Source organism: Methylotuvimicrobium sp. KM1, assembly GCF_044788715.1.
In the GTDB taxonomy this organism is placed as follows: domain Bacteria; phylum Pseudomonadota; class Gammaproteobacteria; order Methylococcales; family Methylomonadaceae; genus Methylotuvimicrobium.
The window spans coordinates 4612770-4670440 of sequence record NZ_CP173170.1; the positions used below are offsets into that span (position 1 = coordinate 4612770).

Below are 57671 nucleotides of genomic sequence, written 5' to 3' on the forward strand. Positions count from 1 at the left end.
CTCTGCACATATCGCCGACCGATTTTTGGTCGCTCTTGACGATATGGACTTGCCAAGCCAAGCGAAAAGCATCGCGAATGCGGCAAGAAATCAAAGCGGCGCGGATCTTGCGCTCATACAGTTCTACAGAGAAGACAACACAATAGACAAACAAGACAGCACTATTACCATTTACAACGCGTTGTTAAGCCCCGAAGGCTTGCGGCATTCGACTCATACGATCGGCGGCTCCGTTAAACGAAAACAAAACCAAGCCGCGTTGCTGGCATTGGATTTATTACGACGGTATTTACAAAATATAAATCATTACAAAACATAAATTAATATCATGCCTTTAATTCGACTAACCAATGTTTCTATTGCCTACGGAACCCATGCATTGCTGAATAATGCTAATTTTCAACTGGACCCGGGGGAACGCGTCGGGCTTCTTGGGAGAAACGGCGAGGGAAAATCCACGTTAATGAAAATTATCGCAGGAAACATCCAGCCCGATCACGGCGAAATCTGGCGCCAACCCGAATTGAAACTCGCGTGGTTAGAACAGGCTCCGGAATTGGTTGGCGAATCCACCATTTACGATGCCGTAGCCGCCGGACTGGGCGAATTAGGCCAATGGATAACCCGTTACCATTCTTTGTCTACCCAGCTAAATAATGCTGACGATAAAACACTGCAAGAACTTGGCGATCTACAGCATAAACTGGAATCCAAAAACGGTTGGCATTTTCAACAACAAGTCGAATCGACTTTAAGCCGACTGAATCTCCCGGGAGAACTACCGGTCAAAAGCCTATCGGGCGGCTGGAAACGCCGAGTCGCACTGGCAAGGGCCTTAGTCATCGAACCTGAATTGCTGCTCTTAGACGAACCGACCAACCATCTTGACTTGGAGAGCATCACTTGGCTGGAAGAGCAATTATTAAATTTTCAAGGAGCCGTCTTATTCGTTACCCATGACAGATTCTTTCTTCAAAGATTGGCAACCCGTATTGTCGATCTCGATCGCGGCAATTTAACATCCTGGCAAGGGACTTATGATGACTACCTTCGCCGTAAGGCATCCGCACTGGAAGATGAAGCCAATCAAAATGCCGAATTCGACAAAAAACTGGCCCAAGAGGAGGTCTGGATTCGCCAAGGCGTAAAAGCGCGGCGCACCCGTAACGAAGGGCGTGTTCGAGCACTCAAGAAATTACGCGACGAACGCGCGCAGCGCCGCAATGTTCAAGGCACGACCAAATTATCTTTGGATCGCGGCGACACATCGGGTAAAAAAGTCATCGAAGCGACCGATCTTTGCAAAGCTTTCGACGGGAAACCGGTGGTAAAAGATTTTTCAACACTCATTCAACGCGGCGACAAAATCGGCTTGATCGGTCCCAATGGCGCAGGAAAATCGACACTGTTGAAACTTTTACTCAAGCAATTAGAACCGGACAGCGGCACCGTCGAACAAGGCACTCGCCTGCAAGTCGCCTACTTCGACCAACTGAGAGAACAACTCGATCCGGAAATGACTGTCGCCGATTCGATTGCCGACGGCAATGATTATGTCGAAATTGCCGGAAACAAACGCCATGTCATGTCATACCTCGGCGACTTTTTATTCGCGCCGGCGCGAGCACGCTCGCCGGTCAAAAGCCTTTCCGGCGGGGAAAAAAATCGCTTACTCCTTGCGCGATTGTTCACGAAACCGGCCAACCTGATCATCATGGACGAACCCACCAATGACCTGGATCTGGAAACCCTTGAGCTATTGGAAGAAAAACTTGTCGATTATGACGGCACTTTATTATTAGTCAGCCATGACCGGAGTTTCCTGGATAATGTTGTTACCAGCGTACTAGTTTTCGAAGGCGGCGGCGTCATAAGCGAGCATATCGGCGGCTATAGCGACTGGTTTGCAAACTATCAAAACACCAAAGCCGCCGACATTGCTGTCAAAAAAACCGAAAGCATTGAAAAAAAAACCAGCAATGACACGCCGAAAAAGAAAAAACTCTCTTATAAAGAACAAAAAGAATTAGATGAACTTCCGGACCTGATCGACCGTCTTGAATCTGAACAAACAGCCATTAATGAAAAAATCAATTCCCCTGATTTTTATAAAAGTGACCCTACTTTGATCGCCGATACCCTTGAGAAACTGAAAACCATTGATAAAGAGATGGAACACGCCTTTCAACGCTGGCATGATCTCGAAGCCATGACTCATTAAATATTAAAATTCATTGCATCAAAAGCAATACTACCTTATCATTGCCTGTTTCCATTCGCTGATGGATTAAATACCGGAGAGATGGCCGAGTGGTCGAAGGCGCACGCCTGGAAAGTGTGTATACGGCAACGTATCGAGGGTTCGAATCCCTCTCTCTCCGCCACCGACCCAAACAGCCCCCGCAACAAACCCAGCAAAATCAACACTCCCCGCCTTTTTCAAGTCCCATAATGACCCATAAAAACCCTAGTTATCCCGCAAAACTTACGGTATAAATGACGGTATAAATCACTTCTGAAAAATTTATACCGTATGAACCTCACCGATATTGAGATAAAAAACGCCCAAGCCGCTGATAAGCCTTACAAACTGCATGACGGTCAAGGCCTTTATGTGTTAGTTCATTCGAACAAATCAAAGTACTTTCGAATAGATTACAGTTTCGCCGGAAAGCGTAAAACACTTGCCTTAGGCACCTATCCGCGAACACGACTCAAGGAAGCTCGAGAAAAAGCTTATACCGTAAAAAAGCAACTCGAGGACGGTATAGACCCGTCATTAGTCCGCCGATTGGAAAAAGCCGGGATCAAAGAGAACACCTTCAAAGCCGTGGCTAATGAATTTTTAGAGGCCAATTCAAAACGATGGAGTGAAGCGCATCGAAACCATATTCAAGAATGTTTTGATCGGGACGTTTACCCTTGGCTTGGCGATCGACCGTTAAAAGATTTATCGGCCATCGAGGTTTTAACCGTATTGCGGAGGATCGTTGATAGAGGCGCACTCGAAACCGCCGCCCGAACAAAACAGTTCATTGGTCAAGCGATCCGTTACGGAATCGCCCACGGCAAAGCCGAACGGGACGTAACGCAAGACTTACGCGGCGCGCTGCCTTCACCCGTTAAAGGACATTACGCGGCAATCAAGACACCGAAGGAACTCGGCCAATTATTACGGGACATTCACGCCTACAAGGGAAGCTTCATTGTTCGAACTGCCTTACAGATTCAGCCGCTTGTCTTTGCCAGGCCGGCTAACCTTGTCATGATGGAATGGTCAGAGCTTGACCTTGATCTTGCTGAATGGCGTATACCCGGCGAAAAAATGAAGATGAAAACCGATCATATCGTGCCGCTGGCAAAACAAGCCCTTGAGTTGCTTCGGGAGATTCAACCGCTCACCGGCCACCGGCAATATGTTTTCTATTCCCCAAACGACGGACACATAAGCCGGGAGACTATCGGCGCAACCATTCGCCGAATGGGTTACACCGGCAAGCACACCGCCCACGGATTCAGAACCACCGCTTCAACAATCCTACATGAACAAGGTTTTCATTCCGACATGATCGAGCGGCAACTTGCCCACGCCGAAAGAAATGCAGTCAAAGCCGCCTACAATCACGCGCAATATCTGCCCGAACGGCGGCGAATGATGCAAGCCTGGGCGGATTATCTTGATGCACTTCGAAAAGGTGCCGATGTAATACCGATCCGAAAAAGCGTCTAATTATTTGTAGGGCCCGACGAATTCGGCGGACCCTGCAAAAGACGACCACAAAACCGAATCGCGCGAAGCGGAAAGTTTTTGATACAATCGATTCGCCAAGCTAGGTTAGCTCCCGAATCCCGAACTCGTCCCTCGGCTGCTTGGCAAATTCTCGACGGCTAACCTTGACGGGGTTATGAAGACAAACAAAAAACAAAAGGCGTTTATCGACTTTGTTGTGCAACGCCAACTTGAAAAACAACTATCGAAAGACCGGCTCAACCAATGGCCGCCCACCCCAACCTTGCTAACTTGTCCTGATGATTTAAGAGCTGCATTCAACGGCGGACTTGATAACCGGGACCACTGGACAAAATCAGACTGGCAAGCATACGCCCTGCACCTCGAAGAATCCGGCAAACAGTTTGCCGAACGCCTCACCAAAGCTGAAGCCTTGCGACTCTTGGCGGAACATAAGCTAAAGAGAACAGTTCCGGCCAAGCCCGACACCAAGCCCGACATCAAGCCCGACATCAAGCCCAACGACCCAAGCGAAAATAAAACGCTCCTCACCGGAAAACCTGCACAGCCGCAAACCGACAGACCGAAACGCGGACGGCCTCCTAAAGACTTTGAGTCAATCGATAGACTTATCGACCGAGCCGCCAATATTCAGCGAGGCTCAAATAAAACTATTTCCAATGAACAAGCCTTAACGATGGCTTGCCGAAAGCTTGCATTGTCGCCCGACTGCATAGATAAAATCGTCACACCCGCGACAATCAACCGCATGAGCCGCCTAGCTCCCAAGCGTAAAAGTTCTCACGAAAAATAGATAACCTCAGGTCACGCGAATTATCGTGAAACTATTTTCACTACCCCCGCTTTAAAAACTTCAACAAAATCAAAACAATTTTTTCACGAAAAATAATTGACCTCAGGTTTCTATTTTAACGTGAAAAAATATGTGAATAATAGATTGCCAACGTAACAAAAACGCTTGGCTATCATGAACACCTCGACAACCTCTTTAATCCCCATCGATCCCTTATATTTCAAGGCCTCCGCAACGAGTGCGGACGTTCAGAAATTATTTTTCTGCTCATTTGTGGGTTATTTTTGGGTTATTTTTGGGTTATTTCTGGTTATTTTTTTCGGGCGTTATTTTGTTGTTCATTTTTTAGTTTTCGCCCCGTATAACGTGCCCCACGTTAAAAAAAACGAGGGGCCACATGTCTGATAAAACCGAAAATTTAACACCGCTTTTTCTGCGAATTTCGGAAGTCGTGCGCGTCACTGGCCTTTCGGCCACTTCGATTTACCGGCTCGCCGAATCCTCCGAATTTCCGAAGCCGGTTAAATTAGGGCCTCGCGCCTCAGCATGGCGTTACACCGACCTGATTGAATGGGCAAACACCCGCGAGGCGGCAGAATGACGAAGGACATAACGGAAGAATTTCGAGCGTTTCTCGCGGATAACGGTATCACAGTTATTGGTCAACTCATTGCCGACAAGAAATTGCATCGAATTGATATCGAGGGAAAACGCAAGGGCAATAAAAACGGGGCTTACGTCATCCATCCCGACCCGCCGCCAAGTGGCTATTTCGAGGACCACTCATCCGGTGGAATCAAGCTTTTTTGGCGATCCAAACGCGTCACTAATCAAAAACTGACCGCCAAACAAATCAAAGCTCAGCGCCGAAAAATCGAACGGCAACGGGCCAAACGCGAGGCCGAAGAGCAAGCAAAATTTGCCGCTGGAGCCGAGCGGGCGCAATCGTTTTGGGCGCAGTGCGAGCCGTGCGAATTTCATGAATACCCGATTAATCAAAAAAAATTGCAAGCCACATACGGTGGCCGCGTCGGAACGTGGATTCGATTCGTCGAAAACGAGTTTGGCAATCGCACCAAAATCACGATCCCGAACACATTCGTCATTCCAATTTTTAACGAATCCGGGACGTTGGTAAATCTGCAAGGCATATTCCGCCACCAACATCCAATACTAGGCCGCGCGAAGGACTTCGTGCCCGGCTGCCGGCTTGGTGGTTGTTTTTACTGGATCGGCAAACGTGCGGACGATGAGGGAACCGTCCTGGTCGCTGAAGGTTTTGCCACTGCTGCATCGCTACACGAGGAAACGCAATGCCGAGTCTATGTGGCCTTTTCCGCCGGCAATCTCGAAAAAGTCGCGCGAATCGTCCGCAAACGCCTTCCAAGAGCCCAAATCATCATCGCAGCCGATAACGACGAAAAAACGCGTGGAAATCCCGGAGTCACCGCCGCAACCAAGGCCGCCGCCGCAATCGGAGGGAAGATACTAATCCCGCCCGTTCCCGGTGATTGGAACGATTACATCACCAGTTTAAGCGATTGAAATTTATGGAAAATAAAAAAAATAGGCCGGATTTGAAACTGGTCGAAACGGCGGTCGATGTCGAATCGCCGAAGGGCGGCGGCGGTTCTGGCGGCGGCGGCTCATCTCTGGAAATGCGAAATCGGTTCGGTCCGTCTAGGGAATACGAAATAATCAACGGCTGCCTTCATCAGCACAAGGGCGAAAAAATCATGAAAAGATTAAACGCGTTCGCCAGAATTATTGAGCAGATTAATCTCGACGATGGTCTTGCCATTGTGCCGCATTACCGCATCTTCGGGACGGCGGAGAACGGCGCAGCTTTGCCGGAAATTCTCGTGAAGGTTTCCGAATTCGAATCGACTCCCTGGTATTCGCTCCACTGGGCCGGGCGCGTAATCGAAAGCGTAGGCGGCTGTGCCCGCCAGCATGTGAATGTCGCCACAAAATACCTTTCAATCATTGACGGAGAAATTCCGGTCAGAACGGTTTATCGTCCGCTTGGCTGGCACAAAATCGAGGATTGTTATTATTTTATCACCGCGACAGGGGGCATTGGCGAAACCGGCCTCAATTCTACAATCGAGTGCGATCCAGGCGGCGAGAGGATGCAGTTATACGCGATGCCAGAACCGCTGGCGGAAGATGAGTTGCGGGCGGCTTTACTTTCAGTTATGAAGTTTTTCGACACAGTCACCCCGGCAAACTGTCGCATAGGTTTGCTTTCGCTAATTCTACCATTCCGCGCCGTGCTGAATTTTGCCTTACGAAACAATTTCGGTGTTGTTTTCGAAGCAAAAACCGGCACCGGGAAATCGGAACTCGCCGCCATTATCGCGTCATTTTTCGGTAAATTTGACGGCAACACGCCGGTCTCGAATTGGGGAGACTCCTATCTGGATATGACGATAAAGTCTTTTACACTCAATGGTTTAGTTCACATTATCGATGATTTCGTAATTGAAGGCTCAGCGTCCGCAGCGGAAAAATTGACGCAAAAATTTATAAGTTTTGTTCGCGATGCAGGCAACCAAGCCGCAATCGGTCGCCGCAAAACGGACCATAATTCAATGCAAACCGCGTGGCCGCGTTCGCTCACGATAACTACAACCGAGGGCCTACCAAACCTGCCGGCTTCGGTGTTCGCGCGGCTCCTGATCGTATCCATACCGCCCGATTCGATCAATTTTGACGCCATTACGGAAGGGCAGCGATTGGTTGCGGATGGCGTGTTTGCTGGTGTCATGGCCGCGTTCATCAAGTCGATTGCGCCGCGAATCGATGAGCTTAAAGCGCAAACTATAGAGGATGCCGCGATCTGGCGAAACAAAGCTCGAAGCGGCGATAGCGCCAACAGTCACGCCCGCGCGGCTGATATTTTTGGCGGCCTCATGGTCGCAGCTGACTTGTTCGCCGACTTCGCGGCGGACGCAATCGGTAGCGAATTCGAGTCCGGTCAGTTTTTGATCGATTTCGAACGGGAAATGGCAACAACATTTCGGCATCAATACGAACCACAAGCCGATGCCGACCCGGTGCGCAAATTTTTTGACCTCCTGCTTGCTGCGATGCGAAGCGGGGCCGCGCATCTTGCGGATTCTATTAATAAGGGGCCGCCTAAAGAAAAACCGCATGTTTTCGGCTGGACGAGGCAGGCCGCTCTAATTCCGGAAGCCCAGGATTCGCATTCGCCCAATGGCTCGCTTGTTGGCTTTCAGCACTTTGAGAGCGGCAAATCGGAGGTGTGGCTCCTGCCGACCCAGGCGTACCGGGAAGTTGTACAGTTCGCCAAAAGCTCGGGGGAGCCTTTCATAACGCCAAAAAAGCTGCTTGCTAAAATTTTTATCGAGCGCGGCCTTGTCGAAACAGTCATCGAAAAAAACCGAGCCAATCCGCGTGCTGACATTAATCGAAAGCTGGCTAGCGGCAAGGTTTGGGTTTTCAACAGCAACATTTTTGACGTGCACGTTGAAGACGAAAAATTCAAAGAAAATCAAGATGATGAATAACAAATTCGAGCGGGGCTTGATCCGTGAATTCCAGGAACTCGAGCGCTATTTTGAAGGACGCGCGAAGTATCGGCCATCGTGCAACCGGATCAGACGATTAACCCGCGCGGCTGGAAACCATTACCGCGAAAACTGGCGTGACTTTCCATTGAAACGGCGCGTTCACTGTTTTGAACACCGCCTTCACGAGGGCGGTTTTATTGTCGTGAAGTATTGCGTTTCCAGTTGGGGGCGCGTTCGGATTGTGCCACCGACGAAATACCCACTTACCCGCCGAAATTTGTTAGGCCTAGATTAGAGAGACTCATGACGACACGAAACAGATTCGATTTTTCAAAATTTTCAGATAACCAACTTTTTCAAGAGATGCAAAAGACACGAATGCACTTGAACATTTTACAGCTCGAGTTCGACAAGCGCGTAAACATTCGCAGGAAGCCAAAAAAGTTATCCGTCCACGATTTCCGGAAAGATCCGAAATGACCACTCAAAGTGAAATTAAAAAGCGGCTTCTCCCATTTGAAACCGTTAAGCCGGATATCGTCGAGGCCTGCACCCAAGCGCTTGATGCCCTTTATAAGTGTTCGGGCGTTTCGGCTACCGATCATGTTGAGCGTTTAATTCTCGAGCAGTTTACAGAGGCCTGCACGATCCTTGCCGGCGTTCGATGGAATTTAACCGACCGGATTGAATTGACCGCCGAAATGCCGGACGGCGAACCGTTAGACGAACTGGACGAAGCGGAGGAAACCGAGCTATGACAACACTTTGCCAGCAATGCAAGCGATTTGAAGACGGCTATTACTGCCAGGCCATGCAACAAAACGCGCCGCCGAACGTTTCGCAATGCAAAAGCTTTGCGCCACTGCCGGCACCCAAACCCGATGTAACCGAACAACCAACCAGAGAGTAAACACATTATGACTGACATTAACCTAGAAGTTGTCCGCCGTTCCGCTGCAATGGCGAAACAATCCGAACGCCCCAAAATACTTCACGCCCAGCTCGAGCAGCTCCGCGCGGAAAAAAACCCGAAGAACCGGGGCGAGATCGAAGCAATTAAAAATGAATTGGCGGCGCTTGCGGCTGCCGGTTATCGATAACGAAGGGGTAATTATGGCATTAGACACAGTTGCAACCATTCTAGGCCGCGTAAAAGTTGCGCCGCCTGATTCGCCGATAGCGGTTTTTAAATGCGATAAGCCGGGACTGCTCCGCGCGGTCTTCGGCGCAACAATCGATTCTAGGCTAGAAATGGATGCTAAACGCGGCGAGTTAATCGGCGCATTTTGTCAAAATGATGATGAGGCCATCGTCAAACGTAAATTGATGGATGGCATATTTTTTTCAAACAGAGGTACTAAAAATGAACCAACAACAACCGAATAAAAGCGAAGTCCCGGTATTTTGCACCGATTACCGCGAAATTCAGAGACGGCAAAGGCTCGAGCGCTTAGGCGAGATCGGCGACCAACTAGCCGACCTAAAAATGGAAATGTCTCACCGGATCAAGCACGGCGTCAACTATCACGACATCGAAAAAAAAATGGAACACTTACGAAATGAAGCCGCCGGCTTGACAACAGCGAGCCAAATTTAATTTTTGCTGAGTGAGGCACCATGTCTCACCAGTAAAACTTTACTAAACCTTTAAAAAACTTTACTAAAACCTTTAACAAAACAATTATGAACATTGAACAAATACAAGCCGAAATTCGCAGAAAAACCGCTGAACTTGAGCGATTAGACGGCGAAATTGACAGAATACGCCCTTATAAGCGCGTTGATACATTCCCGCTAACGGATGCAATCGCAGAGCTTTTGGCAAGCGGCAAGACCGACAGCAAGACCACGCAGAGAATAGAAAAACTTGAGGCCGAGCTTGAACTTGCGCAGCGGCACAATGCTACGCTTGCCGATGCCAACAAAGGCAAAAACGACATTGCCGACGCCATCGACCGAAAGATTAAAGCGCTTGAAATCGAGCTTAGGGCGGATCGCCAAAAGCTCAAGGAATTAACAACCGAACTCCTACTGTCCGAACTCGAGAAGCATAGGGCCGGATATCGGAAAGCCTTGGACAAATTTTTAAACGAGGTTGCATGCGCGGCGGAAATTTCCGAGAGGCTCCGCGTGCTGCACTGGGATCGGCATAACCCACACCTTTGCAGCTTCCAAAGCGAGATCGGCAATGATTACGAGAGCGGATATATCCGCGTTCGCATGATGCCGGGATTGGTTCAGCCTTCTAACGGCTCGTATATTCATACGCTCGTTAGATCAGCCGGCGAACTACCCAAGCAAGACGCGGTCGAGAAGATTTTTAAAGAACACGGCATTGACGATGACTTACTACCTGGCCGGCATTAACAGAGTGTAATTACCGTAATTATATAATTACGGTAATAATTTTATTATTTTATGAGGATTTTATGATTTCAGACAGATTAGCAACATTTTCACAGGAGCAGGCCGTTACCGATTCGGCGTTTGGTGTTGACAAGATCGACCTTGCGAACGTCGTCGATGTGCAGGATTCAAGGGATATCGGCGACGGTGTGCCGCTTAACGTGGCGTTTGGTGTTGATGAGTCGGCGGCGGCGTCTGGAAGCGCTACCGTGACCTTCCAGGTTGTAAGTTCTGACTCGCCGACATTGAGCGATCATGTCGTATTAGCGCAGTCGGGAGCGATTCCCAAGGCCGACTTGGTGGCCGGTCGTAGTCCGATAGGCGTATCGATCCCGCAAAGTCATTCCCTAAGCGAACCATTCGGCAAGCGTTACATCGGCGTTCGATATGTGATTGCATCGGGACCACTGACAGCCGGCAAGTTTTCCGCCGTGCTGATCGCCGGATCAATTCCGAGTTCCGGTCGGCTTTATGGTGGCGGCTTCACCGCTGTTTAAGCCCATTATGGCAATATAACCACTGGCGGCGTGAAGCCGTCAGTAATTTACTACTGAGGTTTTTATGAGAGCGTATGCTAAAAACAATCCGAGTCGGATGATTGCCGAAAGGCCGCTTGAAAATAATGAGCGGTTCTTGATTCACACAAAAGATGGAACCTATTCTTCAGAAAAAGCCAGAACCATTGGCGAGGCCTTCGAGCTAAACCCGAGCGCTTTACAGATCGACAGGGTTAGAATGGTTCACGATGAAAACGGCTCGAGGGTAGAGAATTTAGGTAGCACCGCTAACCCTGAATTACGGCGATATCTTCGGCAATTTACAAAAAAATGAGGTGATTTATGTCAGTTTTTGACGATAGAAAGAAAAATGGCACCAGCGGCGAAGCTTTGTCTATGACAATGGCTCTTACGTTCCCCGATAAGGAATTTCCAGGGGAACCGACGAAGGACGAGATTCTTCTTGCGAGGTCGTCGGGGTTGAAATCGGCCTATGAGTTGGTTGAATATGATCGGCTAAGGCAAAGAGCAGCAGCTCCGCCACCACCGCCACCACCGCCGACGAATGGTTATAAGTGGGGGAGCAAAGACAATAAGACGCTTTTGACGTGAAGAAACCGCAACGATTGCCGTTAGGTAAAGAAACTTACATTTAAAAGTTAATAAGAATTATCATATATTTCAAAGGCTTGTGTATTTTATGCAAGCCATTCGTTTTACGAATTAATTAAAATTACCTTAAGACCTTGAAAAACATTTCTGAAATGCTAGACTTAAATCCGACGAATACAAATTCGTGCCGGGTTGGTAGCCGGTTCAGCAAAGGCGCATAAGGTCATGCGCCGTCAGGCTCATGGCTTTTTTTATGCCCTCATCATTATGGTGGGTGTGTAACAGGAGGCGAAAGCCTGCCGGACCCTTTGCCCGGTCTACCAACCTGTTACATCACCCACCGCCCAAAGTTTGGTAGCTCTGGCCGGTGGTTTACAACCGCAGCAAAGGAGCACGTCATCATGACCACTCAAAATCCATCCAACCAAACTACCGTCCGCATCTACATTGATCGCGACGCGGCCACCCTTGCCGGTTACGACCTACACGGCAAAATCGAACGAACCGTCAAACCTTCGGAACTCACCGCGCAACAACGACAAACCCTTGTCGATATCAATTTCATCATTGGCGAAGGCAACACCGGCGCCAAGATCGACGGCACCGAAAGCATTACCGAGCTGTTAGACCGAGCCTACAACAAAATCCTTACCGATCAAGCCAAAGAGCAAGCCCGAATCGATGAGGCGGTCGAGATCATTACCCGGCGGATTGTCGAAAACTCCGCATATAACCCGCATCACATCGATACGCGCACTGGCCGCTTAGAGATCGAGCAAGGCAAACATGCGCTTATTCAAATCACATCCGAAAAAGCCGATAAAACATGGATGCACCGATATTTTTATCAAAGCGCTGGAACTTTGTATTTCGGCAAAGATAAATCTATTGATGAGATTCGCGACAGAGTTCTATCGAATCCGGAAGTTGGAGACCGCCTTGCAAGCCTGGATCAAGTCGCCGACCACATCCAAGGGCAACTTGACCGAGCCAAGGAAACCCGCGACCGGATCGCCGCCGAACGCAAAGCAGCGACCGAAAAGGCCGAGGCCGAAGCCAAAGAGCGAGAAGCCGCACAGCTCCGCGCGTTTGCCAGAAACATGATGACAGCAATAGACCAGCGGAAATTCGAGGCCGGTTTGCTTCCAAACCATGAGATTCTTTGCGCCATGGCGGATTATGTTTTTGAGCCCCTGGATCAATTCGAAGCCGTGGACCGTGCGGCACTCTATGCCGATGCTAGGGATTACCTGAGCGAATACGGCGGCACGATCCAGGAGATTACCCGCGAAGTTATCACACTGACCGACGACCAATTTTTAACACTCGAAGCCATCAAGAGGGAGGCTAACCAATCATTACCCGGCGCAACGGTCGAGGCGTTGAAATTGGTATTGTATTCGGATAATGCGCTAGAAGATTACGACCCCGAGATTGAATACGTTATTGCTCGAGTTAGCGTTAAGCATGGAGAGTTCGACTTTCAAAAGGACTTCATGCTTTACGAAACCGACGAAGCTGACGACAGCGTGGAGGGTTAAATCATGAACTGGCATGTATTAATCAAGGCCTTTCGCGGCAATAAAACCCTGTATTCCGATTGTGGTCATAAACATCGATCTATCGAGGCTGCAAAGCGTTGCCAACGTAGGATATCGCAGCAAGAACCCGAACCGGGCGTGACTATCGCCTTTGTCGATTTGCGTTTAGTTGGGGGTACGTCATGAAGCCGTGGTCAACGTCGAAACAAAATACAAAACCTAATGCCGATTTATCGACAAGGCTTGTCAATATCTTAGCGGATCAGGAAAAACAACGAGGTTTAAAACCGATGCCATTGGAGGCCGATCTTTTGCTTAAGCGCATTGAGCAAGGCGGTCAATCCGGGGATTATTTGGCGGACGCTTTTAATTCAACTTATCGGAATATTCCTTTCGGCCAAAGCCTTTTCGATATCATCCACCTGGACGCCGAAGCCTTCCGGCTTTTTCATGAAATCCTTCACATTCGGCACGTTCCCGGTTGGTCGGATGATGAGCTTTTTGTCATTGAGCGCAAGATCAAAGCGATTAGGGAGGCTAGATAATGAATAAGCCAATTTCAAAGAACATCGTCGAACGTGTCGTTATCGTCCCGGAAAATAAGCGCTTGGACTTTCTTTATGAGCATTTCCGTACACCGCTTTTCGATCAGCTCGTGTTCAGGATCGCGGATAAGGTTATTAAAGATTATTCTGGCGGCTATTTCGAATACTGCCTGCTCGAAGATTCTAAGGCCGCCTTCCTTCGCCTGGGATCGAGCGAAGGCTTTACGTTAATTAATCCCTTCACGAATGTGGAACTCGAGAACGTTGACGATACCCCGACCGGCTTGATTGTTTCGCTCTATGCCCTGGGCCTACTGATTGAAGACCAAGGAGACCGATGCCACGAAAGCCTTCACGATATCTTTCATGACATACGAACCGCGATTATCGATTATTGCGACGAGGTCGGGCGGCATGACATTTTTTATTGCTTAGTCGATTGAGGGGGCGAACATGATAAATAGTAATTATTACGGTTCACCCGTTCAAAATTCGATCGGCGACTTGGTTAAAGTGCTTCACTTGGAGGAAAAAAGCCGGAACGATGCCGAGATTAAAGGTGTTCCGGCACTGCATCGGCTGTTCAATATAGCCAAGTCAAACAGCCGGCAAGCGTTGGTTATTCGCCGGTTCTTGCTTGGTTTGTATGATGGCGCACGGTTCCCGGTCAACCTGAACAGCTTGCGTTATTTAGACGTTAATATTATCGATGACTCGCTTTTGGTTTTGGGCATGGACGCGATGAGTTTATCAGCTAATATCGACGACCATATCGCCAAAGGTTCGATGTTCTTCGAGGCTTGGGCGCGAAATGCGGAGGTGCTGCAATGAGTATTCAATGTTTAAACTGGGCGTTCACTCTACCGCTAACCGGCGCAGCAAAAGCCGTAATTATAGCCTTGGCCGATAGAGCTAATGATGTTGGATTCTGTTACCCATCATTCGCCAATATTGCGCAAAGGGCGGGCTGTTCGAGAATGACAGCAATTAGGTCAGTAGAGAAACTTGAGGCGTTAGGGTTTTTGGAGAAAATTAAAGGAAAAGGCCGTTCAAATGGGTATTTTTTGAAGCTTGAGTTATCCACAGAAAACGACCAAACCAGTAACACCACGATACCGGAAAGCGGTTATCAACAAGTCACACCATGTGACCAAGTAGTCACACCATGTGACCTTGGTAGTAACACCATGATACCCAAATCATCAAGAACCACCAAGAATCAAAAAAACGCGCGCGAGGAACGCCTAGAGAAAACCTCAGCGGACAAAACGGAGCAAGCTGACGGGCATTTGAGTTTCAAACCCTGGCAGCCGCCGCAAACTCAGCGGCAAATTGACCGCGAAACCGGACGCGGAGAGCTGCAATCGATCAAGCAATTTTTGGGGGCTAGATCATGATCCGCCTGGAGATAGTAAAAAACAATCGGGTAATTGCGCGGCTACGGCTCGACAAGGACACATCGAAAGACCTTCTCGAGCTTCTTTCGCGCGGTTACGGCATACAACCCATTTTGCAAGCCGGGGCGACTATCCCGGCTAAGGCGGCAAAATGAAAGAAGCAGTGATTACCGGATTTTTAACCGGCGCATTAGTTGGCGTGATATTAATTTTCGCGGCTGGCTATCTGGAAAACTGGTGGCGGGCAACTTCATACCGCAGGTGGCGAAAATGAAAACGCTCTACGTCATTATGGCAATAATGCTAATCGTTACATCCTGCCGGGCCGGTGCCGATATCTTCATCGTTCAGCGCATTGTGATCGACGAAAAAGCATTGTTTCGATTGTTATCGAAGCCAAGACCGACAGCTAAAATTTCAATCAGGAAGGAATACGATAATTGCCGGCTTGGTGATCGGATCGCCTGGGCATACTTAATCAATCATTCAGTAAACACAACAAAGTGAGGCTTAACAATGGATATAAAAGAACTTATCGAGCAAGTTAAAAACGAATCCGGAATTGATGGCGTTGCGAGGATAAAAGCCGATCATGAAAAACACTTGAAAAAGAAAAAAGAAGACCACGAAAGGATTGAAAAGGAAACTGTTTTTTGGGTTCTCAATGAAGCATCTTACGAGGAACTTAGCGATATATTTCATGACCGAACCGGACGATACATGCAAAAAATAAAGCACAATCGAGGTGAAATTTATTCATATATTTTTCTGTCTACGGTGCTTGAAGTCATAGACAACACGCCGGTATTAATTAAAATATTTTATCGATAAAGCGTTAAAGTTTCTGAATAAAACTAACATTTGCCCTCATGGATCGAGGGCGTTTTTTGAAGTCGCCGGTTAGCCAAAAAGCCTGACCAAATCACTATATTTTAGCGAAAAAACCGGCGGCTTCACAAAGCGAACAGAAAACCATCACACCCGCAAACTACCCAACAAACGAAATTTCAAATTCCAAAGAAAACCGGCCTTAACGTGTTTTTTATGCCTTACCCTTTACGCCTGCATTGCTTCAACCATGAAAACAGCGCCGCACAAGCAAGCTATTTTAATCTTCATAGCTTTTGACGATCTGTATTAGCCGCGCCCGTTCCCTCTCAACTTTCCCCCCATCATTGCCCGCCCTTTTTCGCTGTCAATCTTTGGCGGATCGCTCAGTAAATTTTTACTAACTGCTCACCAAGTCGATATTGGCCGGCTTGATCCCGGTTCTGCTCGATCTGAACTCAGGGCGATATCGACAACGACACCAAAAAGCTATTCCTCAGGATCATTTAATCGGGTCAAACAGGTGTTCCAAACCCATTTTTTAGAGTTTTAGATTATGTTTTGGGCTCCGGAGCCACAAAAGCCCAGTTCATGGGCTCCGCTAAGCCCATGATAAATATAAAAAAAACAGGTCCAGGCCCAAAAGCCCGTTTTTTTCACCCCTACACACACATACAAAAAAAACTCTCACATCGCTACACCTCTATCAACACACATAAATATCTATATATATATAATTATTTAAGGCTTTTGGGCTTTATATAAGTATATAGTATATAAAAGATATATAAATCATATACATACACGGAGCCCAAAATTTTTTTATTTTGGGCTTTCGTGGGCTTTGTGGGCTCCAAAATGGGCTTTTTTGGGCTTTTCAATGACAAACCGGGTAAAACAGGCCGCCGACAACCTATAATTTCAAGGCTGCAATTCGCCGGCGCAATCGAAAACGAAGACCAATCCGTCATTGGCGGTAAAGCGCTCAACCCGAACCGACCACCAAGCCGCCATTGCTTACAATCCGAACCGGCGTTATACTCTCCCCCACTTCAAAACCTCACCAATCCCACCGACCGCCATTAAGCCGCCAAGGCTCCCGGACTTTCCCACCCTACCGCCTGTTTACTTTTGTTTACTTTTTCCGTTACCTGAACATCAAAAACCTGACAGAATCCTGAAAAAAGTCGCTACAGGTAAACATTTTTCATTGACATTGAAATTTTCCTGCCTGCCCTGCCTGCACTGGCGTGAGCAACGAGGGCTTAGGGTATAGGTAAAGGTTCCGACGAATCCGAAGCAAACTGTAAAATACAATCATAAAATTCACTGGACCAACTCCCGGCAAGCTTGCCGAATATCCTCCTGGATAAAATGCTTATTCACTCGCCGCCATCGATCCAAAAACACGTCCAGCGCTTTATCACGCACGGTATAAAACGCGGTATAAGCAAAAATCGGTCATTCATAAAGCCTTAAGATTCAAGCGGCTATAGAAATAATTCGATTGTCTCTCTCTCCGCCACCGACTCTAGCCTTATTACAATTCACTTCACGGTATATTCGATATGGTTGGCGGATACTGGAACATCTATTACACCCACCCGATTTGATGAGATACAGGGCCGATTGATCCGCCCTTACTTTTTTAGCCCCTTCTATAGCCAATGTCCTCGCAGGTACAAGATGTACAGTGGACCAGCAAGCAGGACGCATCGTCCTAGAATAAAGCATTTTAGATTAAAAAAATAAGATTTTCATTTAACAACTTACTTTGCGCTTGCATTGAACTTTCGTTCACCCAAGAGGCTTGCAAGAATGTTTAGGTAATTTTCTGAAATATACCTTTAGCATTTCAAATTTCGGCAGTACCTAAGGAGGCGCCGGCATGGATGCGAATCTCACCATACTGGCTTCGATGCTGATCGGCCTAGTACCGATACCTGTTAAGTCCCGCCATATTCAAGACTATCATTATAAGCAAGTCATTAACTATTGACTCAAGCATCACGGCTGATACATATACAATGGTTGCTAGGTGTTATTACAATACCGTCGTCGATCGACTTACATCAACCGACTGACCTTGCCAAACGACTTAACAACAAAAGCCTCTTTTGAGCTAACAATCTAAAATTACAATACTTTTCAATTTAACAAATTGAGTTTCCTGCATCCTGAATTCTGTTAGAATCTCATTTGTGCTCACAACCCCATACTACACAAATAACAACAATGAAAAATTTTAAATTCTTGTTTATTATCATCGGCTTCATCGGACTTATATTATTTCAGCGCGAAGCCATCATGCCATTTGTGCATAAAGTAGCCAGCTCCGATCTTTTTCTCGTTGACTCAGAAGATATCGGTGATCTAGAAAGTATTTCCAATGAAATGACCGACCTGGCATTTACCTTCTGTAACAACTACATCAAGGAAGAGCTTGATAATAAATATTCGGTATTCTTTTCGGCACAGCCGCTTAACGCATGGGGTATCGGCAACCACCAATACGTTATTAATGCTGAGGTTGAAATAGCAGGCCCCGAAACGGCAAGCATCACTCGAAGATATGCTTGCCGGATTAAATACAAAAAAGGCGATGATCTATCAGGAATTTTGAATACTGATAATTGGTCGGTTGACGGATTATCCGGCATTGACGAGTTATAAACCGATTAGCCTAGAAAAAACCATTTCACCATGAAGAATAGGAAGTTAATTCATTAACTTGTCATTCGGCTGTGTATAACTTCCCCTCGCACAAAAGGTTTGCTGGAATGTTTAGGTACTGTCTTGAAGCCCTTCATGCGCTTCATGGTAAAACTGCCAAATTTTAGATTAGCACCTTCTCGAACCCTATTCACTGCAAAAAAATGCCCTTTTAATAAAGGGCATTTTTTAAGGCTATGTTCGCGTTAATAGTTGATACCCATTTGAACTCAAAGTCAACAGAAACCAAAGGATATAGCTCTAAATAACTTGCTTTTTTCAATATTGAGCGAATTGTTGAAAGAAGGGTACGGTTACTCGATTGACAGGTGTCGGCGGCAGGGCAGATTTTTGCTCCTGCAAAATCTGCATTCATGCCATCCATGGCAATCAGTCGCCGCCGTCAAGCACTTACATGGACGTATTTACGGCGTCCTGTCAGGCGAGTAATCGTACCGTCTTACACACTCAGTGTATTAGAAAGCACTCATTGGCTATTTCCTAAATGGTTTATTTAGCAGGAAAGATAACCGTTTCAACTTCTAACGCGAACATAGCTTTTTTAAGGTGGCTTTAAATCATGCCTATTGCACGTCAAATTTCGGCATTGACACATGCGACATCGGGGCAACTCTCTTAGACTTGCCGACCCTCGCCTACATTATAGTCATAATTTAGCTAAGGAGCATGCACACTAAAGACCTGCTTGCGGCCTTCCTTATCGAACGCAATGACTTTATAGGCGTCTTTGCGATCGCCCATTTCCATACCGGGCGTCCCGACAGGCATCCCCGGCACAGCAACACCTAAAACATCGGCCTTTAAACTCAAGAGTTTTTCGATATCTTCGACAGGCACATGACCTTCGATCACATAATCGCCCACTATTGCCGTATGACAGGAAGCCAGTTCGCTGGGAACCCCATATTTACGCTTAACCGAGTCCACATCGTGAACAACATTATCAATCACATTAAAGTTATTATCCTTAAGATGTTTGACCCATTTTCCACAACATCCACATGAAGGGCTTCGATAAACCACAACATCCTTGGCCACTCCAATCTCGGCCAAGGCTAAGCGACCGGCAAAAACCAAAGACACCATCATCATTATCGTTAATATTTTTTTCATTCATTACTCCTATGAAATCGACATGAATTCATTTTATAGTTAAAGCATCACCGGGCCCTTGACTATACCTATCGCAGATCAAAATTCGGCACCGAAGACCCTATCGGGCGAGTGACAGCCCCCCTCCGCCACGCCTCGCACTGTCATTTACCGGGGCGGTGACCAGACTTCATGATCGTTACTGTGAAATTACACGATGACCGGAGAACTCGACCAATAGGTGTCGAAATTCGATTAACAAAGATTATCTTTTTTTTGCTAATGGTGAAGCGGCTCGCCCGTCATCGTCGCAATGATATTTCTAGCACCGGCATTTTCTCTATGTTCACATAAATAAACACCTTGCCATGTTCCCAACAACAACCGCCCCGAACCCACCGGTATTGTCAACTGACAGCCGATCATAATGTTTTTTATATGCGCTGGCATATCATCACTTCCTTCGAGCGTATGTTGATAATATGGTTCATTTTCCGGGACCGTTTTGGAAAAATAAGCCTCCATATCTATTCTGACATCGGGGTCGGCATTTTCATTAATCCCCAAAGACGCCGAGGTATGCTGGATAAATAGATGTAGTAACCCGCACTTGATCGCACCTATCTCGGGTAAACCTTGACGGATTTCAGGGGTGATTAAATGAAAGCCGCGTTTTTTTGAACTTATTTTAATTTGCTTTTGGATCCACATGACTTGTTTACTCGCTCGGCATTAATTTTTAATAGCCCCTAATCCAACTTAGCGCGATTTTTAAGGTTTCCTGCCCAAAGGCATCGAACAACGACAAGTCGAGCAATGCAATATCGAACTCTCTACTTTTCAGAGCCTCAAGCGCATCACTTAGTCGTTTCAAATGAAATAAATGAATCTGATTGGTACTATTTTTGCTTAACACAATTCACGCAACAATATCGCATCCGGCTTATGATCCTCAATGACTCCCTTTATACTCAAAAAATGGTTAACTTTATGAAGGTATGGGGTGTGTCTAGCGAGAATGCCGGCAACAGGGCAGATTTTTTGCTCCATGCAAAATCTGCATTCACGCCATCCTTGGCGTTCGAGCCCCGTCAAGCCCCAATGGACGGGTTTACCCAGCGCCTAATTCCATAGGTCATTGGCAATGATTCAATATCATGGTTCATTTAGGTGCTGGGTATACGGCAATCCTCGTTAGACACACCCCATACCTTTTATTCTTAGCCCATGTTTAACACTAACATTTAAAAACCATTATAAATCATAAGCTTACTAATTTAAAAATCGTCGTCAGGCACTACATTTTAAAATTTAGCGTCTATGGTAAGTGTTTTTTAATGATTACAATTGTTTATGATTTTTCGAGAAAACAGCAAATCTTGTGTGACATTTATCTAAATTGTCAATACCTGTAGTACCATAAGATTTTTTATTCTTTTTAGATCAATGGGTTACTATTTTTCTTGTCAAAGATAGGTTAGACGGTTTTTCAATCAAAAGGGAGTAGTAATATTTTCATCTCAACGAATAGCCGTATTAGTCTTGCGGACTCAAAAAATCATGCCGAGCAATTAATGCGGTTGCCTCGTCAACCGGAAGAGGCTTGCTATAGAGATACCCTTGCACCTCATCGCAAGCAATTCGGCGAGCCCACTCGAGTTGCGCTTGGGTTTCAATACCTCCCGCCAAGCCTTTGATGCTGAATACGTGAGCAATTTCGATAGCGGCCTTGGCTATCGCCGTCTCAGCCGAATCAGTTGACGCCTGAGCAATCATCGTATAATCAATTTTAATCGCATGAATCGGAAAGCGCGTCAACGTTTTAAATGAAATCGATCCGCTACCGAAATGATCCAACGACAGTTTCACACCGGCTCGGCTTAATCGGTCCAGCAGGATAACGGAACGCTCCTCTTCTTCCCATAGCGCATCTTCGTTAAAATCCAACTCAACCAAAGACGGATTCACACGTAGCTGATCGATAGCACCCAATACACCATCGGCAAAACCATTATGGCGAAATTGTTTTGCCGATATATTAATCGACACCGTCAATGGCGGGAAATTTTGGTCTTGCCAAACTTTGCATTGTTCGCAGGCTTTCCGTATGACCCATTCCCCGACAGGAACGATCAAACCGGTATCTTCTAAATCCTGCATAAACGAGGACGGCGTCAAAACTCCCCGATCGGGATGGCGCCAGCGTAACAAAGCCTCCATGCCAATGATCTTTCCGCTATGAACGTCGACTTCCGGCTGATAATACAATTCGAACTCACCGTTTTCGAAGGCATGTTCAAGTTGACGAACCTTTTTTATCTCATGCTGAACCTTGGCAGTCATTGCCGCCGAATAAAAACAATACCGGCTAATTTTTTCACTGCTCGAGGCTTTGGCTTTGTACATTGCCGAATCGGCCGCCCCGATTAGCTTTTCCAATTCATCGCTATCATCGGGATAAGTTGCGATTCCTAAACTGGCGCGAACGGCCATCACGGAACCGCCAAACTTAAACGGCTCGACCAAAGCCTTTAAAATCTTATCGGCAATCAAAGCCGCTTCCTCTGCGTTATTCAAACCATTGAGGATAATCGTAAACTCATCACCACCCATTCTGGCTACGCAATCGCTAGCCCTTACACTACCGGATAAACGTTTCGCAACATTTTTGAGTAATTCGTCGCCGGCATGATGCCCCAAAGAATCATTGATTTTTTTAAAGTCGTTCAGATCGAGAAAGATCAATGCTAATGATTTTTTCGAACGCCTTGCCCCGATCACATCATGTTTCAACTTATCGTAAAACAACTTTCGATTCGCTAGCCCGGTCAATACATCGTAATGAGCCAAATACTGCAATTGTTCCATCAAGCGCTTTCGCTCGATCGCATAACAGATTGCCCGTCTCAGTAACATACCTGAAATACCATGCTTGACCAGAAAATCCTGTGCGCCCAATTGCACGGAGCGTATTGCCAGCAATTCATCTTCCTCGGCGCTGAGCACGACTATGGGAACCATGGGGGCTGCAGCATGCACTCGAATCAAGGTATCGATCCCGTTACCGTCGGGCAACCCTAAATCGAGCAATATCGCCATAATGCCGCCTTTCGCCAAAATAGGAAAAGCATCGCTTAGCTGCCCAACCCTAATCAATTCAAAAGGCTGCTGACGCTCATCATTCGACTCCAGCAATACCTGAACCAATTTGACATCGCCAGGATTATCCTCGATCAGCAAGACTTTAGCGGCAACCTGGTTCATTATTATTATGCTATTTCGGAAGGCAACTTGACGATGGTCAACCAAAACGTTTCGATAGATTGCACCACCTTGATAAATTGCTCTAAATCCACCGGCTTGTTGACATAACAATTGACATGCAGATCATAGGTTCTCAAAACGTCCTGTTCGGCTTCGGAAGAGGTAATAATGACAACCGGAATTCGCTTTAGACTCGGGTCGGCTTTAATTTCTTCCAAAACTTCGCGCCCGTTTTTCTTGGGGAGATTAAGGTCGAGCAGAATAACATCGGGCCGAGGGGCTTCGGCATACCTTCCCTGCCGTCTCAAAAAAGCCATGGCTTCCTCGCCATCGCCGACCACGTTCAAATTGTTTTTGACTTTACTCTCGGTTAAAGCCTCTTTGGTCAAGCGTACATCGCCCGGATTATCCTCTACCAGTAAAAACTCCGCGGCACGGCCGATCTCTTCCAGACTCATTGGTTCATTTCCTCGCTTTTGATTTTAGGTAATACCATAATAAAAGTAGCGCCCCGACCGGGCTCCGATTCGACGCTAATCGTTCCTCCGTGGCGCTCGACGATCTTTTTGCAGATCGCAAGGCCGATTCCGGTTCCGGGATAATCTTCCTTCGTATGCAAGCGTTGAAAAATCACAAAAATACGTTCAAAAAATTCAGGCGCTATTCCGATTCCGTTATCGTTTAATTCGAATCGCCAAAAATCGTCCGAGCATGATGCCGAAATATGTATTTTCGGTGATGCTTCACTACGGAATTTAATCGCATTGGCGATCAAGTTTTGAAACAATTGAGTCAATTGGACAGTATCACCCATGATGGTGGGCAGGGTTGGCCGAACAATTTCCGCGCCGCTTTCCTCGACAGCGAGCCGTAAATTATCTAAGGCTTTTTGCAACACGATTTCGAGACTCACCGCCTCGAACGGTTTTACACGCGTTCCGACTCTGGAATATGCCAACAAATCGTTGATCAGGGTTTGCATTCGTGTCGCGCCATCGACCGCATAATGAATAAACTCGTCGGCATCGGCATCCAGCTTACCCTCATATCGGCGCGCCAATAATTGCGTAAAACTGGCCACCATTCGCAACGGTTCTTGTAAGTCATGCGATGCAACATAGGCAAATTGCTCCAATTCTTTATTGGATCTTGCCAATTCCTCGGTACGATGCTGCAAGGCTTCTTGCGCTTCGCGATAGGCGCTAATATCGGAAAATTCGATGACAAAATGAGTCGCCTGATTATTATCATCCATCACTGCGCTGACATTAACCCAGGCTGGAAACGATTTTCCGTCACGTTTTTGCAAATACGTTTCGCCTTGCCAAGGCGATCCGACTTTAATGCCCTGCCAGTAGTCGACAAACACGTTCCGCTCTTGCGGTGCCAATAAATTTGGCACCGGCAAACGCAATAGTTCCTCATGCGAATAGCCCGCTATCGATGATACTTTACGGTTCGCATGCAAAATGCGCCCCCGAGTATCGCTAATTAGCACACCCTCGACATTGCTTTCGAACACTTGAGCCATGAGTCTGAGCATATCGTGATCGGCCTGAAAATACGCATCGATCGCCAATTCGATATCGAACAAAATAACTTTAATAACGGCCAATAAGGTACCGAAGCAATCCGCGTCTTCTTTAAGCGGAGTGCTTTGCATTCGATCGAAAAGCCAAGCCAGGTAAAAATGATAAGCGCCAATATACCATTGCGGCTTTAAGCCGATTCGATGATGCGTTGCGCCGATTTGCACCCTATCCTTGGCATAATCGCGGTCGTATTTCCCTTCAATCAAACGTTGAAAGTAGGCTACTTGCTTGCTTTTCAGGCGTTCGACTTTCTCGGGATCCGATAAAAGCTTTCGCGTTTCCTCGAACTTTAACATCTGCACATAAAAGTCATCGAGAAAGTCCATGCGAACGCCTTTCAACCGGGCATGTAAGTTTTTTAGCAACTCGATATCGCGAGTCGATAATTGGATAAGCGCTAGACGATCGGAAAGCTCCTGATCGCCTAGCGCTCGTAATGAGCTTAAGTCGTCCATAAATGAATTAGAGCAGCATTCTCATGGTTATTTCAAATGCCACTTTGTACATTTTTGGCGAGATAAAAACCAGCAATGATTGATATTTTTGGGCATTAGCACATGGAGGCGTCAGAGTATTCGACAAAGGCGTTGTCAGCAGGGATGCAGGCACAGCCCTTACAGGGACCTGTTCACCCATCACCTAAATTCCATAATCCATTGGCTATGTTTAACTATACCTTTCGCACTTCAAATTTCGGCAGTGCCTTAGGAGGCACCGGGGTGTTCGGCAAAGGCTTTGCCAGCATGGAGCTGGCATAGAGCCTACATGGATGTATTCACGGCGTCCTTGAACATAGGTTTTGGGCAAAGCCATGACGCGGGGCTATTTTTTTTTCGCATGCTTGACCAGTCTTTGCTTCTTCTTGACTTGACGATCGGTCAACTTATTCTTGATTCCGGCGAACGGATTGACCGGAGACTTGAATTCGAGACGGATCGGCGTCCCTTTAAGACCCAAACGGTCACGGAAATAATTCATCAAAAACCGTTTATACGATCCTGGTAAGGCATCGGTCTGCGTACCGTGTATCACTACAACCGGTGGGTTTCTGCCGCCTTGATGCGCATATTTCAGCTTAATGCGTCTTCCATGAACCAGCGGTGGTTGGTGTGTAGTCACCGCATCCTTCAAAAAGTTGGTCAGCACCGGCGTCGACATGTCGATCATCGCCGCATCGTATAACTCATGCACAACATCGAATAATTTACCGACTCCACTTCCGTGCAAAGCGGAAATCGGATGCTTTTGCGCAAAATCGACGAAAGAGAGTTTAATGTCCATCTGCCGTTTGATCAGATCTTTTTGATCGACGCCCAAGCCGTCCCATTTATTCAAGCCGATAATCAATGCCCGCCCTGCTTCCAAGACTAGCCCCAACAAATGCGCATCCTGATCGGTCACGCCTTCGGCGGCATCGATCAAATAAATGACCACATTGGCTTTTTCGATCGCTTGTAATGATTTAATGACACTGAACTTTTCAACGGTTAGTGCAATCTTAGACCGCCGACGCATCCCGGCCGTATCGATCAGGGTAAATTTTTGACCGTTACGTTCAAAAGGAATATAGATACTATCGCGAGTCGTACCCGGCTCATCGAAAACGACGACCCGTTCTTCTCCTAATAACCTATTGACAAGCGTCGACTTACCGACATTTGGCCGCCCGACGATTGCAATGCCGATTCCGGCATCGATCTCGGCTTCATCCGTCTCGGCCATAGGCAGCAATTCATCGACATGCGCCAATAACTCGAAAACGCCGCGTCCGTGTGTCGCGGCGATCTTATAAGGCTCGCCAAGCGCCAGCGCATAAAAGTCGGAAACTGCCGCATTCGCGTCGACACCGTCGATCTTATTGACGACTAAGACAACCGGCTTATCGAGTTTTCTAAGATTTTCGGCAATGCTTTGATCGGAGGCATTGAGCCCTTCGCGCGCATCGACGATAAAAAAAACCACATCGGCCTCATCGAGCGCGACTTGCACTTGTTTTTTGGCAAAGCTATCGATACCGTCCGCATCATCGGCAATCCCGCCGGTATCGACGACCAAACAATCGCGCTGACCGCGTTTGACTCGACCATATTGCCGGTCGCGAGTCAACCCGGGATAATCGGCGACTAAAGCCTCACGGCTTCTTGTTAAATAATTGAATAATGTCGATTTACCGACATTGGGGCGCCCTACTAGGGCAATCACAGGTAACATATTTATAATAACCGTGCCTTTAATGCGGCAAGAACGCCGTTTTTTGCATAGACATACAGCACGTCGTCAACGACGACCGGCTGCGCGTCAATCGCCGCATCGGTAATCCGAATGCGCCCCATCTGCCTGCCGTCGCTTTTAGACAACCAATGCAGATACCCTTCGAAATCGCCGACCACGACATAATTATCGTAGGCTACCGGCGCCGTTAACTTTCGTTGATGTAGATCGCTTTGCTTCCATAACGAAGCACCGTTACGTTGATCGAGTTGCCATACATCGCTGCTGACGTCGCTTATATAAAGATAACGCCAATCATGACTCATACCGGTATAAGACGAAACATCGGCATTACGCCAAATAACATCGCCATTTTGCTCCAGTACCCCGCTCGTTCCACCGCGATAACTGGCAATAAAAATCACGCCATCGGTTGCGACCGGGTCGACAACTAAATCTACCAGTCTTTCAATTTCGGTTCGCCCGCCCGGAATTGCAATACTGGTTTCCCAAATATGCTTACCGTCGCTTAGCCTCAACGACAATAATTTTCCGTTCGCAAACCCGCAGATGACATTTTCATTGAGCACAATTGGTGCGCCGATACCGCGTATACTCAATGCCGGGACGCTCAGCTCGTATTCCCAAAGCATGGTGCCATCGGATTCGTTCAAAGCCATCACTCTACCGTCCGTAGTTCTAACTATAACAATGCCTTGCGACACAACCGGAACCGAAATCACTTCGCTCGACACCGGAACGGTCCAGCGCTCTGAGCCATTGGCCATGTTCAGCGCCACGACATTGCCGTCGCTGGTACCGAGCACGACGGTCGAATCGGAAACGCCCGGGCCGCCGGCAAACTTAGCCTCGGTATCGGCTTCCCAAATCTCGTCGCCGGTTTTCAAATCCAACGCCAAAACCAGTCCTTGAATATCGGCGGCAATAATTTTTCCGTCATGAATTACCGGAATCAACTTTAAAAATTTCTCGCCGGCTCCCGAGCCGACCGACTCTTTCCAGAGATACTCCACTTCAATTTCAGGCTCATACTGGGTCAGTTCACTCGGCGGGTCGGTGTTATCCTCACCACCTAAAAAATAATCGGTGATCCCGCTTAACGACTCCAGGGCAGTACACCCCCCCACGCTCAAACCCAACAGAACGGCAAGTAATAGTCTCATTTATTGATTAACAATGATTTCAGCTTCGGTAATATCATCCAACTTAAATTGCAATAACGGTGATTTATGTCCGCTACGCAATGCGGCTTGATAAGCCGTACGCGCTTCTCCCAAGCGATCGAGCGCAACATACAAATCGCCTTTCAGCTCTTCATAAGCCCCGGAGAATCCGTCACTGTATTTTGCTTCGGCAATCATTTGTAAACCTTGTTCATACTCGCCCTTTGCCAGAAAAATACGAATCAAGCCGAGCCTTGCAACTTGAGCAATTTCGTCGCTACCCTTTTTTGCAACGGCTTCGAGACTTTGTTGCGCAGCGGCTAAATCACCCTGCTGCACTTTGATTTTTGCATCAAATAGACCGGCGTAATCGTTGTAAGCAGTACCACCGAATTGGTCCTGTATCCGTTCGGCGATTTTTTCGGCAGACTCCAAATTACCTTCGTTTTGCGCATTCAATAATTGCGCATACAAAGCCGATGCTTGCAAAGCCTGGTTTTGCTTGTAATCCTGCCAGATATTCCAGCCGACGATAATCACAATACCGACAATTACGCCGGTAATCGTAGATCGTCCATTTTCTTTCCACCAACGCTTAAGGGCTTCGACCTGTTCTTCTTCTGTTTCGTATATTGCCATAAATACTCTATCGTGCTTTTGCTAAAAATTAGTGATTGCTCAGATTTTTTGAATTGACTTTTGCTCGCTTATTCTTTTAACTGAACACGGATATTACTGATTTTACGGGTCGTCACAAGATTATTCTGTTCTTGATGAGCACTAGGGAATGAGTACGAAATAACTTAGGATTGAGATTCCGTCTACTAGAAGAGTATCCATCGCTCCCACCCTCTGCGTGGTGGGAACGCAGCCTGAACCGCTCTGCGGTTCGGGGACACTGGAGCGCCCCTACCTGGCTTCACATGCAAAGCATGGGAACCCTTTGAGGAAGTTATTTATGAACAAACCCTAAGCACAATCAACTTTACTATTAAATAAGATCCGATCCGTAAACTTTGTCTTATCCGATTTCAATTCCTGCCTTACCGGCGATTCAAAAACGACTTTTTAAAAATTCCAAAGCTTGCGGTAGCATCAGATTTTGCTGATCCTGATTCTGACGCAGCGCTTTAATACCCACTTCGCCACGCATCGCTTCATCGTCACCCATGATCAAAGCATATTCGGCACCGCTTTTATCGGCTTTCTTGAATTGACTTTTAAAACTACCGCCGCCGCAATTAATTTGCAATTTTAATCCGGGCAACTCATTGCGAATAGTCTCGGCCCATTCCATGCTAATTCGCTCTGCTTGTTCGCCGACTCGAATCATATAAACGTCGACTGCCTGTTTGATCGGCAAACTCGGCAAAGTTTCCATCAAAGCCAAAATACGCTCCATACCCATCGCAAAACCGACCGCTTGATTGGCTTTTCCGCCCAGTTGCTCGATTAAGCCGTCATAACGTCCGCCTGCGCAGATCGTACCTTGCGCGCCTAATTCGGCGGTCACCCATTCGAAAACGGTCTTACTGTAATAATCGAGGCCTCGTACCAAACGAGTATTCAAAACAAAATCGATACCCAATACCTTCAAAGTCTCGGTTAACGAATTGAAATGCGCTAGACTGTCGTTGCCTAAAAAATCGCTCAATTCAGGCGCATTAGCAATAAGCTCGCGCATCCCTTCATTCTTACTGTCAAGGATGCGTAGCGGATTCGTGTGCAAACGCCGGCGACTATCTTCGTCAAGTAATTCAAGGTGATCACTGAAATAATCGACCAACTTCTCGCGGTAAACCAGCCTTTCTTCGATTGTACCGAGCGTATTAAGCTGCAATTCGACTTTATCGGCAATCCCTAAGCGCTGCCAAAAACGATGGCTCAGTAGAATCAATTCCGCATCGATATCGGGCCCCGACATACCGTAAGCTTCGACGCCCAATTGGTAAAACTGGCGGTAACGGCCTTTCTGCGGACGTTCATGCCGAAACATCGGCCCGTAATACCATAATCGATGCATTTGATTATGCAATAAGCCATGCTCGAGCGAGGCTCTCAAACAACCTGCCGTGCCTTCGGGGCGTAGCGTCAACGAATCGCCGTTACGGTCATCGAAGGTATACATTTCTTTTTCGACGATATCGGTCACTTCACCGATCGAGCGCTTGAATAATTCGGTTTTTTCGACGATCGGCAACCTTATTTCGCTATACCCGTAGGATCCTAATACTTCCGAAATTATCCGTTCGGCATACTGCCAAAACGGCGATTGATCCGGCAGAATGTCATGCATTCCGCGGATTGCCTGAATATTATTTGCCATGTTTTAATTTTTCTTGCGTTGAATAAATCCGCTGAGTCTCTTCCGCCAACGGAAATGATTCCATCAATTGACTTTTGTATCGCTCGGCGACCTCTCGATTGCCGAGCGCCCGTTCGGTTTGGTAGGCATACCAGAGCACTTCGGCTGATTGCCGGGAAACGTTGCTATAACGTTCATAAAATCCCTTTGCCGCCCAATAATCGCCATTTTGATAACTGAGCTTTTGCATCGCTTGAAGCGCCGGAGCATAATTGGCTTGCCGTTGTAATGCCTGCCTCAGATAGGCTTCGGCCATCGTCGAATTATTTTGAGCCAATGCGCAGCGTCCGGCATTCGTTGCCGCAAGCCACTGGCGGTTATTCAAAGGACTGCGCACCGCTTTATCCAGATAACCCATGCCTTCCTCGTACTCGCCGCGTTCGCAAAGAAAACGCCCGAAATTATTCAATACGCTCAAATCCTCGGCATTCAATTTTAAGGCATACTCGTAACTTTCCCGGGCCGACTCATCTTCGTTAAGCTTTTCATATAAAAATGCCAAGGCATTATGTGCCTCGACATTTTTTGAATTTAAATCGACAGATCGCTCCAAATGCTCCTTAGCAATGGCCAGCTTATCCATGCTCATATAGCGGACTCCCAATTGCAATTGGGTATCGGCGGCGTCCACGCTATCCACTCGTGAATCGAACAAGGAACATGCCGGCTGTGCAAGCAACAAACTTGCTGCCGCAACCACACGACAAAATAGCATTACCCTATGCGGCACGTTCAGAACCCACCAACTGTAACTTTAAGTGCCGGCGACTTTTATCCTGAACCTTGCCGACCAACTGCCCGCAGGCGGCATCGATATCATCGCCGCGCGTCTTTCTGATCGTCGTGATCATACCGGCATTATGCAAAACAGTACGAAAACGATCAATCGCATCGCTGCTCGAACAACGATAGGACGAATTAGGGAAAGGATTGAAAGGAATTAAATTGATTTTCGACGGCACGGTTTTCAACAGCCTGACCATTGCCTTGGCATCCTGAACAGAATCATTAATGCCTTCGAGCATCACATATTCGAAAGTAATCCTCCGGCGCGGGGATAATTTAACATTATCACGGCAAGCCGCCAGCAACTCCTTTAAAGGGTATTTCTTATTGATCGGCACTAATTCGTTACGAAGCTCATCGGTCACGGCATGTAATGACACCGCTAGACTAACATCGCAAACTTCGGTCAAACGGTACATCGCAGGCACGATGCCGGATGTACTGATTGTCACGCGCCGCTTCGACAACCCATAGGCGAAATCGTCCATCATCAGATTCATTGCAGCCACGACATTGTCGAAATTAAGCAAGGGCTCACCCATGCCCATCATCACGACGTTAGTAACTTTTTGTGACGATCCCAAGCGCTTTTGCGCGGCGAACAACTGCCCGATGATCTCGGCCGTCGTCAGGTTTCGATTAAACCCTTGCTGGGCGGTCGAACAAAAGGTACAAGCCAATGCGCAGCCGATTTGCGACGACACGCACAAGGTGCCTCGACCCTCTTCGGGAATAAAAACCGTTTCGATACGGTTTCCGCAAGAAGTCTCCAAGACCCATTTACGCGTGCCGTCCGATGCGATTTGTTCGAGCACGATTTCGGGCGTATCGAGCGAGCATTGTTCGGCCAATTGTGTGCGCAACGCCTTGCTCAGATTGCTCATTTGCGAAAAATCCTCGACGCCTTCCTGGTAAACCCATTTGAGCAACTGGGTCGCGCGAAAAGGCTTTTCGCCGATTTCGACAAAAAAGGCTTCTAGGCCCTTTCTATCGAAATCGAGCAAATTAATTCTATTCAGCTTAGCGGGTGCGAGGGCAAAGTTCATTTTCTGTAAAAAAGAAAGCGATTTCTTGCTGAGCGGTTTCAGGCGCATCGGAACCATGTACGGCATTGGCGTCAATGCTGTCGGCGAAATCGGCACGAATCGTTCCGGGCGCTGCTTCTTTAGGATTGGTCGCACCCATTAAATCGCGGTTTTTCGCAATCGCATCTTCGCCTTCCAAAACCTGCATCATGACAGGACCAGTAATCATAAAATCGACCAAGTCTTTGAAGAAAGGACGTTCTTTATGAACGGCATAAAAACCTTCGGCCTGATCACGGGTCATGTGCAGCATTTTCGCGGCAATGATTTGCAAACCGTTTTTTTCGAAACGGCTGTAAATTTCGCCAATGACGTTTTTCGCGACTGCATCAGGCTTAATGATTGAAAAAGTACGTTCTATTGCCATTCTTAAATAACTCCAAATTGTATTAAAAAAAATTAAACTAACGAATTACATCCGATTGGTAAACATTCACATCCCTCTATGGTTCCCACGCTCCAGCGTGGGAATGTTAATTGCCGGGGAACTGAATGCTTACACTTCAACTATTAACGCGAACACAGCCTTTTCTATGCCAGGACCTATTCACTATTCACTATTCACTGCTAACTGCTAACTGCTAACTGCTAACTGCTAACTGCTAACAATGGTAAGTCACCCCATTCATTTCTCAACTACCTCGATCGATTACCGCATCCTTGATTTAAGGTAAATCATCCACATCAGTGCCTTCCTTGACCGGCACCATCAAATCTTTTTGCGTAATCCCTAACGCCAGCACGATTGGACTCGCAACATAGATAGAAGAATAAGTCCCTATCAAAATACCGACCAACAAAGCCACTGAAAAATTATGAATGATTTCGCCGCCTAGAACAGCCAATGCGATCAACACTAAAATCGTTGTGAACGAGGTCATCAGAGTACGGCTCAAGGTTTCATTCAAGGAAGTATTCATCACTTCCTCGGAACCGACTTGCCTTAAAATCCTAAAATTGTCGCGAATTCGATCGAATACGACGATCGTATCGTTTAGCGAATAACCGATGACCGCTAAAACGGCAGCCAATACCGTCAAGTCGAATTCAAGCCCGAACAGCGAAAAAAAGCCAAGCGTTATAATGACATCGTGAATCAAGGCCGCAACCGAGCCCAACGCAAATTTATATTCGAAACGCCACGCGATATAAATCAACACCCCGAACATCGAATACAGCATCGCCAAACCGCCGTCTTCGGCCAATTCATCGCCGACTTGCGGTCCGACGAATTCGACACGGCGCAATTCGGCCGGTTCCGCCGTTTTTTTATTGATCGCAGCAACGACCCGCGCGCTGAGCTCGGCACTAGACACAGTCTCATCGGGCTTCAAACGAATCAAGACATCCCTGGCGCTACCGAAATGCTGCACCATTGCGTCTCCAAACCCTTCATCGGCAAGCGCCGCGCGCATCACCGTCAAATCGGCCGCATCTTGATAAGCGACCTCTACTAGCGTACCGCCGGTAAAGTCGATGCCCATCTTTAAACCCTGAGTCGCCAGCGACCCGATCGAAACCAGCAGCAGCAACGCGGAAAAAATATAGGCCCACTGACGCTTTCCCAAAAAATCTATCGTTTTATTATTCATAATCAGTCTTCTTAATCCGAAATGCGCCTAAATCGACAATTTCTCGACACGGCGACTGCCGTATATCCAGTTAATCACCATCCGGGTGCCTAAAATAGCCGTGAACATCGACGACAAAATACCGATCGACAGTGTTACCGCGAAGCCTTTGACCGGCCCCGTGCCGAATCCGAATAAGACCAAGGCCACCAAAAGCGTTGTAATGTTGGCGTCGAAAATCGTCCCGAAGGCTTTTTCGTAACCGGCAAAGATACTCGATTGCGGCGTGTTGCCGTTTTTGATTTCCTCGCGAATGCGCTCGAAAATCAGCACGTTCGCATCGACAGCCATACCGATGGTCAGCACGATCCCGGCAATTCCCGGCATGGTCAGTGTGGCTTGCAACATCGACAAGATTGCTACGATAACGACCAGATTGAACCCTAGCGCCAGATTCGCGACCAGACCGAACACGCGGTAATAAGCCGCCATGAATAACAACACCAGAACAAAACCGACCATGACCGATCTCATTCCTTGGTCGATATTATCTTGACCGAGGCTCGGACCGACAGTGCGCTCTTCGACGATATCGACCGGAGCAGCCAAGGCGCCTGCTCTAAGCAATAAAGCCAAATTACGGGCTTCGGTCGTACTATCGAGACCGGTGGTTTGGAAACGCTTACTAAATGCATCGCGAATCGTCGCGACGCTGATCACTTTTTCAACCTTTTCCTTGGTCCGAACTTTTTCGCCGTTAACTTCACGCGTTTTGACTTTATATTCGACGAACACGACCGCCATCGGCCGGCCGATATTCTCGCTGGTCATCTTGCCCATTTTCTTCGCGCCGATACCGTTCAAGGTCACGAATACCGAAGGCGAACTGTTTTGATCCAAACCGGACGAAGCGTCGACGATCTGATCGCCGGTCACGATGATGCGTCTATCTAATAGAATCGGATTACCGTTTTTCTCGTAATAGATACGGCTGCCGACCGGCGGTCGTCCTTTCAATGCTTTTTGAACGTCATGTTCGACGTCGACCAAGCGATATTCCAATGTCGCCGTCGTACCTAGAATATCCTTGGCACGGGTCGTGTCCTGAATGCCGGGTAATTGCACGACGATACGGTTGTCGCCTTGCTGTTGGATGACCGGTTCGGCGACCCCGAGCTCGTTGACCCGGTTACGCAAGGTCGTGATATTTTGCGCCAGTGCGAATTTTTTGACTTCTTTTTGCTCGGCCTCGGTAATCCTGAGCCAAAGCTCGTTCTCGACATTCGGCCGTTCGATATTCAGTGTCGAAAAATCCTTGTCCAGCACCGCGACTGCGGAATTGGTGTCTTCTTCACTTCTCAATTTAACGCGGATATAGCCGGTCTCTTGCGACACAGACTGGTAACGGATTTTGGCATCGCGCAAGGCGGAACGAACGTCATCATTATAACGTTCTTCGGCTTGCTTAACCGCGGCATCCATATCGACTTCAAGCATAAAATGAACGCCGCCGCGCAAATCAAGACCTAGATACATAGGGCTTGCGCCAAGCGTCCGTAACCAACCGGGTGTTGCCGGCGCCAAGTTAAGTGCGACAGTAGCATCGTTCCCCAATTTATCCCTCAGTAAATCCGCAGATTTCAATTGGTCGTTGGTATCATTGAAACGAACCAAGATACTTCCATTACCGGTTTCAACTTCTTTAATGGTCATTCCGGCTTGCTTGACCAATTCTTCTATCTGCTGAACCTGGTCGGTCTCGACCGTACTGACATTCGAGAAGGACACCTGAACCGACGGATCGTCGCCGAAAAGATTGGGTAAGGCATAAATAAGCCCAATCAAAAAGACGATCAGGATTAATAGATTTTTCCAGAGTGGGAAACGATTTTGCATTTTATTATTCCGACTTTTAACCCGATATCAAACTTTCGGTTTTTTGGCGATCGCTTTATAGGTGCCTTTCGGCATTAAACTACCAATGGCATGGCGTTGAACCTGAATGAAGACATTCTCGCTGATTTCAAGCTTGACAAAGTTATCGTCTAAATCCGCGACCTTACCCAAAATGCCGCCATTCGTAACGACTTCGACGCCCTTGGTCAAGGAGTCGATCATCTGCTTATGCTCCTTACTGCGCTTAGATTGCGGCCGCAGAAACAAAAAATAGAAAAACACCAGAATTCCTAGCGGAAACAGCAACCCCTCAAAACCGGGTTGTTGAGCCGCCGGCGCGGCTTGCGCCATGGCATCGGAAATTAAGAAACTCATTGTTATCCTCTTTTATAGTAGTTGTTATACAAAAGGCCGCCATTATGCCACATCGGGAACGTTTTTACCTCGTTGTTGATAAAACTGCTTGACATAATCATCCAAGCTCCGAGTTTCAATCGCCCGCCGAAGTTCCTGCATCAATTGCAAATAATAATAAAGATTATGAATCGTATTGAGCCGCGAACCGAGCATTTCGCCGCATTTGTCCAAATGCCTCAGGTAAGAACGCGAATAATGCCGGCAGGTATAACAGCCGCAATTTTCATCAAGCGGCCCAGTATCGAATTGATAACGGCTGTTGCGGATTTTAATGACACCGCTGCGCGTAAACAAATGGCCGTTTCGGGCATTACGGGTCGGCATTACGCAATCGAACATATCGACGCCTCTTCTTACCGCCTCGACCAAATCTTCGGGCGTTCCGACGCCCATCAAATAACGCGGCTTATCGGACGGCATCATCGGCTGCACGACATCGAGCATCGCCAGCATTTCTTCTTTCGGCTCGCCGACCGACAAACCGCCGATCGCATAGCCGTCGAAACCGATATCGACCAAGCCGGCCAACGATTCTCGCCTTAAGTGCTCATACATGCCGCCCTGCACGATACCGAACAAGGCCGAAGGATTCTCGCCATGGGCCTTCTTGCTACGAGCGGCCCAGCGCAAGGACAGGCGCATCGAATCGGCGGCCTGGTCGACCGATGCCGGATAAGGCGTGCATTCGTCGAAAATCATCACGATATCGGAACCTAAATGCCGTTGCACCGCCATCGATTCTTCCGGACCCATGAAAATCGAACTGCCGTTGATCGGCGATTTGAAGGTTACGCCCTGTTCGGTGATCTTGCGCAACGCACCGAGACTAAAAACTTGAAAACCGCCGGAATCGGTCAAGATCGGCTTTTCCCAATGCATAAAATCGTGCAAATCACCGTGCGCGTTCATGACCTCAATACCCGGCCGCAACATCAAATGAAAAGTATTGCCGAGAATGATTTGCGCACCGACGTCGTTCAATTCTTCCGGCGTCATCGCCTTGACCGAACCATAGGTGCCGACCGGCATAAAAACGGGCGTTTCGACAACACCGCGCGCGAAAGTCAGGCGGCCGCGCCGCGCAAGGCCGTCCGTATTGAGTAAATCGAATTGCATAAATAATTAAGACGTTAACCGGCTAGTCATTCGACCGAAACAGGGTAAAATCGCGGTATTATATCGAAGTGCCGTAAAATACGCTTGCGTTACTTGCCGGCTTGAGACTGTTTAGGTATAAATAAGCCTACAAAGCAGTATTTAACCCAAAATCAGCCCTTGCGATCAGGAGATTTATGCGCTTCAAGCTCATCATGGTCTTTGTCGATGAAGACAAAACCGAACAAGTTCTTGACGCTTCCAGAGACGCCGGAGCGACGGGCGCGACGATCATCAATAAAGCCTTAGGCCAAGGACTGGAAAAAGTTGTCGGTATTTTCGGTCTGGAAATATTACACCCGAGAGCCGTCGTGCTGATTTTGGCCGAGGAAAGGCGCGCCGATTGCGTTCTGAAAGCCGTTGCTGAGGCCGGCAATCTCGATGAAAGCTTGGGCACCGGCATTGCAATACAACTCGATGTCGACAAGGCCTTGGGCCTCAGCGAGCATATCAAAGAACTAGAAAAACTAAAACCGACTAGCTAAAGAGCGCTGCTCATCCTCTCAGCCAAATGTTGAACCGTTCCATCCCCATAATTCGGCCGGGCAATTACTGAATTCGATATAGACTCGGTCGGGCGGAATCGCCAACTCCTTTTCTAATAAGCGGCTCAACGATGCCGACAACGAACGTGCCTGCGCGCAGCTCAAACCGATACTTTTACACTCGAGATATGCCAAGGGCTTATCGCTGCCGCCGAACAACATCGGCTTGCCGGAAACCAGTTCGACCATGACATAGCGCTCCGACTTACCGGTCTCTTTGGCCATCAGTTGCGACATTTCGGCCAGTAATGACGAAGATTTTTCATCGTCAATGGGGGTATTGGTATTGAGTTTTAGAAAAGGCATAACAATTTCCTCTTAAGATACGGTAAAAAATAACATCCCCAAATGGTTTCCTCTCTGCGCTCACCGGTATTACTCCCTTTATAATCAAAAATTAGCTAACTTTATGAAGGTATGGGGTGTGGCTAGCGAGGATGTCGGCAGCAGGGCAGATTTTTGCTCCTCGGCAATTGCTCCTGCATTGCCCTAATACACGCCATCCCTGGCGTAATGCAAAATCTGCATTCACGCCATCCCTGGCGCTCGAACGCTGCCGTCAAGCCCCCATGGATGGGTTCACGGAGGTCCTCGATAGACACATCCCATACCTTTTATTCTTAGACGGTTTTTCAATCAAAAGGGAGTAAATATACCTATCGTGCAAAAAGCAGCGACTGAGCGTCAGATTGCCGTGTCGTCCGGCAAGACTATTGGTGTTTTTGCATTAACGGCTTCGATAGTCGCGACGAAGGCGTCGCTCCCACAGAGGAATGCAAGCGCTGTGGGAGCGATCCCCTGATCCTCCCTCACCTAGCGTTAGCTGAGGGAAGGCCGAGAGTGTTAAGTGACATTAATATGGCATCGAGACCTCATTAGCTAAGATTTTTCTGGTTCCCACAGCCCTCCGCGGGAATCCATACCTTGGCTGCCGTAATAAGATTGGTATACGTTCCCACGCTGGAGCGAGGAAACGAGAAAATCATCGATTCAAGCAGAAACATTTTCCATCATAGCTATTTCATCTGCACTGAACACGAAATCATATACCGATAAATCTTGTTTCATGTGCTCCGGATCACTCGTGCCGGTCAACGGAATCATACCGAGCTGCAACGCGAAACGAAACACGGCCTGCGCCTTGGTACAGCCGTGTCGCTTGGCAAGCTGGTCCATGACAGGGCGGTTCAATTCGGAAGCGTTTGCCGTCAACAACGAAAAACCCTGATAAACGATGCCGTGCTCAATGCACAACCGGCGAACCTCGGCATCCCATTGCGTACGCGCAAAGCATCGGTTTTGCACGAATGCCGGCTTGATCTCGGCAAATTCAATCAAGAGCCTTAATTGATCCTCGCTGATATTCGAAACGCCGATTAATCGCACCGAACCGGCTTTGCAAAGCCGCTCCATCGCTCGCCATACTTCGCGATCCGCTTCGGTCAAACCCCGACTTAGCGAAGGCCCATGCAAGATGTAGGAATCCAGATAATCGGTGCCCAGGTGCTGCAACGAGCTGTTGAATGATAGCTCGACTTGCGTGGCGTAATCCGCATCGGGATCGTAAGGAAGCCGATGATCTTGACTTGCCGCAAAGGTAAACTTGCTTTGCAGAAAAAGCTGGCCGCGTTTTAATCGGTTCGCTTCCAATACCTTGTTTAGCGCATGACCGACGCCCTCTTCGTAATAATGCCGCCGCTGATTCGCAGTATCGATGGCCCGAAAACCGGCTTCGATCGCTGCCGAGACCAATGCCTCGGTCCGCTCTTCCTTCCAGGCCGTCCCATAGAAAAAACTCGGGACTTCAATGCCTTGAATCAAACGCACCGGCCCCATTCGAACATCTTCACTCATATCCCGCCCCCGTTAAATTTTAAAAACCGTTTAACAACAGACCATACATTACCGAACGAAGAAATGAGCTCTTATACCTTTCGCACCTCAAATTTCGGCAGTGTCTTAGGAGGCACCGGAGTGCTCGGCTAAGGCTTTGTCAGCATGGAGCTGGCATAGAGCCTACAGGGATGTTATTCACGGCGTCCTTTGACGGGCACCCCGGTGCCGAATTTTGATCTGCGATGGGTATATTTATTAAATATTGATTACCTTGATAATCAAGAACTCAACGAAACTCTTCGAATGGTCAATCATAAATCGTTTTGATCCAACTAAATTGCCGATTCATTTAATTGTCATATTTCGGCTTGATAATAACCTGTCACCCCTTTTACCCCAATTAAAATGATGCTCAGCTTTAAAAAAGCAGCCTTGCCGATAGCGATGATTATTTTACAAAGTTGCTCTGGTACATTAACCCAAACCGGCCCCCTAGAAAACAATCGAGGTTATTTCATCGATGCCTCGAATTGCTTCAAAACTTCGATGCACATGGAGCGCATAAAAGTGCCGACCGGGGGCGGTATGACCGAGGTTGAAATACCCGTGATATACAATGCCGGCGCCTTTACGAACTGCATGCGTTTTGCCGGACACAAAACGCCTAAAGTCGATTTAGAAAACTATTTAACAGTTTCGCGCCAGTGTTATTTGGAAGCGCGCGGCTTATCGAATGCCGACGATGTCTACGCCGACTGCGTGCATCGAAGCAGAATCGGTATCGAATTGCTTGAAGACGATGATTAACCAAAGCGTTTTTTCCACTTTTGAAGAAATAGGACTATCTTTAAGCCTGAGTACGACTTTATACTCATCGTAGATGAAAATTCGGCCTCGGGGCGCCCGTCAAAGGACGCCGTGAATACGTCCATGTAGGCTCTATGCCAGCTCCATGCTGGCAAAGCCTTTACCGAGCACCCCGAGGCCTCCTCCGGCACTGCCGAAATTTGAAGTGCGAAAGGTATAATCCGGCTGAATAGCCTATATCCTAAAAAGAGCAGTTTGAGGCTTCACAAACACGGTGAAAGTGTTGTAGACCCTTCATGCTTCGACTTAGCTCAGCACGAACGGTCTACAACACATGTCAACTGCTCTTTTTACTGTGAAAGATCGTAAATTTGGATTCATTATCTAATTTTTCGATATGCAAAACTCCGTTCTGGCAATGCCGGTTCCGGAGAGGGGGCGGTTGCTCGATCGACAGGCGTCGGCGGCAGGGACAGCCGTCGTCGAGCCTACATGGACGTATTCACCCAGCACCTAAATCCAGCACCTAAATTCCATAGCCCATTGGCTATGTTTAATATTATGGCTAATTTAGGTGCTGGATGAATTCCATAGCTCATTGGCTATGGTTAACTATCTTGGATAATTTAGGTGCTGGGTTCACGGCGTCCTGTCGGGCGAGTGACCGCACCCTCCCCAACGGAGAGCTTTCATTTGCCGGGGCGATGGCCAGGCCTTCATGAACGTTAGGTATATCGTTCGAACACAGGAAAAACCATGCAAACCAACCATCATCCCTTCGAATTTCACGGCAATGCCGGCGAGTTTTTTAAAATTTGGATCGTCAATATTTTGCTTTCAATCATCACGCTGGGTATCTACTCGGCCTGGGCCAAAGTCAGAACGCGCCGTTATTTTTACAATAATACTTATCTAATGAACGCGCCGTTCGATTACTTGGCCGACCCGGTCAAGATCCTGAAAGGCCGTCTGCTGGTATTGGCTTTCGTGATCATTTATGTGGCGATTGCGGCGCTGTTCCCGGAAGCCGAGGCGGTTTTGATTCTGCTTTTCATTCCGGTTTTTCCATGGGTCATCATCAAAGCGCTCAAATTTAATTGGTACAATTCGGCTTACCGCAATATCCGTTTTCATTTCAGCGGAGAATATCTCAAAGCGCTATGGGTATTCATCGGCTCGCCGATTCTGGTCGCATTCACGTTCGGCTTGGCCTACCCCTATTTCACCAAAGCCCGAAAACAATTCGTGATCGATAACAGCGCCTACGGCATCAGTCGCTTCGAAATGACGGCAAATACCGGTCAATTTTATACCGTCTACGGAAAGGCGTTGCTCATCTTGTTGGCCACTCTGCTCGCGGTCGCGGGATTTTCTTATGCCCTTTGGCAAGGAATCGGGTTGACTGACGGCCTCATCAATCCGGCCATTCCCGTTCTGGCACTTTTGCTGTTTTATCCCTTTTTGATGATAGTCTATGGCTATGTCTATACCCAAATCACCAATCTTTCCATCAATCATACTTCGCTGCCCCAAATACAATTTGAAAGCCGCCTGGAAACAGCCAAAATCTGCTGGCTTTATTTCACGAATGCGCTAGCTATCATTATTTCGTTGGGTTTATTGATTCCTTGGGCAAAGATTAGAATGGCACGCTATCGCATCGCTTGTCTGTCATTGAATTCGACCGGCGATCTCGATCGGTTCATCGCCGCGGAAGCCGAACAAGCCGAAGCGGTCGGCGAGGAAATCGGCGACTTTCTGGATATCGATATCGGCCTATGATCAGCATCAAGGCTCATTATTACGACGGCAAATCATCAGTGCAAACACCGGTCGACCTGGTTTTTTACGAGTCCGGCAAGGTCTTGATCCAGAGCGATGCACTGCAATGGGAAAGCACAGTCGACCGGCTTTCGATCGCGGCGCGTCTCGGCAATACCCGGCGCAATATTTTTCTACCGGACGGGGGTAAGCTTGAAACGGACGACAATGCAGCGATCGACCGTGTATGCCGCTATTTCAACAAAAATCAGCCGCAATCCTTATTGCATTCTCTGGAAAAAAACCGGACTTACGTATTCGCGGCATTGCTGCTGACTGCCGCGACAATTTGGGCCGGTATCGAATTCGGCGTGCCACTCGCCGCAAAGACTGTCGCAAACAGTTTACCCGCTCATGTCGAACACAAAATCGGAAAAGAAGCGTTGATCAAGCTCGATGACTGGCTATTCAGCGAGTCAACTATCGGCAAAGGCACCCAGGCGGAACTAAACCGGCAACTACAACAATTGACAGCTCACACCCTGCGCGAACACCGCTACCGTTTGCTATTCAGAAACAGCACAAAAATGGGCGCTAATGCGCTGGCCATACCGGGCGGCGACATCATCCTGACCGACGATTTGCTGGACTTAGCCGAAAACAATGAACAAATCCTCGCAGTACTGGCGCATGAAATCGGCCACATCGAACACAAACACGGCTTACGATCCTTATTGCAAAACTCGTTGACCGCATTGTTCATGGCAGGATTGCTGGGCGACATCGCCTCGGTCACCTCCTTATCGGTTGCACTGCCAACCTTCTTAGTCGAAACTCGCTATTCGAGACAGTTCGAGTTGGAAGCCGACCGCTATGCCGTCGAATTACTCGACAAGCAAAACATCCCTATCGAACATTTCACCCGGATACTCACTCTACTCGAACAAAGCCATGGTTTGAATCCCGAGTTCGATTATCTGTCTAGTCACCCAGCGACAGACAAACGTATCGGAACGATTTACGATCGACGAAAGTAGTCTCTTAGGGTTTCGCGACAAACAACCTCCCGGACCTATGGGACTTATAGTCTAGGATTCGGTTACTCGCTTGACAGGACGCCGTGAACCCAGCACCTAAATTATCTAAGATAGTTAATCATAGCCAATGGGCTATGGAATTTAGGTGCTGGGTGAACACGTCCGTGTAGGCTTGACGGCGTCTCCCTGCCGCCGACACCTGTCAAGCGAGCAACCGAACCCTACATTAAATAGGGAAGTTCTTTAAGACTAAATCCTTAGCAAATCAATAAAGACAACTATCCTGACACAGAGGGCGCTTAAGCGCCCAGCAAAGTCGACAGATTGATTGAGAAGACATACACTTTTGTCATTCTCACTCGTTGAAATCAATAGGACATAAAGATGAGTATTTTTTCCAAACTATCGGATATTAACTGCCCCGAATCGCTTGCTTGCGATGCCTCGGGAAAAAACCCATCATTCGAGGTCAGCTTTCGCGCCGACGGCAAAATCCCGTTTCCGCAAGTGATATTGCATGGCGAAGGCCGGCAAAAAATCATAAAGGATGATGCGATCAGCAGCCGGGCCGACGACAAAGACGGCTATATTTATACCGCAAAGATACCGGCCGGTTTATTTGCATCAAACCACATCAATATACAGATCGAAGGCTGCCGCCAAGCCGACTTGAGCCGGGCAGGCGGAGACGACTGGATCAAAGTCTATCGCGACTTCCGTCTCGTCGCGCCGCCCCGTCCCGCACGAAAAATAGAGATTACAGGCGACGTCAAGGTGTACTTCGGTATTCACAAACATATGCACCAACCTTATTATCGTGCGGCCGACCCCGATTATTGGGATGGCGAAAAAGACGAGATCTTCGGCTCTCGGGTCGGCAATTACACCGGCTTTTTGCCGGCCGCAGTCCGCCAATATGGCGAGGGCGACTTGCCGCATGCCGGACTGTCGACCAGTTGGAGCGGTTCGCTGATCGAACAACTCGATCGCTGCGAGACACAAGGCTTGTGCGGCGGCCGTTTCGCGGGTTGGAAAAACGAACTGCGCGGCATTGCCGGCTCTAAAACTGCTCTAGGCAATCCCCGCATGGCCTTTTCCGCGTTCGGCTACTTTCATCCGTTGATGGCGTTGATCCCGGCCCGCAACATCGTGCGCCACATACAATGGCATCAAGACGCGATACGCGCCCACTTCGGCGCCGAAGCCTCCAAAGTCTTGTTCCCACCGGAAACCGCCTTCCATGTCCGTATGATTCCGGCCCTGAGGGAAGCCGGCATCGAAGCGGTCATCTACGATTCCATTCACCGCTACCGCGCTTGCCGCGACTATCCCTACGCCGGCATCAACGAAGGCATGCTGCCGCCCAACGTTTCGGAACAAGTCAACCCGCCGGTAGACGATTGGCTGCAACTGCACAACATCTGGGCCGGCTCGAAAATTTCCCCGAGCCTAATGCGGCCCGAATATATCGTCTACGAAGACCCGGACGGCAAGAGTCATAAAATCATCGGCATTCCGGCCGAACGCTACATCGGCAACGAAGATGCCCGGGGCGGTTTCGGCGCCTTACAATATCCCGACGTTCTCGGCCAAGTCTACGATCAAATCGTTCACACCGGCAGCTTCGATCCGAAACACCCGCCTTTTTTTCTGCTGCATTCCGACGGCGATAATCACGGCGGCGGCGCGGACAGCTATTATCATCACAACACCGGCGAACTGGTGCGCTGGCTGCAAGAAGACCCGCGCTTCGAACTGACCACCAGCGAGGATTATCTGCAGCGTTTCCCGCCCGACCCGGCTCAGGCCGTGCATATCGAACCCGGCTCCTGGAGCGGCGCCGACAACGGCGACCCGCAATTCATGAAATGGTTCAGCCGCTACGACCAACCCTATTCGCCGGACCTGAACTCGTGGGCCGCACTCACGGCGCTACAAAACCTCGTGCATACGATCGAAGACAGCGCGCCGGAACACGCCGCGCTGCAAGAAGCCTCGCGCTTGATGCTTATGGCAGAGACTAGCTGTTACTGGTACTGGACCGGTCAGGATGTCTGGGATAAACAAGTCACCGAAGCGGCCAACAAAGGTTGGCAATTGCTGGGCGGCGCCGTTAAGAAGGTCGGTAACAGCACAGGACCGACCATTTTCGCCCCCTGGGTAACGCCGGAAAACCCGGGCGGCGATTGCTGGGGGCAGGGTTGCCTTAAAGCCGCGCCGAGACAAGCTACATTGCATACCTTCATCCACGACCTATCCGGCCTGAAGCGCACGACATTGGTGCTGCGCACCGGATCCGGCGAGAAACGCCTGGATCTCCACAATCACGGCCCGTATCCAAGCCACACCAACGCCTCGGTATCGGCCGATTATTGCACCGCGTCCTTACCGGTCGGCGCAGGCGACGTACGTTATTTCATCGAAGCCGAAGATATCTGCGGCAATGTCTCGCGCAGCGCATTGGAGAGGATTTACTTGGCCTGAAATCGTTAGTAATACCCCATCCTATTGGGTGGTTCTTGCGTAGGATGGGTAGAGGCGGAAGCCGAAACCCATCGTTTTTCTCCCGCCGAACTTCCCTCTCCCGCCAGACAGGTTTTATAAACTCGTCCGTCACGTTTTCCTGCCGTTTGCGGGAGACCATGATGGGTTTCCGCTTCGCTCCTACCCATCACTGCCTTACTGGACGCTGGAGCGTGGGAACGATAAAGGTTAGATCGAAGCGTTTAACAACAAACTTCCCACTCCTAAAGGATAATCTTGCCGGACTGCGGCGATTGCGGCCATTACCAAAGCGGTTCCCGCAAAAATTGCCGACCCAAAGGAAATCCTTAAAACCCATTCATTAACAAACCGCAAGAAACGCGGAACAGGCGCGATCATTACAGCTAACACCGACAGTAAAGTTGCCGTGACTGTCGACAAAACTCCCGTCGCCAGAGAAGCGCACCACGGGCATTTATGCTTGGCATGCAAATCGTGATAATTACACCCGGCATCCAACCCCAGCCACGGCCAATCACAGCCGCATTGAAATAGAAAGCCGCACAACGGCGTAATGGCAATCAAGGCAATGAACCCCATCAGCGACGCGGCAATGAGTTTGTATTTAAATGATGGCTTCATTGTATTCATTACGACAATCCTGTTTTATACCTTTCGCACTTCAAATTTCGACGATGCTTAAGGAGGCGCCGGGTGATCGGTAAAGGCTTTGCCTACATGGAAGTATTCACGGCGTCCTTTGACGATCACCCTGGTGCCGAATTTTGATCTACGATTGTTATAGACGGGTCTTTTGAAATAATGTTGGCTGCCTATCGCTAAACGGCTTATTCCGCATCGGTTCGCATTTTTTGGACGAGTATGATCACTGCCGCCGCGAACAAGGCGGCCGAGAATACGATTAAGGTTCCGGTGAGATCGTTCATCATATCCGGGGCAACGATCATGACGATCCCCAGTGCAATCATGATCATGCCGCCGATAAGTTTGAGCGTTTGACCGTGCTTCTCTTCGAATTTTTGCCTTTTCAGCGTTATCAAGGCCGCCAAAAAAATGGTGATTTCGATCGAAAGATAGATCAATAGATAAATCAGCAATAAGCCTAAGAATTCTATCGTGCCGACTTGCTGCGATCTGACCAGTTGACTCCATATCACCGGAAAGCCTGCAGTACAAGGCAATTCGACCAATGCAATGCCCGATGCCATAACGAAGGTAGCGCCCGCGAGCGCAAGTCCTTTTCTTTCCGGATTCAACAAGCCTCTTATCGATTGATAGATACCCGGTTTATGTTTGTCCGATATCGTGAACGAAATGCCTTTTTTAAACCAAAAATAATCTTTGACATTGACCAAACCGAATAGCAGCGCGAACAAGGCCACCAACCACTGTACCCAGATTAGATAGGCGACATAGCTCAGCACTTTAAAGACGCCGGCGACAAAGGCGCCGTAGAGAGTTGCCGTCGTGAACAAGAACACCAGGCCGACCAGCAATATTCGTTTTCTGGAGCCTGAATGTATCACCATGCCTAACAGTAGCGTCAATACCCATAGCGAGCATGGGTTAAAGCCGTCGACAAAAGCAATCAATAAGGTGCTGAATATCAACGGTTGCTGTATTAGGTCTATGGTTCCGAGCCAGGGAACGGAAATTGTGGTGGCGGTGGGAGATGGCTGTTTATGCAAGGCATTAAGCTTCCGTGCCGACGCTTGCGTCGAAACATGGTCCGGCGACCGTTTTCGGCTCAGCGCCGCCCTAACGGCTTCTTCGATTTGTTTCCGGATAAACGGCGCATCGCCGAAAAAGGCCTTGCCGCCGACAAATACGGCCGGCACGCTACCGGCTTCGACGCCGTGTTCTCGCGCGGTCAATTGAAAGAGTTCCCGGTTGAAGCGGTTGCGCCATACTTCATGCTGCCGAATTTGCAATTGCGGATAACGTTCTTCCAATTCGCTCAGAAAGGGTTTTTGATCCAGACAATGAGGGCAGGTTTCGCCCCAAAACACGTCCATGACGAGCTCAGGATCGGTCTTTGCCGTAACCGTTTGGCTTAGGAGCGTCAGCAAGAAAATTATTAGGAAAAATCGTGGGGTTTCGAATCGCATTGGTTTTGCCTTTGAATGTCATGATGGGTTTCCGCTTCGCTCCTACCCATCCTACCGCACAGCACACCCCGCATCGCCGTTCTTGCGTAGGATGGGTAGAGGCGGAAGCCGAAACCCATCGTTTTTCGTTTTGCCGCCGAGCCTCGCGCCGGGCGGTTTTAGCGATTCGGCCGCGCTATGTTTTCCTGACGTTCGCGGGGCTCCTCGGATGGGTTTCCGCTTCGATAAACGCCCGGATACCGGCCACGCCTTGACCGCCGGCTTCACGAACTCGCGCCTGATCGTCCTTAGTCAAGCCTCCCAAGCCGAAAACCGGAATATTCGCGGTTTCGGCGAGCGCTGTAAAGCCTTGCCAACCGAGTATTCGGGCTCCCGGATGCGTGGCGGTCGGCAATACCGGCGCCAAGACGGCAAAATCGACGCCGACGGTTTCGGCATGGCGCAGTTCCGCTTCATTATGGCAAGAGGCGGCTAGCCAACCTTGACAGTCCGGCCGTTCGCGTAACGCCATTAAATCCTTGCCGGTTAAATGTATGCCGTCAACGCAACTCGCCTCGACTCCGGATACGGCCGAATTGAGCAGGAGCGATGCGCCATGACGACGGCATAAAGGAAGGATGCGCGCGATAAATTCCGCCGCTTCGCCGGCCGTTACTTTTTTCAAGCGCAATTGAATCAGTTTGATGCCGTTGGCAAGAATGGTTTGTAAGTTAGAGAATAACGCCGAGGGGGTGCTGTCGTCCAGAATGGCATAAAACGGCGGCAGGCAGAGCGCGGTCACGATCGGACGATTCGCCGCCGGAAACGAATAGTTTTGAAGATCGGTCGGAGCTACCCACTCGACCGCTTGTCCTTCTCTGCCATGCGGGGCGCCTTCGAACCGATCGACACGCCAAACTTTGAGCTTAACGCTGAGGTCCGGGTAGTCGTGATGAATCGTGATCAGAGGCGTTGCGGTTTTAACGTCGATGGCCAGTTCTTCATGGAGCTCGCGGTCCAATGCTTGACGCTGCGTTTCGCCCGGCTCGATTTTACCGCCCGGAAATTCCCATAAGCCGCCTTGATGTTTATCGTCCGGGCGCTTGGCGATCAGTACTTTGCCGTGCAGGTCGACAACCGCGCCGACCGCGACTTCTAAAACCGATTTCATAGGTTGTTGATGATGATGCTTCAAATGGTTTCCACGCTCCGGGGACTATTCGAATGGCTCCGTAATGTTTTCTTACCTTTTATCGTGCTCCCATGATGAGTTTCCGCTTCGCTACTACCCATCCTACGGCTTTACTGGACGCCGGAGCGTGGGAACGATAAATCTGGAATCGCACCCACAGAGCACCGGGCCTCCTTTCCTCTTTCCTCTTTCCTCTTTCCTCTTTCCCCTTTCCCCTAAGTCCGATACTCCGCATTGATCCGCACATAGTCGTAGGAAAAATCGCAGGTCAAGACTTCTTGCGAGGCGCTGCCGCGCCCGAGCGTTACGGTTACGGCAATTTCCGGTTCGTTCATCACGCGCTGACCGGCCGCTTCGGTATAGTCTTCGGCTCGGCTACCGCCGCGCACGATGCACACGTCGCCCAGATATATATCGACCCGCTCCAGGTCCATGTTGTCGACGCCGGCCCTGCCGACTGCCGCCAGAATGCGCCCCCAATTCGGATCGCTGGCAAAAAACGCGGTCTTGACCAGCGGCGAATGGGCGATGGTCTTGGCGACGCGCACGGCCTCTTCATCATCCAAGGCTTGATCTATTACGATTCGCATCAACTTAGTCGCGCCCTCGCCGTCCCGAACGATCGCTTCGCTGAGTTGCTTGCAAATCTTCAACACTGCATCGGCAAAGGATTGGTAGGCCGGGCTGCCTTCGGTCAATTCGGGCACTTTCGAACAGCCGCTGGCCATCAAGACGCAGGCGTCGTTGGTCGAGGTATCGCCGTCGACGGTAATGCGGTTAAACGATAATTCGGCGGCGCGCGCCAAACACGCCTGCAGCAGTTTCCGCTCGATTTTGGCATCGGTCGCGATGAAAGACAGCATCGTCGCCATGTTCGGCTGAATCATGCCCGCGCCTTTGGATATGCCGGTCAATGTGATCATCTCGCCGTCGATTTCGAGGATACACGACGCCCCTTTCGGAAAGGTGTCGGTGGTCATGATCGCACGCGCGGCCTGCTCCCAATGCCCTTCGGCCAGATTGGCAAAGGCCTTCGGTAAGACTGCCTTGATTTTATCGACGGCCAACGGTTCGCCGATCACGCCGGTCGAAAACGGCAGGATTTGCCGGGCATCCGCGCCGGCAAGTTTAGCCACGTCCGCGCAGGTCGACAAGGCATCGTCAAGCCCTCTTTTGCCGGTGCCGGCATTGGCGTTACCGGAATTAATCAGCAGCCAACGCGGGGCCTGTTGTAAATGTTCCTTCGCGACGACCACCGGAGCCGCGCAAAACGCATTCTGTGTAAACACCGCCGCGCAAGTCGACCCTTCGCGCATTTGTACGAGCAACAGATCGTCGCGTTTCGTTTGCTTAATGCCCGCGCACGCCGTGCCCAATTCGATCCCGGCAACCCGGTGCATTACCGGAAACGCCACCTGCCCCACCGCCATATAGACTCCTTTAAATTTTCAATAAAACGCTTATTTTACTAATGTTGGGAAACGCGCCTTCCATCAGCGTGCATTGCCGTTTAACTAGTTCGATTCTTTCCGGCTGGCTACTCATCAGATGCGGCAAGATCACTTCGATTTCGATCGTCCCTTCCAGGTAATGAATCTTGAAATCTTCGATATCCTCGAATAGTTCGGACAAATACTCGCGCAAATAACCCTGCACATCCGCGCGCAATACATCGACCGGCTCGTCGATGAATTCGTCGTCTTCCGGGTCGACATGGACCAGTACATCGACCACGTCGTCGAATTCGGCTTTCAGATTTTGCCGGACCGCATCGCCGATCATATGCCCTTCGGAAACGCTGATTCTGGCATCGACCACGATATGCGCGTCGATATAGGCATCTTCGCCCATTTGCCGGGTTCTGAGCAGATGAATGCCGCGCACGCCGGGAGTCGTTTTGATCACTCTGCGTATCTCGCGGATCAAGGACTCGGGCAATGAGGTGTCAACCAACTCCTTGACGCTTTGAATCACCAAACTTAAACCGATCTTGGCGATCATCAAGGCGACGATCGCGGCGGCAACCGCATCGGCATATTCATAACCGACCCAAACGCCGGCTACGCCGATGATCACGACGATCGAAGATATCGCATCGCTACGATGATGCCAAGCATTGGCCAGTAATAATTTGGACCGGGTTTGCTTGGCAATCCGTTTCGTATATTGATAGAGCCATTCGTTAGTCAATACCGATAAGGCGGCTATCGCCATCGCCTCGAATTCCGGCATCAACAAGCGTTCGGGCTGGCGAACTCTTTCCATCGCATCATAGGCGATGCCGCCGGCCACTATCATTAATCCGACGCCCAGCGCGACCGTCGCGATCGTTTCGTAACGCCGATGCCCGTAGGGGTGATCGAAATCGGCCTCGCGCGCGCCCAGCTTAATCGCGGTAATGACCAGTAAATCACTGGCCAAATCGGATAAGGAATGAACACCGTCGGCGATCAAGGCCGCCGATTGGCCCAGTATACCGAAGCCGATTTTCAGGACCGACAAGGCCAGGTTGGTCCATGCAGCAACGATACTGACCTTCGCTTTTAGACGATCGGACTCGATTGACTGGCGCGCTTCGATCATTATTCGCCTACTTCGAGAACAATAATATATTCGCCGTCCTCGGCTTTGGTTTCAAGGATCGTGTGTCCATTGATGCGGCACCAGGCGGGGATGTCTTGCATTACGCCGGGGTCGGTGCAAATGACTTCCAATTGTTCTCCTGCCGCCATGCGTTTGACCCTGTCTTGCGTTCGTATCACCGGCAACGGGCAAAGCAGACGCCGCGCATTCAGGGTTTCCCGGCTCATACGAACCACTCCTCGGCAATTTGCTCCGGCGCGAACGGAGCCACCTGAATCGTTTGTTCCAAACCTTTTTGACTTCTAACCAAAATATCGACCTGCTCGGCATCGCGCCCTTGTCCGTAACGTGCAATGATGCGTCCGGCCAAGGCCAAATCTTCATCGGTCGGTTCGCCGTCGATCAACGCCAACGGTCCGCTGTGACTGCTGCTGATCAAACTGGTAAATTCTTTTTTATAGCCTTCGAGAAAACGGCTCTCGCCTTCCTCGCGCGCGACGATGACTTTGAAGTTGGACTTGGGACGGATATGCCGCCCGACTTTCAGCAACATCACATCGTCGAGTTCGTAGTCTTTCGTCCCCCGGTTTTGCCATAAATCGACTAATTTCGCCGAATAACTCTCGTCGGTCAAAAAACAACAGCCGCCGGCCGGCTGCGCATAATCGACGAAGCCGAACTGCTGCGCCAATTCCATTTGCGGTTTTCTGGACCGTCCGCTAAAGCCGAACAATTTGGCGCGATCGACCCAGCCTTCGCGCTCCGGCAGTGTCTCCGGCAAATTTCTGGCACATAAAGGCCTAAGCAGCAAATCGTCGGCGCCGGATTCGCGCGCGATGATCGGCATCGTTTGTTTGCGCTGCGACATCGGTCGCTGACCGATCACCTCGCCGGTAATGATGAAATCGAAGCCGTTTTCTTGTATCCATTGCTTGGCCTTGTTGACCATGAAAATCTTGCAATCCAGACACGGGTTCATGTTGCTGCCGTAACCGTGCTTCGGATTGATCAGCACATCCTTGTATTCCTCGATGACATCGACGATATGCAATTTGATGCCGAGTTGTTCGGCCACCCACAACGAGTTATTGCGCTTGGGCTTGGCTCGGTCCCGTTCGCGAATCGCATGCGTGTGTCCTTCCACGCAGAAGCCGGTGAAAAAATTGATGCCTTCGACATGCACCCCTTGTTCGATGATCACTTTAGCGGCCAACATCGAATCCAATCCACCGGAAATCAATGCCGCCGCTTTTCTTTGTTCGGACATAACGCTGTTATCTTGTTTAAAATGCTTGTTTAAAAATTGCGTCATTATACGCATTTCTTGGCTAAACTGGGTTCAACTTCGGTGATTATCACCTAGAATAATGAATCATCAAATTTTTGGCGCTGTGGCTCCATGATGGGTTTCGCTCCGCTCTACCCATCCTACTAGTGGCTTTTCAAACTTACGGCGCCGTAGGATGGGTAGCAGCGGAGCGGAAACCCATCGCTTTATTGAACTCGGGTGGTTTTGAGACAATGCCCCCAGGGCCCCAACTTGCGATTTGTTACAGTGGCTTTCGTAGCTCTACCCATCCTACATGTAAACTAATGGATTCATTATGGATTTTAAAGATTATCTAAAAATTCTAGTCAGCAAAGACGGCTCCGATCTTTACTTAACGGTCGGCGCGCCGGCCGCGGCCAAATTTCAAGGCGCATTGAAACCGCTCGAAAGCGAAAAACTGACCGGCGAACGCATTAAGGCTATCGCCTACAACCTGATGGATGCCGAGCAGCAAAAAGAATTCGAACACGTCCCGGAAATGAATCTGGCGATCACCGAACCCGGCATCGGCCGCTTCCGCATCAATATTTTCAAACAGCGCAATAACCTGGCCTTGGTCATTCGAAATATCAAGGTCGATATACCGAATGCCGATCAATTAGGTCTGCCTGAAGTGCTGAAAAAAGTGATCATGGAAAAGCGCGGCTTGATTCTATTCGTCGGCGGCACCGGTTCCGGCAAATCGACCTCGCTAGCCGCACTGATCGACCACCGCAACAGCAATTCGTCGGGGCACATCATCACGATCGAAGACCCGATCGAATACCTTCATCCGCACAAACGCTGTCTAGTCAATCAACGCGAAGTCGGCGTCGATACGCTCAGTTACGAGGACGCGTTGAAAAACACGCTACGCCAGGCACCGGACGTGATTCTGATCGGCGAAATCCGCTCTCAAGAAACGATGGAACACGCGCTCGCCTTCGCCGAAACCGGGCATTTATGTTTGTCGACGCTGCACGCCAACAACGCCAATCAGGCTCTGGACCGCATTATCAATTTTTTTCCGGAAGAACGCCGCAATCAATTATTGCTGGATCTATCGCTGAATTTGAAAGCCTTCGTCTCGCAGCGACTGGTTCCTACCGTGGACGGCAAACGGGTCGCCGCGATTGAAATCTTGTTGGGGACGCAATTGGTCAAAGACTTGATTCATAAAGGCGAAATTCATGCGATCAAGGAAGCGATGGAAAAATCCGAAAATATCGGCATGCAAACCTTCGACAGCCACTTGCTCAAGCTTTTCAAGGAAGGCAAAATTTCGCTCGAAGAAGCTTTGCAAAACTCCGACTCGCCGAATAACTTAAAATTGAAGATCAACCTCAGCGAAGGCAAGGGTTCGGCGACTGAAGCGGTCGCTAAATCGCCTGGCGGACTGACTTCAAGATTCTCGCTTGAGGCGATTGAAAAGGATCAGGAGGAAGAGGGGCAAAGCTAAGGATTTCGTAGGTTCCGCCTTTGTATAATCAAATGGTTCCTCGCTCTGCGTCAATGTCATTAAGTCAAAGGAAACCCCTCATTCCGCCAGGGATTGGCGGCATCCAGCGCCATGGATGGCAAGCTTTTTAAGGCGCATTGGATTACGGCTGTATAAAAGCTCTTGCGTAGGATGGGTAGAGGCGGAAGCCGAAACCCATCGTTTTCCCGCCATTAAGTTAAGCCGTTCGTGGTGAGCCCTGTCGAACCATGGACGGCTCTTATCGCCCGCCGCCGGACGGGTTTTATCAATCCAGCCGCGTAATGTTTTCCCGCCGTTTGCGGGCGCCCATGATGGGTTTCCGCTTCGCTCCTACCCATCCTACGGCTGTATCCCCCGACATAGAGCTCAAGGAAACAACCGCAAAATACCGGACTTTCCTTCCATGTCTCCGACGACCCAAATCTGCTCGAACGAATGAGACTCGGGTAGCGTTACCCGGTGCAAATTATCTTCCAGTTCTTCACGACTCCAAAGCGGATTGGCGTTACGCAAAACCAGCCAAACCCGGTCGCTGTGATAGGACTTTTCGGCCTTGCTGGCCAAAATCGCATTCAACGCATTCAACAAACGCTCGCCGACCGGAACAGTAATCAAGCGATGCAACGCCTCCAGTGTCCGGATACTGACTTTGCGCCCCAAAATCAGTTGAGCTTCTTCTTCACTGCCGTACAAATGCGCAATTTCCAAATCCAAGCGCCGATCGCCTAGGTAACACGAAACATCCGGCTTTTTCGGCTCGTTATGCCAAATATGCCGCATCGGAATGCCTGTTTTTTGTTCGTAAAGCCGCATGAACAATTTGGCCGCCTCATGTTCGAGCTCGATTTTTTCCTGCATGCTCCGGTTCATATTACACCGCTGCAACTCGAACCTTGACCCGCGGTACAGCTGAAACAATGATCGGCCACTTGAACCGGCGCCGAATTCAGGTCTTTCTCCAATAAATCGCCGATATAACACCGCAAGGATGCGACGATTTCGCTTTTGAGCAATAACGGTTTGCTGTTATACATAGATGCCCTCATCGAGTATCGTCAACTCATGCGTCAACGTATCAGTATATAAAAAACGTAAAGGCTTTGCCGCATGGATGCCGGCATAGCGCCTATATAAACGTATTCACGGCGTCCTTTTACGGATCCCCAGCGCCGAATTTTGAGCTACGATGGGCGTATAAACGACTCATACGTTCAACCAAGGGAACCGATGCAAAAATAGAAAGTCTTTAAATTAAAGTGACCATTCGACTCGCTCGATTCGGTCGGTTTTATGCAAGACCTCAAACGGCGCCCCTCGAAAGACGCCAGGGAGTCATAGCACCATGAAGTCTGTCGATTATCCCGAAAACTGGTACGACATCGATACCGCGCTCTATATTCGCTCGGTCAAGTTGTTCAGAGCCGTCAAAAACTTATTGAGCGTCAAATTCGAATTGTTCGCCGACAACCAAGTCTTGCAAGGCGATATTTTTCTATTCAACCATTTTTCCCGCTTCGAAACTTTCATTCCGCAGTTTCTATTTTTCGAACAGACCGGCGCGTATAGCTGCTCGATCGCATCGGGCGAGTTCTTCAAGGAAGACAATGTACTGTCGAATTATTTGAAGCATGTCGGCGTATTTCCGCACGATCACCCCCGTTTATTCGCTATCTTGGCCGGCCAAATCCTGCGCGGACGTAAGGTCATTATTTTCCCCGAAGGCGGCATGGTCAAGGACCGGCGCGTGATCGACAAAAAAGGCGAATACAGTATTTATTCGCGCATGACCGGACTTCGGCGTAAGCATCACACCGGTCCTGCCGTATTAGGCCAAGGAGTCGAAGCATTGAAGTCGGCGATTCGCCATGCCTTCAAAACGAAAGACAAAGAGCGCCTGCTGCACTGGCAGTCATTGCTTGAATTCGATAGTTTGGATCAACTCATGGCGACCGCGCTAAAACCCACCTTGATCGTACCGGCCAACATCACGTTCTATCCGATTCGCAACTCCGAAAACTTATTGTTTAAAAGCGTCGAATTGTTTTCGGACACGATGAGCCTTCGGCAAACCGAAGAACTCTTGATCGAAGGCAATATCTTACTCAAGGATACCGACATGGACATCCGCATGGGCGAACCGGTCAATCCTTGTTGCGTGTGGGATTGGCGCACGCATTGGATCATGGGCAAAACGGCGCCTGACATACGCGATCCGGACGATGCGTTCAATTTAACAAGCGCACCGAGAAATTGGAAAGAACGCCTGCTCGGCTATCTATTCGTCAAAAATGCAAGCTGTTCGCGCAATCAATACATGAAAGCCATCTATGCCAACGTGACGGTAAACCTCAGCCATCTGGCCTCGACGCTGATCATGAGCAACATCGGCGCCGGACTCAAACATATCGAAAAATGCCGATTTTATACCGTGTTGTATATCGCGATAAAAAATTTGCAAAAAAATCCCGATATTCATTTACATCGAAGTCTGTTGAATCCGGATGATTACAGCGACCTGATCCATTGCGTCAACGACCGCTTCGAGCACTTCATATGCATCGCCAAGGACGCGCAACTGATTGCCGAACAAGATGAATGCTACCATTTTTTGCCGAAACTGTGCGAGGACCACGACTTCGACCAAATCCGTCTGGAAAATCCGATCGCGGTCTACCATAACGAAGCGGCGCCGCTAAGCATCGTGCGCGATACGCTTTCGGCCGCCGACCAAGCCTACTCAAAGATCGATCCCGAACAACTGGCGGCCTGGCATTTCGACGACGAACTGATCGCGCTGGCCTACGAACAGCAGACTTTTAGCACGCTGCAAAACGGCACGATCAAACAACACGAAAGTGCCATTGCCGACCCGTCTCCATTCTTGATGAAACCGGCCCGAACCAACGGCATCGGCATTCTGTTGATCCACGGCCTGTTGGCCAGCCCCGCGGAACTGCGCGATTACGGACGCACGCTGGCACGTCAAGGCTTCACGGTGCTTGGGATTCGCTTGAAGGGCCACGGCACTTCGCCCAATGCCTTGAGAGATTTGAGCTATGAGCAATGGTTCGACAGCGTCAACAAAGGCTTCACGATTCTCAAAGCGCATTGCGGAAAAATCGTCCTGATCGGCTTTTCAACCGGCGGCGCTTTGGCGCTCAAACTCGCGGCGGAAAACCGCCAGGAAATCGCCGGTGTTGTCGCGGTTTCGGTTCCGGTCAAATTCATGAATCCGTCATTCATGCTGGTGTCTTTACTGCATAACACCAATA

The 57671-nt window shown here is 49.0% G+C and carries 60 protein-coding genes and 1 tRNA gene (2 of these 61 cut by a window edge); 33 read left to right on the top strand and 28 right to left on the bottom strand.

What is annotated here, in order from left to right:
• The 26 genes from ACINK7_RS20060 to ACINK7_RS20185 all read left to right on the top strand — a co-directional run.
• Positions 1-319: the 3' portion of a competence/damage-inducible protein A gene (locus ACINK7_RS20060; RefSeq protein ID WP_404358066.1), read on the top strand. 917 nt of this gene lie to the left of the window's left edge; only the last 319 of its 1236 coding nucleotides appear in the window; its start codon lies beyond the left edge, outside the window; it ends in the stop codon at positions 317-319.
• Positions 320-328: 9 nt separating this feature from the next.
• The gene (locus ACINK7_RS20065; protein ID WP_404358068.1) at positions 329-2221 is read left to right on the top strand and encodes an ATP-binding cassette domain-containing protein; all 1893 of its coding nucleotides are present in this window, start codon (positions 329-331) and stop codon (positions 2219-2221) included.
• 75 nt (positions 2222-2296) lie between these two features.
• Positions 2297-2384, top strand: a tRNA-Ser gene (locus ACINK7_RS20070).
• Positions 2385-2533: 149 nt separating this feature from the next.
• Positions 2534-3730, top strand: coding sequence for a tyrosine-type recombinase/integrase (locus ACINK7_RS20075; RefSeq protein ID WP_404358070.1), 1197 nt, complete (start codon positions 2534-2536; stop codon positions 3728-3730).
• Between the two features lie 175 nt (positions 3731-3905).
• Positions 3906-4544, top strand: a complete 639-nt coding sequence (locus tag ACINK7_RS20080) for a hypothetical protein (protein WP_404358072.1) — start codon at positions 3906-3908, stop codon at positions 4542-4544.
• Between the two features lie 397 nt (positions 4545-4941).
• Positions 4942-5145, top strand: a complete 204-nt coding sequence (locus ACINK7_RS20085; protein ID WP_404358074.1) for a helix-turn-helix transcriptional regulator — start codon at positions 4942-4944, stop codon at positions 5143-5145.
• A complete protein-coding gene (locus ACINK7_RS20090; RefSeq protein ID WP_404358076.1) occupies positions 5142-6089 on the top strand; it encodes a toprim domain-containing protein in 948 nt (315 codons plus the stop codon). The genes ACINK7_RS20085 and ACINK7_RS20090 overlap by 4 nt, the downstream gene beginning before the upstream one ends.
• 5 nt (positions 6090-6094) lie before the next feature.
• Entirely contained in the window at positions 6095-8077 is a 1983-nt protein-coding gene (locus tag ACINK7_RS20095; RefSeq protein ID WP_404358078.1) for a hypothetical protein, read from the top strand.
• A gap of 479 nt (positions 8078-8556) precedes the next feature.
• Positions 8557-8838, top strand: coding sequence for a hypothetical protein (locus ACINK7_RS20100; protein ID WP_404358080.1), 282 nt, complete (start codon positions 8557-8559; stop codon positions 8836-8838).
• Positions 8835-8990, top strand: a complete 156-nt coding sequence (locus ACINK7_RS20105) for a hypothetical protein (protein WP_404358082.1) — start codon at positions 8835-8837, stop codon at positions 8988-8990. The genes ACINK7_RS20100 and ACINK7_RS20105 overlap by 4 nt, the downstream gene beginning before the upstream one ends.
• Positions 8991-8997: 7 nt before the next feature.
• The gene (locus ACINK7_RS20110; RefSeq protein WP_404358084.1) at positions 8998-9180 is read left to right on the top strand and encodes a hypothetical protein; all 183 of its coding nucleotides are present in this window, start codon (positions 8998-9000) and stop codon (positions 9178-9180) included.
• Positions 9181-9193: 13 nt separating this feature from the next.
• Positions 9194-9466, top strand: coding sequence for a hypothetical protein (locus ACINK7_RS20115; RefSeq protein WP_404358086.1), 273 nt, complete (start codon positions 9194-9196; stop codon positions 9464-9466).
• Positions 9444-9677, top strand: coding sequence for a hypothetical protein (locus tag ACINK7_RS20120; RefSeq protein ID WP_404358087.1), 234 nt, complete (start codon positions 9444-9446; stop codon positions 9675-9677). Before ACINK7_RS20115 ends, ACINK7_RS20120 begins: the two co-directional genes overlap by 23 nt.
• 86 nt (positions 9678-9763) lie before the next feature.
• The gene (locus ACINK7_RS20125; RefSeq protein ID WP_404358089.1) at positions 9764-10447 is read left to right on the top strand and encodes a hypothetical protein; all 684 of its coding nucleotides are present in this window, start codon (positions 9764-9766) and stop codon (positions 10445-10447) included.
• A gap of 62 nt (positions 10448-10509) precedes the next feature.
• The gene (locus tag ACINK7_RS20130) at positions 10510-10983 is read left to right on the top strand and encodes a Bbp16 family capsid cement protein (protein WP_404358091.1); all 474 of its coding nucleotides are present in this window, start codon (positions 10510-10512) and stop codon (positions 10981-10983) included.
• A gap of 342 nt (positions 10984-11325) precedes the next feature.
• The gene (locus ACINK7_RS20135) at positions 11326-11595 is read left to right on the top strand and encodes a hypothetical protein (protein ID WP_404358092.1); all 270 of its coding nucleotides are present in this window, start codon (positions 11326-11328) and stop codon (positions 11593-11595) included.
• Between the two features lie 401 nt (positions 11596-11996).
• Positions 11997-13136 (top strand): hypothetical protein, encoded by a 1140-nt coding sequence (locus ACINK7_RS20140; protein WP_404358094.1) that lies wholly within the window; start codon positions 11997-11999, stop codon positions 13134-13136.
• Positions 13137-13139: 3 nt separating this feature from the next.
• Entirely contained in the window at positions 13140-13322 is a 183-nt protein-coding gene (locus ACINK7_RS20145; protein WP_404358095.1) for a hypothetical protein, read from the top strand.
• On the top strand, positions 13319-13681 hold the full coding sequence (locus ACINK7_RS20150; protein ID WP_404358097.1) for a hypothetical protein: 363 nt from the start codon (positions 13319-13321) through the stop codon (positions 13679-13681). Before ACINK7_RS20145 ends, ACINK7_RS20150 begins: the two co-directional genes overlap by 4 nt.
• Positions 13681-14124, top strand: coding sequence for a hypothetical protein (locus ACINK7_RS20155; RefSeq protein WP_404358099.1), 444 nt, complete (start codon positions 13681-13683; stop codon positions 14122-14124). Before ACINK7_RS20150 ends, ACINK7_RS20155 begins: the two co-directional genes overlap by 1 nt.
• 10 nt (positions 14125-14134) lie before the next feature.
• Positions 14135-14512, top strand: a complete 378-nt coding sequence (locus tag ACINK7_RS20160; RefSeq protein WP_404358101.1) for a hypothetical protein — start codon at positions 14135-14137, stop codon at positions 14510-14512.
• Entirely contained in the window at positions 14509-15078 is a 570-nt protein-coding gene (locus ACINK7_RS20165) for a helix-turn-helix domain-containing protein (RefSeq protein ID WP_404358103.1), read from the top strand. Before ACINK7_RS20160 ends, ACINK7_RS20165 begins: the two co-directional genes overlap by 4 nt.
• A 151-nt stretch (positions 15079-15229) precedes the next feature.
• Positions 15230-15352 (top strand): hypothetical protein, encoded by a 123-nt coding sequence (locus ACINK7_RS20170; protein WP_404358105.1) that lies wholly within the window; start codon positions 15230-15232, stop codon positions 15350-15352.
• Positions 15349-15585, top strand: coding sequence for a hypothetical protein (locus tag ACINK7_RS20175; protein WP_404358107.1), 237 nt, complete (start codon positions 15349-15351; stop codon positions 15583-15585). Before ACINK7_RS20170 ends, ACINK7_RS20175 begins: the two co-directional genes overlap by 4 nt.
• A gap of 9 nt (positions 15586-15594) precedes the next feature.
• Positions 15595-15909 carry a hypothetical protein gene (locus ACINK7_RS20180; protein WP_404358109.1) on the top strand — a complete coding sequence of 105 codons (315 nt, stop codon included), beginning with the start codon at positions 15595-15597 and terminating at the stop codon, positions 15907-15909.
• 2232 nt (positions 15910-18141) lie between these two features.
• Positions 18142-18579 carry a hypothetical protein gene (locus tag ACINK7_RS20185; RefSeq protein ID WP_404358110.1) on the top strand — a complete coding sequence of 146 codons (438 nt, stop codon included), beginning with the start codon at positions 18142-18144 and terminating at the stop codon, positions 18577-18579.
• A gap of 211 nt (positions 18580-18790) precedes the next feature.
• On the opposite strand, the gene ACINK7_RS20190 is transcribed toward ACINK7_RS20185, so the two are convergent.
• The 17 genes from ACINK7_RS20190 to tgt form a co-directional block, all read right to left on the bottom strand.
• The gene (locus ACINK7_RS20190; RefSeq protein WP_404358112.1) at positions 18791-19003 is read right to left on the bottom strand and encodes a hypothetical protein; all 213 of its coding nucleotides are present in this window, start codon (positions 19001-19003) and stop codon (positions 18791-18793) included.
• Positions 19004-19296: 293 nt separating this feature from the next.
• Positions 19297-19752 carry a DUF411 domain-containing protein gene (locus ACINK7_RS20195; RefSeq protein WP_404358114.1) on the bottom strand — a complete coding sequence of 152 codons (456 nt, stop codon included), beginning with the start codon at positions 19750-19752 and terminating at the stop codon, positions 19297-19299.
• Between the two features lie 258 nt (positions 19753-20010).
• The gene (locus ACINK7_RS20200; RefSeq protein ID WP_404358116.1) at positions 20011-20442 is read right to left on the bottom strand and encodes a secondary thiamine-phosphate synthase enzyme YjbQ; all 432 of its coding nucleotides are present in this window, start codon (positions 20440-20442) and stop codon (positions 20011-20013) included.
• An 825-nt stretch (positions 20443-21267) separates the two neighbouring features.
• Positions 21268-22995, bottom strand: a complete 1728-nt coding sequence (locus ACINK7_RS20205) for an EAL domain-containing protein (RefSeq protein WP_404358118.1) — start codon at positions 22993-22995, stop codon at positions 21268-21270.
• A 5-nt stretch (positions 22996-23000) separates the two neighbouring features.
• On the bottom strand, positions 23001-23453 hold the full coding sequence (locus ACINK7_RS20210) for a response regulator (protein ID WP_404358120.1): 453 nt from the start codon (positions 23451-23453) through the stop codon (positions 23001-23003).
• Complete coding sequence (locus tag ACINK7_RS20215) at positions 23450-25042, bottom strand: protoglobin domain-containing protein (protein WP_404358122.1); 1593 nt, start codon at positions 25040-25042, stop codon at positions 23450-23452. The genes ACINK7_RS20210 and ACINK7_RS20215 overlap by 4 nt, the downstream gene beginning before the upstream one ends.
• A gap of 367 nt (positions 25043-25409) precedes the next feature.
• A complete protein-coding gene (der, locus tag ACINK7_RS20220) occupies positions 25410-26798 on the bottom strand; it encodes a ribosome biogenesis GTPase Der (protein WP_404358124.1) in 1389 nt (462 codons plus the stop codon).
• Positions 26799-26800: 2 nt separating this feature from the next.
• A complete protein-coding gene (gene bamB / locus ACINK7_RS20225) occupies positions 26801-27982 on the bottom strand; it encodes an outer membrane protein assembly factor BamB (RefSeq protein ID WP_404358126.1) in 1182 nt (393 codons plus the stop codon).
• Positions 27983-28621, bottom strand: a complete 639-nt coding sequence (locus ACINK7_RS20230; protein WP_404358127.1) for a tetratricopeptide repeat protein — start codon at positions 28619-28621, stop codon at positions 27983-27985.
• A gap of 415 nt (positions 28622-29036) precedes the next feature.
• On the bottom strand, positions 29037-30308 hold the full coding sequence (gene hisS, locus ACINK7_RS20235) for a histidine--tRNA ligase (RefSeq protein ID WP_404358129.1): 1272 nt from the start codon (positions 30306-30308) through the stop codon (positions 29037-29039).
• Positions 30298-31077 carry a type IV pilus biogenesis/stability protein PilW gene (pilW, locus tag ACINK7_RS20240; RefSeq protein WP_404358131.1) on the bottom strand — a complete coding sequence of 260 codons (780 nt, stop codon included), beginning with the start codon at positions 31075-31077 and terminating at the stop codon, positions 30298-30300. Before pilW ends, hisS begins: the two co-directional genes overlap by 11 nt.
• Entirely contained in the window at positions 31067-32179 is a 1113-nt protein-coding gene (gene rlmN / locus ACINK7_RS20245; RefSeq protein ID WP_404358133.1) for a 23S rRNA (adenine(2503)-C(2))-methyltransferase RlmN, read from the bottom strand. Before rlmN ends, pilW begins: the two co-directional genes overlap by 11 nt.
• Positions 32154-32585 carry a nucleoside-diphosphate kinase gene (gene ndk, locus ACINK7_RS20250; protein ID WP_404358135.1) on the bottom strand — a complete coding sequence of 144 codons (432 nt, stop codon included), beginning with the start codon at positions 32583-32585 and terminating at the stop codon, positions 32154-32156. The genes rlmN and ndk overlap by 26 nt, the downstream gene beginning before the upstream one ends.
• Positions 32586-32883: 298 nt before the next feature.
• Positions 32884-33810, bottom strand: coding sequence for a protein translocase subunit SecF (gene secF / locus ACINK7_RS20255; protein WP_404358137.1), 927 nt, complete (start codon positions 33808-33810; stop codon positions 32884-32886).
• Positions 33811-33837: 27 nt separating this feature from the next.
• Entirely contained in the window at positions 33838-35685 is a 1848-nt protein-coding gene (secD, locus tag ACINK7_RS20260) for a protein translocase subunit SecD (protein ID WP_404358139.1), read from the bottom strand.
• 27 nt (positions 35686-35712) lie between these two features.
• Entirely contained in the window at positions 35713-36060 is a 348-nt protein-coding gene (gene yajC / locus ACINK7_RS20265; RefSeq protein WP_017841974.1) for a preprotein translocase subunit YajC, read from the bottom strand.
• 42 nt (positions 36061-36102) lie between these two features.
• On the bottom strand, positions 36103-37218 hold the full coding sequence (tgt, locus tag ACINK7_RS20270) for a tRNA guanosine(34) transglycosylase Tgt (protein WP_404358141.1): 1116 nt from the start codon (positions 37216-37218) through the stop codon (positions 36103-36105).
• Between the two features lie 176 nt (positions 37219-37394).
• Between tgt and ACINK7_RS20275 the strand changes: the two genes are divergently transcribed.
• Entirely contained in the window at positions 37395-37742 is a 348-nt protein-coding gene (locus tag ACINK7_RS20275; RefSeq protein ID WP_404358143.1) for a P-II family nitrogen regulator, read from the top strand.
• An 18-nt stretch (positions 37743-37760) separates the two neighbouring features.
• On the opposite strand, the gene ACINK7_RS20280 is transcribed toward ACINK7_RS20275, so the two are convergent.
• Complete coding sequence (locus ACINK7_RS20280; RefSeq protein ID WP_404358145.1) at positions 37761-38108, bottom strand: phenylpyruvate tautomerase MIF-related protein; 348 nt, start codon at positions 38106-38108, stop codon at positions 37761-37763.
• Between the two features lie 684 nt (positions 38109-38792).
• Positions 38793-39656: an aldo/keto reductase family protein gene (locus ACINK7_RS20285; protein ID WP_404358147.1), complete on the bottom strand. Its 864-nt coding sequence runs from the start codon at positions 39654-39656 to the stop codon at positions 38793-38795.
• A gap of 387 nt (positions 39657-40043) precedes the next feature.
• On the opposite strand from ACINK7_RS20285, the gene ACINK7_RS20290 reads away from it, so the two are divergent.
• From ACINK7_RS20290 to ACINK7_RS20305, 4 genes are all read left to right on the top strand, one after another.
• A complete protein-coding gene (locus ACINK7_RS20290; RefSeq protein WP_404358149.1) occupies positions 40044-40445 on the top strand; it encodes a hypothetical protein in 402 nt (133 codons plus the stop codon).
• Positions 40446-41201: 756 nt separating this feature from the next.
• On the top strand, positions 41202-42227 hold the full coding sequence (locus tag ACINK7_RS20295) for a YjgN family protein (protein WP_404358151.1): 1026 nt from the start codon (positions 41202-41204) through the stop codon (positions 42225-42227).
• Complete coding sequence (locus ACINK7_RS20300) at positions 42224-43243, top strand: M48 family metallopeptidase (protein WP_404358153.1); 1020 nt, start codon at positions 42224-42226, stop codon at positions 43241-43243. Before ACINK7_RS20295 ends, ACINK7_RS20300 begins: the two co-directional genes overlap by 4 nt.
• 384 nt (positions 43244-43627) lie before the next feature.
• Positions 43628-45727, top strand: a complete 2100-nt coding sequence (locus ACINK7_RS20305) for a glycosyl hydrolase family 57 (protein ID WP_404358154.1) — start codon at positions 43628-43630, stop codon at positions 45725-45727.
• A 228-nt stretch (positions 45728-45955) separates the two neighbouring features.
• On the opposite strand, the gene ACINK7_RS20310 is transcribed toward ACINK7_RS20305, so the two are convergent.
• The 7 genes from ACINK7_RS20310 to ACINK7_RS20340 all read right to left on the bottom strand — a co-directional run bounded on the left by ACINK7_RS20310 (position 45956) and on the right by ACINK7_RS20340 (position 52877).
• Positions 45956-46378 carry a hypothetical protein gene (locus ACINK7_RS20310; RefSeq protein ID WP_404358156.1) on the bottom strand — a complete coding sequence of 141 codons (423 nt, stop codon included), beginning with the start codon at positions 46376-46378 and terminating at the stop codon, positions 45956-45958.
• Between the two features lie 197 nt (positions 46379-46575).
• A complete protein-coding gene (locus tag ACINK7_RS20315; protein WP_404358158.1) occupies positions 46576-47817 on the bottom strand; it encodes a thioredoxin in 1242 nt (413 codons plus the stop codon).
• A gap of 214 nt (positions 47818-48031) precedes the next feature.
• Positions 48032-49006: a Nudix family hydrolase gene (locus tag ACINK7_RS20320; RefSeq protein ID WP_404358160.1), complete on the bottom strand. Its 975-nt coding sequence runs from the start codon at positions 49004-49006 to the stop codon at positions 48032-48034.
• A 236-nt stretch (positions 49007-49242) separates the two neighbouring features.
• On the bottom strand, positions 49243-50457 hold the full coding sequence (gene argJ, locus ACINK7_RS20325; protein WP_404358162.1) for a bifunctional glutamate N-acetyltransferase/amino-acid acetyltransferase ArgJ: 1215 nt from the start codon (positions 50455-50457) through the stop codon (positions 49243-49245).
• Positions 50458-50467: 10 nt separating this feature from the next.
• Positions 50468-51610, bottom strand: a complete 1143-nt coding sequence (locus ACINK7_RS20330) for a cation diffusion facilitator family transporter (protein WP_404358164.1) — start codon at positions 51608-51610, stop codon at positions 50468-50470.
• Positions 51610-51837, bottom strand: a complete 228-nt coding sequence (locus ACINK7_RS20335; RefSeq protein WP_404358166.1) for a sulfurtransferase TusA family protein — start codon at positions 51835-51837, stop codon at positions 51610-51612. Before ACINK7_RS20335 ends, ACINK7_RS20330 begins: the two co-directional genes overlap by 1 nt.
• Positions 51834-52877, bottom strand: coding sequence for a tRNA (5-methylaminomethyl-2-thiouridylate)-methyltransferase (locus tag ACINK7_RS20340; RefSeq protein WP_125218047.1), 1044 nt, complete (start codon positions 52875-52877; stop codon positions 51834-51836). Before ACINK7_RS20340 ends, ACINK7_RS20335 begins: the two co-directional genes overlap by 4 nt.
• Before the next feature lie 337 nt (positions 52878-53214).
• On the opposite strand from ACINK7_RS20340, the gene ACINK7_RS20345 reads away from it, so the two are divergent.
• Complete coding sequence (locus ACINK7_RS20345; protein WP_404358168.1) at positions 53215-54378, top strand: PilT/PilU family type 4a pilus ATPase; 1164 nt, start codon at positions 53215-53217, stop codon at positions 54376-54378.
• A 387-nt stretch (positions 54379-54765) separates the two neighbouring features.
• On the opposite strand, the gene ACINK7_RS20350 is transcribed toward ACINK7_RS20345, so the two are convergent.
• Complete coding sequence (locus ACINK7_RS20350) at positions 54766-55257, bottom strand: hypothetical protein (protein WP_404358170.1); 492 nt, start codon at positions 55255-55257, stop codon at positions 54766-54768.
• A gap of 8 nt (positions 55258-55265) precedes the next feature.
• Positions 55266-55433, bottom strand: coding sequence for a DUF3641 domain-containing protein (locus ACINK7_RS20355; RefSeq protein ID WP_404358172.1), 168 nt, complete (start codon positions 55431-55433; stop codon positions 55266-55268).
• A 308-nt stretch (positions 55434-55741) separates the two neighbouring features.
• Here ACINK7_RS20355 and ACINK7_RS20360 point away from each other — a divergent pair, with 308 nt between their 5' ends.
• A protein-coding gene (locus ACINK7_RS20360; RefSeq protein ID WP_404358174.1) for an alpha/beta fold hydrolase crosses the window boundary here: on the top strand, positions 55742-57671 show its 5' portion. 410 nt of this gene lie beyond the right edge of the window; the window shows 1930 of its 2340 coding nt (coding positions 1-1930); the start codon lies at positions 55742-55744; the stop codon falls past the right edge of the window.

Excerpts from the sequence above, each read along its gene's own strand:
- ACINK7_RS20085 (WP_404358074.1), top strand. The coding sequence starts at position 4,942 with ATGTCTGATAAAACCGAAAATTTAACACCGCTTTTTCTGCGAATTTCG.
- ACINK7_RS20115 (WP_404358086.1), top strand. The coding sequence starts at position 9,194 with ATGGCATTAGACACAGTTGCAACCATTCTAGGCCGCGTAAAAGTTGCG.
- der (WP_404358124.1), bottom strand. The coding sequence starts at position 26,798 with ATGTTACCTGTGATTGCCCTAGTAGGGCGCCCCAATGTCGGTAAATCG.
- ACINK7_RS20140 (WP_404358094.1), top strand. The coding sequence starts at position 11,997 with ATGACCACTCAAAATCCATCCAACCAAACTACCGTCCGCATCTACATT.
- ACINK7_RS20340 (WP_125218047.1), bottom strand. The coding sequence starts at position 52,877 with ATGTCCGAACAAAGAAAAGCGGCGGCATTGATTTCCGGTGGATTGGAT.
- yajC (WP_017841974.1), bottom strand. The coding sequence starts at position 36,060 with ATGAGTTTCTTAATTTCCGATGCCATGGCGCAAGCCGCGCCGGCGGCT.
- hisS (WP_404358129.1), bottom strand. The coding sequence starts at position 30,308 with ATGGCAAATAATATTCAGGCAATCCGCGGAATGCATGACATTCTGCCG.
- ACINK7_RS20175 (WP_404358107.1), top strand. The coding sequence starts at position 15,349 with ATGAAAACGCTCTACGTCATTATGGCAATAATGCTAATCGTTACATCC.
- ACINK7_RS20075 (WP_404358070.1), top strand. The coding sequence starts at position 2,534 with ATGAACCTCACCGATATTGAGATAAAAAACGCCCAAGCCGCTGATAAG.
- ACINK7_RS20230 (WP_404358127.1), bottom strand. The coding sequence starts at position 28,621 with ATGGCAATATACGAAACAGAAGAAGAACAGGTCGAAGCCCTTAAGCGT.
- ACINK7_RS20350 (WP_404358170.1), bottom strand. The coding sequence starts at position 55,257 with ATGCAGGAAAAAATCGAGCTCGAACATGAGGCGGCCAAATTGTTCATG.
- ACINK7_RS20125 (WP_404358089.1), top strand. The coding sequence starts at position 9,764 with ATGAACATTGAACAAATACAAGCCGAAATTCGCAGAAAAACCGCTGAA.
- ACINK7_RS20310 (WP_404358156.1), bottom strand. The coding sequence starts at position 46,378 with ATGAATACAATGAAGCCATCATTTAAATACAAACTCATTGCCGCGTCG.
- ACINK7_RS20065 (WP_404358068.1), top strand. The coding sequence starts at position 329 with ATGCCTTTAATTCGACTAACCAATGTTTCTATTGCCTACGGAACCCAT.
- secF (WP_404358137.1), bottom strand. The coding sequence starts at position 33,810 with ATGAATAATAAAACGATAGATTTTTTGGGAAAGCGTCAGTGGGCCTAT.
- ACINK7_RS20105 (WP_404358082.1), top strand. The coding sequence starts at position 8,835 with ATGACAACACTTTGCCAGCAATGCAAGCGATTTGAAGACGGCTATTAC.
- ACINK7_RS20290 (WP_404358149.1), top strand. The coding sequence starts at position 40,044 with ATGATGCTCAGCTTTAAAAAAGCAGCCTTGCCGATAGCGATGATTATT.
- ACINK7_RS20275 (WP_404358143.1), top strand. The coding sequence starts at position 37,395 with ATGCGCTTCAAGCTCATCATGGTCTTTGTCGATGAAGACAAAACCGAA.
- ACINK7_RS20320 (WP_404358160.1), bottom strand. The coding sequence starts at position 49,006 with ATGAAATCGGTTTTAGAAGTCGCGGTCGGCGCGGTTGTCGACCTGCAC.
- ACINK7_RS20200 (WP_404358116.1), bottom strand. The coding sequence starts at position 20,442 with ATGTGGATCCAAAAGCAAATTAAAATAAGTTCAAAAAAACGCGGCTTT.
- ACINK7_RS20190 (WP_404358112.1), bottom strand. The coding sequence starts at position 19,003 with ATGGATGGCATGAATGCAGATTTTGCAGGAGCAAAAATCTGCCCTGCC.
- ACINK7_RS20300 (WP_404358153.1), top strand. The coding sequence starts at position 42,224 with ATGATCAGCATCAAGGCTCATTATTACGACGGCAAATCATCAGTGCAA.
- tgt (WP_404358141.1), bottom strand. The coding sequence starts at position 37,218 with ATGCAATTCGATTTACTCAATACGGACGGCCTTGCGCGGCGCGGCCGC.
- bamB (WP_404358126.1), bottom strand. The coding sequence starts at position 27,982 with ATGAGACTATTACTTGCCGTTCTGTTGGGTTTGAGCGTGGGGGGGTGT.
- ACINK7_RS20295 (WP_404358151.1), top strand. The coding sequence starts at position 41,202 with ATGCAAACCAACCATCATCCCTTCGAATTTCACGGCAATGCCGGCGAG.
- ACINK7_RS20130 (WP_404358091.1), top strand. The coding sequence starts at position 10,510 with ATGATTTCAGACAGATTAGCAACATTTTCACAGGAGCAGGCCGTTACC.
- ACINK7_RS20355 (WP_404358172.1), bottom strand. The coding sequence starts at position 55,433 with ATGTATAACAGCAAACCGTTATTGCTCAAAAGCGAAATCGTCGCATCC.
- ACINK7_RS20215 (WP_404358122.1), bottom strand. The coding sequence starts at position 25,042 with ATGGACGACTTAAGCTCATTACGAGCGCTAGGCGATCAGGAGCTTTCC.
- argJ (WP_404358162.1), bottom strand. The coding sequence starts at position 50,457 with ATGGCGGTGGGGCAGGTGGCGTTTCCGGTAATGCACCGGGTTGCCGGG.
- ACINK7_RS20100 (WP_404358080.1), top strand. The coding sequence starts at position 8,557 with ATGACCACTCAAAGTGAAATTAAAAAGCGGCTTCTCCCATTTGAAACC.
- ACINK7_RS20135 (WP_404358092.1), top strand. The coding sequence starts at position 11,326 with ATGTCAGTTTTTGACGATAGAAAGAAAAATGGCACCAGCGGCGAAGCT.
- ACINK7_RS20185 (WP_404358110.1), top strand. The coding sequence starts at position 18,142 with ATGAAAAATTTTAAATTCTTGTTTATTATCATCGGCTTCATCGGACTT.
- ACINK7_RS20345 (WP_404358168.1), top strand. The coding sequence starts at position 53,215 with ATGGATTTTAAAGATTATCTAAAAATTCTAGTCAGCAAAGACGGCTCC.
- rlmN (WP_404358133.1), bottom strand. The coding sequence starts at position 32,179 with ATGAACTTTGCCCTCGCACCCGCTAAGCTGAATAGAATTAATTTGCTC.
- ACINK7_RS20090 (WP_404358076.1), top strand. The coding sequence starts at position 5,142 with ATGACGAAGGACATAACGGAAGAATTTCGAGCGTTTCTCGCGGATAAC.
- secD (WP_404358139.1), bottom strand. The coding sequence starts at position 35,685 with ATGCAAAATCGTTTCCCACTCTGGAAAAATCTATTAATCCTGATCGTC.
- ACINK7_RS20305 (WP_404358154.1), top strand. The coding sequence starts at position 43,628 with ATGAGTATTTTTTCCAAACTATCGGATATTAACTGCCCCGAATCGCTT.
- ACINK7_RS20210 (WP_404358120.1), bottom strand. The coding sequence starts at position 23,453 with ATGAGTCTGGAAGAGATCGGCCGTGCCGCGGAGTTTTTACTGGTAGAG.
- ACINK7_RS20330 (WP_404358164.1), bottom strand. The coding sequence starts at position 51,610 with ATGATCGAAGCGCGCCAGTCAATCGAGTCCGATCGTCTAAAAGCGAAG.
- ACINK7_RS20280 (WP_404358145.1), bottom strand. The coding sequence starts at position 38,108 with ATGCCTTTTCTAAAACTCAATACCAATACCCCCATTGACGATGAAAAA.
- ACINK7_RS20160 (WP_404358101.1), top strand. The coding sequence starts at position 14,135 with ATGATAAATAGTAATTATTACGGTTCACCCGTTCAAAATTCGATCGGC.
- ACINK7_RS20110 (WP_404358084.1), top strand. The coding sequence starts at position 8,998 with ATGACTGACATTAACCTAGAAGTTGTCCGCCGTTCCGCTGCAATGGCG.
- ACINK7_RS20335 (WP_404358166.1), bottom strand. The coding sequence starts at position 51,837 with ATGAGCCGGGAAACCCTGAATGCGCGGCGTCTGCTTTGCCCGTTGCCG.
- ACINK7_RS20205 (WP_404358118.1), bottom strand. The coding sequence starts at position 22,995 with ATGAACCAGGTTGCCGCTAAAGTCTTGCTGATCGAGGATAATCCTGGC.
- ndk (WP_404358135.1), bottom strand. The coding sequence starts at position 32,585 with ATGGCAATAGAACGTACTTTTTCAATCATTAAGCCTGATGCAGTCGCG.
- ACINK7_RS20145 (WP_404358095.1), top strand. The coding sequence starts at position 13,140 with ATGAACTGGCATGTATTAATCAAGGCCTTTCGCGGCAATAAAACCCTG.
- ACINK7_RS20195 (WP_404358114.1), bottom strand. The coding sequence starts at position 19,752 with ATGAAAAAAATATTAACGATAATGATGATGGTGTCTTTGGTTTTTGCC.
- ACINK7_RS20180 (WP_404358109.1), top strand. The coding sequence starts at position 15,595 with ATGGATATAAAAGAACTTATCGAGCAAGTTAAAAACGAATCCGGAATT.
- ACINK7_RS20120 (WP_404358087.1), top strand. The coding sequence starts at position 9,444 with ATGAACCAACAACAACCGAATAAAAGCGAAGTCCCGGTATTTTGCACC.
- ACINK7_RS20150 (WP_404358097.1), top strand. The coding sequence starts at position 13,319 with ATGAAGCCGTGGTCAACGTCGAAACAAAATACAAAACCTAATGCCGAT.
- ACINK7_RS20285 (WP_404358147.1), bottom strand. The coding sequence starts at position 39,656 with ATGAGTGAAGATGTTCGAATGGGGCCGGTGCGTTTGATTCAAGGCATT.
- ACINK7_RS20080 (WP_404358072.1), top strand. The coding sequence starts at position 3,906 with ATGAAGACAAACAAAAAACAAAAGGCGTTTATCGACTTTGTTGTGCAA.
- ACINK7_RS20170 (WP_404358105.1), top strand. The coding sequence starts at position 15,230 with ATGAAAGAAGCAGTGATTACCGGATTTTTAACCGGCGCATTAGTTGGC.
- ACINK7_RS20165 (WP_404358103.1), top strand. The coding sequence starts at position 14,509 with ATGAGTATTCAATGTTTAAACTGGGCGTTCACTCTACCGCTAACCGGC.
- ACINK7_RS20095 (WP_404358078.1), top strand. The coding sequence starts at position 6,095 with ATGGAAAATAAAAAAAATAGGCCGGATTTGAAACTGGTCGAAACGGCG.
- ACINK7_RS20155 (WP_404358099.1), top strand. The coding sequence starts at position 13,681 with ATGAATAAGCCAATTTCAAAGAACATCGTCGAACGTGTCGTTATCGTC.